This window comes from Comamonas suwonensis, from assembly GCF_012844455.2.
Taxonomy (GTDB): Bacteria; Pseudomonadota; Gammaproteobacteria; order Burkholderiales; family Burkholderiaceae_C; genus Comamonas; species Comamonas suwonensis.
The window spans coordinates 1-57,671 of record NZ_JABBCQ020000020.1 but is presented as its reverse complement, the minus strand read 5'-3'; the positions used below and the strand labels follow the sequence as shown (position 1 = coordinate 57,671).

Sequence of the window (57,671 nt, the reverse complement as noted above, 5' to 3'; positions counted from 1 at the left end):
CAGAGTCTTGATCAGGCCATCGATGCCGTGGGCATTGATTTCCTGCGAAAACTGGTTGCGATAGGTTTCCACCAGCCACACGCCCAGCACGTTCAGGTTGTAGATCTTCCAGCCATCAGCCTGCTTTTCCAGACGGAAATCCAGCTGCACCGGTTCACCACGACCATTGACCTGAGTGCGCACCAGCACATCGGTGTCACCAGCGGCCATGCGCAGAGGCTTGACGGTGATGGTCTGCTCGCCGACTTGCGACAGAGCACCCGAGTAGGTACGAATCAGCAGTGCCTTGAATTCATCCTGCAGCTTCTGGCGCTGATCAGGCGTGGCTTGACGCCAAGCAGGACCCACAGCAGCCGAAGTCATGCGGCGAAAGTCCACATAAGGCATCACCTTTTCGTTGACCAACGCATTGATCTTGCTGGAATCACCATTGCGCAGCGAAGCATCTTTCTTGATGGTCTCCAGCACATCGGCCGAGACGCGCTTGACCAGCAGATCAGGCGTTTCATCAGCAGCCTGAGCTGGCAGACCCAGATTCAGAGCCAGCATGGCACCAGCGGCCATACCCCATACGCGACGAGTAATTTTCATTGATTTCTCTCCTGGGCCTGCAAGTGTCACCGCACTTGCCCAGCCCGTGGACATTCTTTTTTGTAAGCAGCTGCAGAGCAGTTTATTGACCTTCCGGTGGCAGCTTGCCAGCGTTGTCGTCATCATAATTTTCAAGACGACCATCCCCGCCAGACACCGCGCCGCCAATGCGTGAGCGCAGATACACATCGCGTATCAGGCTGTACTTGTCGAGAGCCACAGAGTCCAGCACATCACCGGCCTGAAGCAGTTCGGCACGTCGGTTCACGACACGCAGAGCATATAAGCTGTTGCGCCAGCGCACATCCTCCATGGTATTGGCCGGGTAGCCGAAGGCATCGACCACCATGCCACTGGCATCACGCACAGTGGATGGCCCCCAGAACGGCAGCATCAGGTATGGGCCGGTAGGCACGCCCCAGCGGCCCAGCGTCTGACCAAAGTCCTGCTTCTTGCGCTGAATGCCGGCTTCGCTGGCAATATCGAACAGTCCGCCAATACCGAGCACCGTGTTGACGCTGAAGCGCACCATGGAGTTGTAAGCGCCCTCGCCCTGCCCCTGCAGCACGTTGTTGACGAACGACCAAGCATCGCCCAGATTGTCGAAGAAGTTCGTCACGCCATCTCTGGCAATGCGCGGCGTTACGGTTTGATAGGCCGTGGCCACTGGCTTGAAAACGGCACTGTCCAGACCCTCGTTGAAGGAATAGATGCTTCGGTTCATGGACTCCAGCGGGTCGGCTGGATTGGCGGGGCCTGTGGCCGTGGTGCTCGCGCAACCGGTCAGCAAAGCCGCTACAGAAACGCTAGCTACCAGCGCAGTACGTTTGAGGGCTTGCGCCTTGCTTGACACCAATTTCGTTTGTGGGCTTTTTATCGTCATCATTCTTTCGCTCCCCCGTTGGTTGCAGAGCTACCGGAGTCACCGCCTTGCTCGGCCTTGCCATAAAGGAACTGGCCAATGAGGTTCTCCAGCACCACCGCGGACTGAGTTGCTGTCACGCGATCACCTGCCTTGAGGTTTTCTTCGCTGGCACCCGCCTCAATACCAATGTACTGATCTCCCAGCAGGCCGCTTGTCAGAATTTTCAGCGAGCTGTCTTTAGGGAAGGCATAACGGTTTTCCATGTTCATGGCCACATCGGCCTGAAAGGTCTGATCGTTGAAGGTGATGGATTCCACGCGGCCCACGACCACACCGGCGCTCTTGACTGCGGCTTTGGCCTTGAGGCCACCGATATTGTCAAAACGCGCCGTCACTGGATAGGTTTTCTCAAAATTCAGGCTGAGCAGATTGGCCGACTGCAAGCCCAGGAAGACCAGGGCCAGAGCGCCAATCAACACAAACAGGCCAACCCAGATATCACTTTTCTTTTGCTGCATGATTTTTACCTTTGATCTGGCTGTGCAGCCTCAAATACTGAACATGGTTGCGGTGAGCAGGAAGTCCAGGCCCAGCACGGCAAGCGAAGCGACGACCACTGTTCTTGTGGTCGCTCGCGAAACCCCTTCGGGCGTGGGACTGGCGGCATAGCCCTCCAGCAGCGCCACAAAGGTCACTGCCAGGCCAAAGACAAAGCTCTTGAGCACGCCGTTACCCAGGTCGGTCCACCAGTCAACGCCCTGCTGCATCTGGCCCCAGAAAGCGCCGCTGTCGACACCAATCATCACCACACCCACCAGCCAACCACCCAGTACGCCGACCGCGCTGAAGACCGCCGCCAACAAAGGCATGGTGATCAGGCCAGCCCAGAAGCGAGGGGCCAGAATGCGTTTGACAGGGTCAACCGCCATCATTTCCATAGCAGACAGCTGTTCACCCGCCTTCATCAGACCGATTTCAGCCGTCAAAGCCGTGCCAGCACGGCCCGCGAACAGCAAAGCGGTAACGACAGGGCCAAGTTCGCGCAGCAGACTCAGTGCAACCATCATGCCCAGCGCATCGGCCGAGCCGTAGCGCTGCAGGATGTAGTAGCCCTGCAGACCCAGCACAAAGCCCACGAAGAGGCCTGAAACACCAATGATGGCCAGCGAGTAGTTACCCAGAAAGTGAATCTGATCGCCAATCAGGCGCGGGCGCTTGAGCGCCGGGCCCAGCAAGGTCAGCAGCCGCCAGAACAGACGTGCGCCTATGCCCATATTGATCAGCTGGCCGCGTACCGCCGCACCAACGCGTGCGATAAAGTTCATGCACGCCTCCCGCTGCCAAAGTCTTCATCGGCGCTGACGCCGGGATAGTGAAACGGCACAGGCCCGACAGGCCTGGCGTTAATGAATTGCTGCACCAGCGGATCGGTGCTGGCACGCACCTCATCGGGCGAGCCCTGAGCGGCGACACCGCCAGCGCCCAGGATCACCACATGGTCGGCCACGCGGAAGGTTTCTTCCAGATCGTGAGAGACCAGAATCGAGGTCAGGCCCATGGCGTCGTTGAGCTGACGAATCAGCTGCGCCGAGGTGCCCAGAGAAATCGGGTCCAGCCCGGCAAAAGGCTCGTCATACATGATGAGTTCAGGGTCCAGCGCAATCGCTCTGGCCAGCGCCACACGGCGTGCCATGCCGCCAGAAACCTGTGAAGGCATCAAATCGCGCGCACCGCGCAGGCCCACAGCATGCAGCTTCATCAAAACGATGTCGCGAATCAGCTCTTCGGGCAGGTCGGTATGCTCGCGCAGCGGGAAAGCCACGTTGTCAAACACGCTCATATCGGTGAACAGCGCACCGAACTGAAACAGCATGCCCATGCGGCGCCGGGCCGCGTAGAGCTGAGCGGCATCCATGGTGGTCACATCCTGGCCATCAAACAGCACCTGCCCTTGCTGGGCATGGTTTTGACCGCCAATCAGGCGTAGCACCGTGGTTTTGCCGCCGCCCGAGGCCCCCATCAGCGCCGTGACTTTGCCACGCGGCACTTGCAGGGAGAGATCGCGCAGGATGACGCGGTCACCATAGCCAAAGGTGACATTGCGCAATTCCACAAAGGGTGCGTTAGGTGACATGCGTGAAGAGCGACTGAGAGACGGCAATCGAGTATTGTGCCGGTAAGCACGGCAAAAAGCCCGGGTTAGCCGAAGTAAACATTCATCAACGAATGTTTATCGGGACACCTGTATGCCTGACAGAGCCCTCACTCCTATTTCAGGAGCTACCAGTGCTTGTTATAAAAGCGCTAGCTGCCATTTTTGCTATATGAAACCACATAGGCAGTTGTAACTTTTTTACAACATGTTGTACAAAAATGCCTTGGTCCGCTCTTGCTTGGGGGCGGCGAAAAACGCTTCCGAAGGACCTTGTTCGACGATGTGACCGCCATCCATGAAGATCACCCGGTTGGCCACTTCGCGGGCAAAGCCCATTTCATGGGTCACCACCAGCATGGTCATGTGCTCTTCGGCCAGCTCGCGCATGGTGCGCAGCACTTCGCCAGTCAGCTCGGGGTCGAGGGCCGATGTGGGCTCATCGAACAGCAAAATGTCAGGCTCCATGGCCAGCGCACGGGCAATGGCCACGCGCTGCTTTTGACCGCCGGAGAGGTGATTCGGGTAAGCATCGCGCTTGGCAGCCAGTCCCACCTTGGCCAGCAGGGCTTCGGCCTTGGGGATAATTTGCTCACGCGTCAGGCCCTTGACGATGACGGGTGCCTCAATGATGTTCTCCAGCACCGTGAGGTGGGGGAACAGATTGAAGGACTGAAACACCATGCCCATCTTGCGGCCGATCTTGCGAATCTCGGCATCGCTCACATACTGAGCCTTGGCCTCGCCTCCAGATTGGGCCAGCACTTCACCTTCGATGGTGATGGTGCCGCGGTCAATGGTTTCCAGATGGTTCAGGCAGCGCAAAAACGTGCTCTTTCCCGAGCCTGAGGGACCGATCACCGCCACCACTTCGCCGCGCAGCAAATCCAGTGATACGCCACGCAGCACTTCGTTGCTGCCAAAGGCCTTGTGAATGCCTTGCGCAGAAATCATTACGTCAGAGGTAGACGTCATTACAAACTCTCCATAGCGCCCAGCGCAGAAAACTGGCGCAGCTTCATCCCAGAGACGCCGAGCAAAAGCCGCCTTTCGGCGAGGGCGTCGTCCCCCTTGGGGGAAGCGGCAAAGCCGCTCAGGGGGTCACGCCTCATACTTCGCATACTTCTTCTCAAGATGCTGGAAGCCCCAGGTCAGCACCAGCGTCATGATGAGATAGAAAGCCGCAGCCACGATGAACGGGGTGAAGCTGAAGTCACGCTGCACCACGCCGCGCGCCACGCGCAGCAGGTCGTTCAGCGCCAGCACATAGATCAGCGATGTGTCTTTAACCAGCGTAATGGTTTCGTTGCTGACGGGCGGCAGAATGCGGGCCCACATCTGGGGCAACACGATGCGGCGCATGGTCTGTGCATAGGTCATGCCCAATACCTTGGCACCTTCATACTGCCCACGGTCCACGGACTTGATGCCAGCCCGGAAGATTTCAGCAAAATAGGCTGCGTAGTTCAGCGCAAACGCGACCACGGCAGCGGGAAAGTCGGGCAGGCGCACGCCGATCACGGGCACAAAGGGCAGTGCGAAATAGACGAACAGCAACTGCAGCATCAGCGGAGTGCCGCGCATCAGCCAGATATAGGCACCCACGGCGCTGCTCAGTGGCTTGATGCTGGAGATGCGCATCAGCGCCAGCGCCAGCCCCATGGGGATGGACAGCATCAGCGTGATGAAGAACAGCTTGAGAGTGACAAGGGCGCCAGCCGACATGGGCCCCAAGAGCGAGATTACATATTCCATCAATTGGCCTTCAGTGTGGCACCGCAGCTATCAAAAGCCCGCCACAGGCACAGGGCGTGCGCCGGAGGGAGTGTTTACCACCATCTTCCAGCACCGCATTGTCGTCGCAAAAAAAACCGGCAATGCCAGGCATTGCCGGTGCAGTACGCTAAAAAGGATTAGTGCTTGATAACGTCAGCGCCAAACCACTTCTGAGCGATTTCAGCGGCCTTGCCGTCCTTCTTCATTTCGGTCAGCACGTCGTTGACCTTGTTGCGAGTGGCTTCGTCGTCCTTGCGAAAGCCCACGCCATAGTCTTCGGTACCGAAGTCTTCGCTCAGAACCGTGTAATTGTCAGGCTTCTTGTTGACATAGTAACGACCCACGACTTCGTCCACCACCACCACATCCAGACGGCCTGTTTCCAGATCCATCATGGCGGCAATGTTGTCACCGAACAGCTTGGTTTGCTTGAACTTGTCGGACAGCTCCTTGTCCTTGGTCATGGCGGTCACAGCGCTGGAGCCTTCCTGAGCGCCAACGATCTTGCCAACCATGTCAGCCTTGCCCTTGATGGGCGAGCCAGCCTTCACGATGATGATCTGCTTGTTCACCATGTAGGGGTCGGAGAACAGAATCTTTTCCTTGCGCTCTTCCAGAATGGTCAGGCCATTCCACAGTGCATCAACGCGCTTGCCCAGCAGCTCGGCTTCCTTGGCGTTCCAGTCGATTGGCTTGAATTCCACTTCGATGTTGGCGCGCTTGGCCACTTCACGGGCCATATCGATGTCAAAGCCCACCAGCTCGTTCTTCTCGTCACGGAAACCCATGGGAGGGAAGTTGTCGTCCAGACCCACCACCAGCTTGGTAGCAGCAGCCACAGGAGCCGGTGCAGGAGCTGCAGCAGTGCTGGATGCGGGTTCGTTCTTGCCACAGGCAGCCAAAATGGCAGTCAGGGCCACGGTGGCCAGCAGGGTACGTTTTTTCATGGCGTCGAAAAGAGTGAAGTGAAAAAAACCGAGGAGCATTGACAGCACTCGCCGACTCCAACATCGCTGAAGCCAGACCGGGCTGCCGCCAGCGCCGAATTCGCTATTGTCGCGCAGACCGGCCACGGCGTCACCCGCGTGCAGCAAAACCATGCGCCGGCTTTCAGAAAATCACAGCCATGTCACCCATACAAAGCTCCAACACCAGCCAGCTCCCTGCGGCCCTGCAGCAGGCCTATCGCGCAGCGCTCTACCGGGTGGATGCCGAGGGCACAGTCTCTCCAACGCTACGCGTGGGTGAGCGTAGCGACTGGCTGCATCAGCAGCTGAGCCAGCGATCAACGCCAGCAGCGTGCTACCTGACAGCCTGCAACCCTTGGGGAGTCGTCCTCAGCGATGCGGCCAATGCAGAGCGCATGACGGCCCTGCGCCAGGCCTTGGGTTCAAACGGCTGGCAATACCTGAACGGCTGCGGCCAGGACGCGGCAAACCAGTGGCGCGAAGACAGCGTGCTGATCTGGGGCATGGACGCCGCCACCGCCCTGCTCTGGGGGCAGCAATGGGAACAGAACGCTGTGTTGTGGAGCGCAGCAGATGCCGTTCCCCAGTTGCTATGGCTGCGCTGACTTTATTTTGATAGCTGCTTACGCCTGCTATTGCTCAAAATATTCATCAAACCCTATCGAAATGATTTCAATAAAAGCGGTAGCCGCTATGAAAAAAGGCATTCCGAAGAATGCCTTTTTAGGAGTTTTCCTGATTAACGGGGAAGCTCGCTCGCGCCCATCAGGAACTCATCGACCGAACGCGCCGCCTGACGGCCTTCACGAATGGCCCAGACCACCAGAGACTGACCCCGGCGGATGTCGCCCGCAGCAAACACCTTGCTCACATTGGTGGCGTAGCCACCGATGAAGTCCGTGCTGGCCTTGACATTGCCGCGAGCATCCTTATGGACACCGAAGGCTTCGAGCACGGGCGAGACGGGGTGGACAAAGCCCATGGCCAGCAGCACCAGATCAGCGGGCCAGACCTTTTCAGTGCCGGGCACTTCGGTCAGCTTGCCGTCCTTGAACTCAACCTGCACGGTGGTCAGGCTTTTGACCTTACCCTTGTCGCCAGTGAACTCCTTGGTGGAAATCGCGAACTCACGCACCACGCCTTCGTCGTGACTGGAGCTGGTACGCAGCTTGATAGGCCAATAAGGCCAGACCATGGGCTTGTTCTCCTGCTCAGGCGGCATGGGCATGACTTCAAACTGCGTCACGCTCTTGGCGCCGTGGCGGTTGCTGGTGCCCACGCAATCAGAGCCGGTGTCGCCACCACCGATGACGATGACATGCTTGCCTTCGGCACGGATCTGGCCCTTGAGCTTGTCGCCACCGTTGATCTTGTTTTGCTGAGGCAGGAACTCCATCGCGTAGTGCACGCCATCCAGCTCACGGCCGGGCACGGGCAGGTCACGCGACTGCTCGGAGCCGCCAGTCAGCAGCACGGCATCAAACTCGGCCTTGAGTTGCTCGGGGCTGATGGTTTCCTTGGCCCAGTTGGTGACCTTGGAATCCTTGCCCAGACCATCCTTGCCAGCAATCAGCACGCTGGTGCGAATCTTCAGGCCTTCGGCTTCCATCTGCTCCACACGGCGGTCGATCAAGCCCTTGTCCAGCTTGAAGTCGGGGATGCCGTAGCGCAGCAGGCCGCCCACGCGGTCGTTCTTTTCAAACAGCGTCACATCGTGGCCAGCGCGCACCAGTTGCTGGGCAGCGGCCATACCAGCGGGGCCAGCACCAACCACGGCCACCTTCTTGCCGGTCTTGTGCTTGGGCAGCAGAGGCTTGACCCAGCCTTCGTTCCAGGCACGGTCGATGATGGAGTGCTCGATGGACTTGATGCCAATAGCATCGCCATTGATGTTGGCCACGCAAGCTGCTTCGCAGGGAGCGGGGCAGATGCGGCCGGTGAACTCGGGGAAGTTGTTGGTGCTGTGCAGCGTGGCGATGGCGTTCTTCCAGTCATCGCGATACACCAAGTCGTTGAAGTCCGGAATGATGTTGTTGACCGGACAGCCGTTGTTACAGAAAGGCGTGCCGCAATCCATGCAGCGCGCGGCCTGAACCTTGGCCTGGTCAGTCGTCAAACCGATGACGAATTCCTTGTAGTGCTTGAGGCGTTCCGCAACGGGGGCGTAGCCCTCTTCGATGCGCTCGTATTCCATAAAGCCGGTGGTCTTGCCCATGATCTGTATTCCTTGAAATCTGTGTTCGCTTGCAGTGCGGTGGCAGCTGGCCACCACCGCTTCAGGCCTTGTTACTTGGCTGCTACTGCTTCTTTTTGAGGAGCTGTCAACGCTTTCGCTGCTTGCGATTGCGCCTTTTCAGCCTTCTGTTTGCGTTCAAAGATCTCGCCCAGAGCACGCTGGTACTCGGTCGGGAACACCTTGACGAACTTGGCACGCGCTGCGGCCCAGTTGTCCAGCAGGTCACGGGCACGCTTGGAGCCCGTCCAGCGGCTGTGCGCTTCCACCATGTTGCGCAGCTGCTGATCGTCGCTCTGGCCACGGTGCCAGATGGCGGGGTCAATACGCGAGACAAACTCGTCGTGCGGCAACACTTTTTCCAGCTTCACCGAAGCGGTGTTGCAGCGCTCGGCAAACTTGCCGTCTTCGTCGTAGACATAGGCCACGCCGCCGCTCATACCGGCCGCAAAATTGCGACCTGTCTTACCCAGCACCACGGCCGTGCCGCCGGTCATGTATTCGCAGCCGTGGTCACCCACGCCTTCGACCACTGCCGTCGCACCGGACAGACGCACGGCAAAGCGCTCGCCTGCCACGCCGCTGAAGAAGGCTTCACCGCTGGTGGCGCCAAACATCACGGTGTTGCCCACGATGGTGTTGGTGGTTGTCGAACCACGGAACTCATGGCTGGGATGCACCACCACACGGCCGCCGGACAGGCCCTTGCCCGTGTAGTCGTTGGCTTCGCCCGTCAGGTTCAGCGTGATGCCGTTGCACAGGAAGGCTCCGAAGGACTGACCGCCCGTACCTTCAAAGTGGATGCGGATGGTGTCGTCTGGCAGACCTTCGGCGTGTTGCTTGGTCACCGCACCGGAGAGCATGGCACCCACGGAGCGGTTGACGTTGCGCGCCACTTCCATGATGCGCACCTTCTCGCGGTTTGCGATGGCGGGCTTGCAGCGCTCGATGAGCTTGACGTCCAGTGCCTTGTCCAGCAGGTGGTCTTGGCTTTCGACATGGTAGCGAGCCACATCGGCAGGCACTTCGGGCTGGTAGAACAGGCGGCTGAAGTCCAGACCCTGAGCCTTCCAGTGTGCGATGCCCTTGCGGGTGTCCAGCAGGTCAGAGCGGCCAATCAGGTCGTCAAACTTGGCGATACCCAGTTGAGCCATGATCTGGCGCACTTCTTCAGCGATGAAGAAGAAGTAGTTCACCACATGCTCAGGCTTGCCGGTGAACTTGGCGCGCAGCACGGGGTCTTGCGTCGCCACGCCCACGGGGCAGGTGTTCAGGTGGCACTTGCGCATCATGATGCAGCCCTCGACCACCAGCGGCGCGGTGGCGAAGCCGAACTCATCCGCGCCCAGCAAAGCGCCAATGATCACGTCGCGGCCAGTCTTCATCTGGCCATCGGCCTGCACGCGCACACGGCCACGCAGACGGTTCAGCACCAGTGTTTGCTGGGTTTCAGCCAGACCAATTTCCCAGGGGCCGCCCGCATGCTTGATGGAGGACCAGGGAGAAGCGCCAGTGCCGCCGTCATGGCCGGCGATCACCAAGTGATCGCTCTTGCACTTGGTCACGCCAGCCGCAATTGTGCCCACACCGACTTCAGACACCAACTTGGTGCTGATGCTGGCGTGCGGTGCCACGTTCTTCAGATCGTGAATCAGCTGCGCCAAGTCTTCGATCGAGTAGATGTCGTGGTGAGGAGGGGGCGAAATCAAGCCAACACCGGGCACAGAGTGACGCAGCGCGCCGATGTATTCGGACACCTTGCCGCCCGGCAGCTGACCGCCTTCACCTGGCTTGGCACCTTGAGCCATCTTGATCTGAATCTGATCGGAAGAAGCCAGGTATTCAGCAGTCACGCCAAAACGACCCGAAGCCACTTGCTTGATCTTGGAGCGCAGGCTGTCGCCAGCTTGCAGCTCGATATCCGACTCGACCTTGTCAGCTCCGATGATGGAGCCCAGCGTCTCACCCTTGTTGATGGGGATGCCCTTCAACTCATTGCGATAGCGCTTGGGATCTTCGCCGCCTTCGCCGGTGTTGCTCTTGCCGCCAATGCGGTTCATGGCCACGGCCAGCGTAGCGTGGGCTTCGGTGGAGATGGAGCCCAGGGACATGGCACCGGTGGCAAAGCGCTTGACGATTTCCTTGACCGACTCGACCTGATCCACGGGAATGGCCTTGGCGGGGTCGAACTTGAACTCAAACAGGCCGCGCAGCGTCATGTGGCGCTTGCTCTGGTCGTTGATCAGCTGGGCGTATTCCTTGTAGGTGTTGAAGTTGTTGGAGCGAGTGGAGTGCTGCAGCTTGGCAATCACATCCGGTGTCCACATATGTTCTTCACCACGGGCACGCCAGGCGTATTCGCCACCGGCGTCCAGCATGGATTCCAGCACGGGGTCGTCGCTGAAAGCGGCTTCGTGGTTGCGAATGGTTTCTTCGGCAATCTCAAAGACGCCGATACCTTCCACGCGGCTGGCCGTACCGGTGAAGTACTTGTCCACGGTTTCAGTGTTCAGGCCCACGGCCTCAAACAGCTGGGCGCCGCAGTACGACATATAGGTAGACACGCCCATCTTGGACATGATCTTGGACAGGCCCTTGCCAATGGCCTTCACGTAGTGATAGATGGCCTTTTCAGCCGTGATGGGCGCAGCTTCGCGGCTGAAAATGTCGACCAGCGTTTCCAGCGCCAGATAGGGGTGCACGGCTTCTGCACCGTAACCAGCCAGCACGGCGAAGTGATGCACTTCACGGGCGGTACCGGTTTCCACCACCAGACCAGCAGTAGTGCGCAGACCTTCCTTCACCAGATGCTGGTGAATGGCGGACAGCGCCAGCAACGCAGGTATGGCCACTTGCGTAGCGCTCATGCCGCGGTCGCTGATGATCAGGATGTTGGCACCACCCTTGATCTCGTCCACAGCGTGGGCGCACAGCGATGCCAGCTTGGCTTCCACGCCTTCCTTACCCCAGCTCAGGGGGTAAGTGATGTCGATGGTCGAGCTCTTGAACTTGCCGTTGGTGTGCTTTTCAATATCGCGCAGACGGGCCATGCCTTCGAAGTCGAGGACAGGCTGCTGCAGCTCCAGGCGCATGGGCGGGTTGACCTGGTTGATGTCCAGCAGGTTGGGCTTGGGGCCCACGAACGACACCAGCGACATCACGATCGCTTCGCGAATCGGGTCGATAGGCGGGTTCGTCACCTGGGCGAACATCTGGCGGAAGTAGTTATACAGCGGCTTGTTTTTGTCAGACAGCACGGCCAGCGGGCTGTCGTTGCCCATGGAGCCAATACCTTCCTCGCCCAGCTCGGCCATGGGGGTCAGCAGGAACTTGATGTCTTCCTGTGTGAAGCCAAAGGCTTGCTGACGGTCCAGCAGCGACAGATCGGCCTTGGCCACGGGCGCCTTGAAGTCGGCCGGGATTTCCACCTCGTCGAGCTTGATGCGCAGGTTTTCAATCCACTGCTTGTAGGGCTTGGTGTTGACGACGTTGGCTTTGAGCTCATCGTCTTCAATCATGCGGCCTTGCTCCAGATCGATCAGCAGCATCTTGCCAGGCTGAAGACGCCATTTGCGCACGATCTTGCTGTCTGGCACAGGGAGGACACCGGCTTCCGAAGCCAGGATGACCATGTCGTCATCGGTAATGCAGTAGCGCGAGGGGCGCAGGCCATTGCGGTCCAGCGTGGCACCGATCTGGCGGCCATCGGTGAACACGATGGAGGCGGGGCCGTCCCATGGCTCAATCATGGCGGCGTGGTATTCATAGAAGGCGCGGCGGCGCTCATCCATGGCTTCGTGCTGTTCCCATGGTTCGGGAATCATCATCATCACGGCCTGGCTGATGGGATAGCCAGCCATGGTCAGCAGTTCCAGGCAGTTGTCGAAAGTGGCCGTGTCGGACTGGCCGGCAAAGCTGATGGGATAGAGCTTTTGCAGGTCTTCACCCAATACAGGAGAAGCCATCACGCCTTCGCGCGCCAGCATCCAGTTGTAGTTGCCGCGCACGGTGTTGATTTCACCGTTGTGCGCCACATAGCGGTAGGGGTGAGCCAGAGGCCACTCGGGGAAGGTGTTGGTAGAAAAGCGCTGGTGCACCAGACCAATGGCGGAGACGCAACGCTCATCAGACAAATCCTTGTAGTACACGCCCACTTGGTCAGCCAGCAGCAGGCCCTTGTAGACCACGGTGCGGCTGCTCATGCTGGGAACGTAGTATTCCTTGCTGTGCTTGAGGCCCAGGTTCTGGATGGCGGCAGAGGCGGTCTTGCGAATCACGTACAGCTTGCGTTCCAGCGCATCCTGCACGATCACATCGGTGCCGCGGCCAATAAAAATCTGACGCAGGATGGGTTCTTTTTCCTGCACGGTGGGCGACATGGGCATGTCGCGGTTCACCGGCACATCGCGCCAGCCCAGTAGCACCTGGTTTTCAGCCTTGATGGCGCGCTCCATCTCCTGCTGGCAGGCCAGACGAGAAGCATGCTCCTTGGGCAGAAAAATCATGCCCACGCCGTATTCACCCGCCGGTGGCAATGTCACTCCCTGCTTGGCCATCTCTTCGCGGTAGAGCTGGTCGGGAATCTGGATCAGGATACCTGCGCCATCACCCATCAACGGATCGGCACCCACGGCACCGCGGTGATCAATGTTCTCCAGAATCTTGAGCGCGCCCAACACGATGTCATGACGCTTCTGGCCCTTGATATGTGCCACAAAACCCAGACCACAAGCGTCATGCTCGTTGGACTTGGAATACAGACCGTGGTCTTGGAGATGCTTGATCTCGGCAGCCGTCGTCATGGGGGAATCCTCTTATATCAATCGCGGGGAATGCAAGATTACGACAAGGCATAGAGTTATGCAATAAATTTTAATTAGGGTCAGATCCCAATTAATTCCATACTTTTTTTCTTTGGATTTAATTAGGGACATATTTAAATCAAACCCAGTTATTCAATAAAAACAAAGAGGTAGAAATTTATCCTTGGCTCTCGCGCACCAAAGCTGTGCGTGCAGTTGGCCTACCGGCCTTCTGTCGCATGACCCGGCGTTCGGTTTGGTGTTGCAAATTTTTAATAAATTCAGGATCACCCAGGGCCCATCCGCGCAAGGCAGCGTGGCTGATCTGCTCCTGGGTGTCTCGATCAAGCCCGGCTTCCACCGCTTTGACATACGCAGCATCGCGCGCAAACGGCGTGTTACCCAGAGCCCAGAAAAGCGCGTGCGGGCTGATGAGACCATCGTGCTGAATGCCAGCGCTATGCGCATAGCTGGACCAGGGCCAGTCCAGCGCCCGATGCACCAGCCCCGCGCGCACGGGGTTCAAATCCATGGACACCATCGTGGGCAGCAACCATTGCTCAGCCTGCAGCAAGGTGCCGCGGTAACGCCCTTCCCACAAGGTGCCGGTGCGCCCATGCCGATTATTGAAGTAGCGCACATAGCTGCGCCCCAGCGCCTGCATGAACTGGGGGACGCCCTGCTCTGTTTTAGGCGTCAGCAGCAGGTGAAAGTGATTGGGCATGAGCACATAGGCATGCACATCGACATCAAAACGCCGCGCCATCTCGCGCATCAGGTCCAGCATGGCAAGTCGATCCTGCGCATCCACAAAAATCTCGCCGCTGTTATTGCCGCGCTGAATGATGTGGTGCGGCATGTTTGCCAGCGTTAGACGGGGAAGACGGGCCATGGTGATGAACTGTAGTACCGAGCAATTATCTGGCGCAGCGTGGCAATGCGCTCACAGCAATCATCACAAGCCCCCGAAATCATCAATGTCACAGAGGTGTAGGCAAAGCAGGCATGACTTGCCTAGACTGATGCGGACAAGCTACGTCAGTCAAATCAGAGTATTGGAGACATGGGATGAGTCAGCCACACGCTTTTATCTGCGACGCCATTCGCACCCCTATTGGCCGCTATGGAGGCGCACTGTCATCCATACGTACGGATGACTTGGCCGCCATTCCCATCAAGGCGCTCATGGAGCGCAACCCCGGTGTGGACTGGAAAGCCGTGACCGACGTGATCTATGGCTGTGCCAACCAGGCCGGCGAAGACAACCGCAATGTGGCCCATATGGCATCGCTGCTGGCAGGCCTGCCCGTGGATGTACCCGGCACCACAATTAACCGACTCTGTGGATCAGGACTAGACGCCGTAGGCACGGCGGCACGCGCTATCAAATCAGGAGAAGCACGGTTGATAATTGCCGGCGGTGTGGAAAGCATGAGCCGCGCGCCATTCGTCATGCCCAAGGCAGACTCCGCCTTTGCACGCATCAACGCCATCTATGACACCACGATTGGCTGGCGCTTCATCAACAAGCAGATGAAGGCCTTGTATGGCGTGGACTCCATGCCCGAAACGGCTGAAAACGTGGCGATGGAGTTCCATATCGAGCGCGAAGCCCAGGACCGCATGGCGCACGCCAGCCAGCAAAAAGCAGCTGTAGCCATTGCTGCAGGCTACTTGGCTAAAGAAATCGTGCCTGTGCATATCCTTCAGAAAAAGGGCGATGCCATTGTCGTGAGTCAGGATGAGCACCCGCGCGCAACAACGCTTGAGGCGCTGAGCCAACTCAAAGGCGTGGTTCACCCTAATGGATCAGTCACTGCAGGTAATGCATCAGGCGTCAACGATGGCAGTTGCGCACTTCTTCTGGCCAATGAAGAAGCCGCCTTGCAATACGGCCTGACACCCAAGGCCCGGATCATTGGCATGGCTGTTGCCGGGATCGCCCCGCGTATTATGGGCATGGGCCCTACTCCCGCCACACGCAAGGTGCTGGAGATGACTGGGCTGAAGCTGAAGCAGATGGACATCATCGAACTCAACGAAGCATTCGCAGCCCAAGGGTTGGCGGTACTGCGCGATCTGGGGCTTAAGGATGACGACTGCCGCGTCAATCAGTGGGGGGGTGCGATTGCGCTGGGCCACCCTCTGGGAGCATCAGGTGGCAGACTGGTCACCACTGCCACCAATCAGCTGCACACGCTGGGTGGGCGCTATGCGCTCTGCACCATGTGCATAGGCGTAGGCCAGGGAATCGCGCTGATCATCGAGAAGGTATAGCGAAGGAGGTAGCGCTATTAATTGAAGAGCTATTACCCGGTGTAACGCTTAGCTCTGAGGTTGTTTTTCATCTGCTCCAGCGCTGGCTGCAGCGCTGGACCAATGCGCAAAGCTACGCAGGTGGCCAGCACGTCAATGATGAGCAAGTGCAGCAGGCGCGACACCATGGGGCTATAGCGGTCATAGCCCTCGGGGTGGTCTGCCGCCAGATGGACTTGGCAGGCCGATGCCAGCGGGGAGCCACTGGCAGTAATGGCAATCGTAGTCGCACCGTTTTTACGCGCAATATCAGCGGCATCCATCAAATCTCGCGTACGGCCGGAGTTGGAAATAATCACCACGCAATCACCCGGCCCCAGCAAGGTCGCACTCATCACCTGCATATGGCCGTCGCTTGTCGCAAGACTGGTGACACCCAAGCGAAAAAACTTGTGCTGAGCATCCAGCGCCACAATGCCTGAATTACCCGCGCCATAAAACTCAATGCGTTTACCCGTCTGCCAGGTCGCCGCAATGGCCTGCGCTGCCTGCTCTATCGCTGCGGTACTGGCTGCATTGCGATATTGCAAAAAGGCTGCGACGGCGTTATCCACCACTTTGACCATGACGTCGCTGGTTTTATCGTCGCTATCCACACTGCGGTGAATAAACGGTACACCTTCGCTGACGCTACCGGCCAGTTTGAGTTTGAAATCGGCCAGTCCGTCATATCCCATGCTGCGGCAAAAACGCACCACCGTGGGCTTGCTGACATGCGAGCGCAAAGCCAGCTCACGCACCGGCAGATGCGCAAACGCCCTGGGATCAGCCAATACCAAGCGTGCAACACGCTGCTCTGCAGGTGCCAGAGACGGAAGGGAGGCGGTAATGCGATCAAGCATATTGGCAGCAGATAAGGCAAAAACCGTTAGTAAACACCAGAACGACAAAGCATAAGACCGAAGCGACGCATCACCCAGAAAATGGCGGCGAAACTTGGCTGTTTCCGCAAATAAATGCAGAAAATCATTCTTGTTTCTACAGGGTTTGCCTTGGGTCTGCGAATTCCATATGAACGGCCCACATCATTCTTCACACAGGTTTCACGCTCTACACTTGTTAATTCGTTTACAAAACATCAAAGGATGGTCATGAATCAGTTGGAGGCGCTCAAGCAGTTCACAACCGTGGTCGCGGACACCGGTGATTTTCATCAGCTGGCGCAGTTTCAGCCGCGTGATGCGACCACGAATCCATCCCTGATTCTCAAAGCCGTTCAAAAGCCCGAATATGCGCCATTGATGCGTGCCACGGTTGCTCAATTCAAGGACAGAACACAGGATGAGATCATGGATCGCATCCTGGTCCGCTTCGGCTGCGAGATTCTGAACACGATCCCCGGCCGCGTCTCCACAGAAGTCGATGCTCGCCTGTCCTTCAATACCGTCGCCACCGTCACCCGTGCCGAGCGGCTCATTGAGCTTTATCAGGCCGCCGGCATTCATACTGATCGCGTGCTCATCAAGATTGCTGCCACCTGGGAGGGCATTGAAGCGGCACGCATTCTGGAGCAGCGCGGCATTCATACCAATCTGACGCTGCTGTTCTCATTCTGTCAGGCCGTTGCCTGCGGTCAAGCCAAGGTCCAGCTGATTTCGCCGTTCGTGGGCCGCATCTACGACTGGTACAAAAAACAGGCTGGCGCTCAATGGGATGAAGCAGCAATGGCGGGGGCCAACGACCCCGGCGTCAGCTCCGTGCGCCAGATCTACAACTACTACAAGCACTTCGACATTGCGACCGAAGTCATGGGTGCAAGCTTTCGTAACACCGGGCAAATTCTGGCTTTGGCAGGATGCGACCTGCTTACCATTGCACCTGAACTACTGGCACAACTGTCAGCACAGGACGGCTCCACTTTGACTCGCGCCATGGATGCCGACTCAGCCAAGACTCAAAATCTGGAAAGATTGCTGCTGGACGAGGCTTCTTTCCGTTTCGCTCTGAATGAAGATGCGATGGCCACCGAGAAACTGGCCGAAGGCATTCGCGCCTTTACCGCTGACACTCTGAAGCTGGAAGCATTGATGCAGCAAGCCGCCGCTGCATGATTTACTGGGATTTCTTTTGACACCTCTCTGTCACGAATTGCCTGCCTGGCAGGCTTTGCAAACGCATTACGAAGCACAAATCCAGCAACTGGATTTGTGCCAGGCATTTGCACAGGACCCACAACGTCTTGCATCACTCAGCTTGCAGGCACCCCATGTATTCGCAGATTTGTCCAAAAATCTGCTCAATACAGACACACAAGCTCTGCTGCTGCAGCTGGCGCAAGAAAGCCAGCTTGTGGCCAAGCGCAATGCCATGCTGGCAGGCGATGCCATCAACTCGACGGAACAGCGCAGCGTCATGCACTGGCTGCTGAGAACACCTGCGAACCGGGACGAAATCGCGAATGCGCCAACGGTTCAAGCTTGGTCCACTGAAATACATACCGCTTTGCATGAAGTGCATGGCACTCTTGATCAAATGCTCGCTCTGGCCGATCAGGTTAGAAACGATAAGCAGATTACCGACATCGTCAATATCGGCATCGGCGGCTCTCACTTGGGTCCTGAGGTCGTGGTCAATGCACTAGAAGACTGGATAGACACAGGTAAAAACTTCCACTTTGTCTCCAACGTCGATGGTCATGAGCTTGGACATGTGCTGCGCCGGGTCAAACCGGAAAGTACGCTATTTCTCATCGCCTCCAAATCATTCACGACCGCCGAGACCATGCTCAATGCACGCTCGGCCCGTCAATGGTTTCTGGAACACGGCGGTAGCGTCGATCCGCAAGCCCCCTGCTCGATTAACCAGCACTTTGTCGCGCTGACGACCAACCAGCAAGCTGCCGCAGAATTCGGCATTCAGCGCACTCTGGGCTTCTGGGACTGGGTCGGTGGCCGTTTCTCACTATGGTCAGCCATTGGTTTACCCATTGCCATTGCCATTGGTTCAATGCAATTTCGCACCATGCTCGCCGGTGCGCATGCGATGGATGCTCACTTTTTTACATCACCATTAGAGAAAAATCTTCCAGTCCACCTGGGTCTTCTGGATGTCTGGTACCGTGATTTCTGCCAATTCTCCAGCCGCTGCATCGCCCCTTACAGCCATGGCTTGCGCCGCTTGACCGCATATCTTCAGCAACTGGAGATGGAAAGCAATGGCAAGAGCGTGACCAAGGATGGCGTGCCACTTTCGGTGCCGACCGCCCCCGTTATATGGGGTGAGCCCGGCACCAACGGCCAGCACGCATTCTTTCAAATGCTGCACCAAGGACAGGATGTGATTCCCGTCGAATTCATTGCCCTGCGCGATGGGGGCAAGTATCTCGGCGAGCACCATCAGAGCCTGGTGATCAATGCCATCGCACAAGCTCAAGCATTGATGGTTGGGCGCGCAGGAGATGGGCTGGAAAAGGATTGCCCTGGTAATCGCCCCAGCAGCTTTTTGCTACTGGAGAGACTGGATCCAGCCTCGCTAGGCGCACTGATCGCCCTGTATGAGCACCGGATTTTTGTCTCCGGTGCCATCTGGAATATCAACAGCTTCGACCAGTGGGGCGTAGAACTTGGCAAGCAGCTTGCCAAGCAACTTCAGACCCGCCAAAGCAGCAGTGACTGGAATGGCGTCGATTCTTCAACACAAGCGTTGATGGCACGTTTGATGCAAAGCACTCAATAAAAGCAAAGGCTGCCAGCAGCCTGCTGCTTTTACGCTGCCAATTCTTCCTTCGGAAAATGGGGGTAGCGCACGCCCTCCAAGCTGGCCAAGCCAAACTCGGCCAGCAACTGACGCAAGCGCTGGGCCGAATTCCGCTTTTTCTGCCCTGTGTAACGCGCCACGATCAGCTCGTTCTTCATGCTGTGCTCCCAGCCTACCAGCTCTGTCACCGTCACCTGATAGCCACAGGCTTCGAGGTACAGGCAGCGCAGCACATTGGTGATCTGGCTTCCCATCTCTCGCGTATGAATAGGGTGACGCCATAGTTCTGCCAACGGAGTGCGTGACAGGCTCATTGCCTTGGTCTGGCGCAGGCAGGCGGCGACTTCGGCTTGACAGCAGGGCACCAGCACCATGGCCTTGGCCTTTTTCTCCAGTCCAAAGGCAATGGCGTCATCGGTGGCCGTATCACAGGCATGCAAAGCCGTGACCACATCAAACTGCGAGGGCATAAAGTCCACATGCGTGGATTCTGCCACTGACATATTGAGGAACTCCATGCGATCAAAAGCCAGATCGGCAGCCAGCTTCTGCGAAGCTTCCACCAGCGGCGCACGCGTCTCAATGCCGTAAATCTTGCCTTGGCCCAAGGCCTTGAAATACAGGTCGTAAAGGATAAAACCCAGATAGGACTTGCCTGCACCATGGTCAGCCAGAGTCACGGCATGACCATCCTTGGACAATTCATTCAGCAAGGGTTCGATGAACTGATAGAGGTGATAGACCTGCTTGAGCTTGCGACGCGAATCCTGATTGAGCTTTCCCTCACGGGTCAGAATATGCAGCGCTTTGAGCAGATCAATACTCTGACCGGGTTTGAGCCCTAATTGGGTGGCAATATCTTGCACGCCAGTGCCCGCAGGCTTCTGAGTCGCCTGCTTTTTATCCGCTTTTGCCATTACTTTTCTGCCTTTGCTGAGCCATGGCCTGTAACTGGGCAACGCGCGCCCACATCCAGATCCAGCCAGCCTTCAATACCGATTTTTTCCAGCGTTTCCATATTGCGCTCGTAAATCGATTCGGCTTCGGGAAACACTTCTACGGCTTTGTCGATGCTGTCTTCACGCAACAGGTGCAGGATGGGATAGGGTCCACGATTGGTGCAGTTGGTCACGTCATCCACATCTGTTCCCTCAAACTGGAACTGAGGGTGGAACGAGGCGACCTGAAGAATGCCGCCCAGATCCAGCTCTTCGACCATGGCGTCTGCCACTTCGAGGAAATCGTTGAAATCCAGAAAATCCTGCAGCGCATGGGGCAGGATCAGCAAGGTGGTGTCGCGCTTTTCTGCGTTGGCTTCGGCCAGCGCTTCCAGCTCGCGGTGCAAGTCTTCGGCAACTGCTTCGGCATCCATGGCCTCACTGACCACGTAATGAATCTGGCCCTTGACATGGACGCCCTTGGCAAAGGGGCAGAGATTGAGACCAATCACAGCCTTTTCCAGCCAGCGCACAGTGTCTTCAATGACGAGATCCGGCGGAAAGCCCTGCTCGGCGATGGTTGAGGTTTCGGTCATGACAAGGCCCTCCAAAATGCAAACGGGGGCAATCGCCCCCAAAGATTGCGCACTGGGCGGGAAAAATTCCGGCTCTAGATACACAGCGCCCATATTTTAACGAGCCCTCTTTAACGCTGCATGACATGGCCAGCAAACCCGGCAACCGTCAAGCTCCTGCGGCTTTTATCAAGGCACACCCAGCAAGCTCAGTCCCGTAATCTGCTCATGTTCACGTGCCGCATAGCGATCTGTCATGCCCGCAATAAAGTCCGCCACCACGCGTGCTCGATCATTCAGGGTGCTAGCCTCCCGCACCCGCTGCACAAAACGGGGTTTCATGCGCTCCGGCTCCACCATATAGGCCGTAAATAACTCGCGCACTACTTGCTGTGCACCATCCATGGTCTGCATGACCTGTGGATGGCGGTAGAGCTGCTTGAACAGGAATTGCTTGAGTCTTTGAGACTCAGCCTTCATTTCATCGCTAAACACGATGAGTACCTGCCCATGCAAACGCACATCCTGCACTGAATCCACCTTTGCTGACTCCAGCCGTGCACGCGAGCTGTTGATGACGTCATAGACCTGCTCACTCAGCATGCGGCGAATACTTTCGTACAGCAGCTTGCGCTGGGCATCTGGCACAGCCAATTGGGGCCAGTCCGCCAAAGTCGCCTCGTAATAACGTTCAAACAAAGGCACGGCATCCCGCAGCTGAGCCATGGTGATCAAGCCCGATCGAACCCCATCATCCACATCGTGGGCGTTATAGGCAATGGCGTCAGCCAGATTGCACAACTGCGCCTCCAGCGAAGGCTGGGTGCCGTCAATAAATCGCTGCGCCACTCCACCGGGCTCACGCGCATTCAATAGTTCGGCGTTGCTGCGCGAACAATGCTTGAGAATGCCCTCGCGTGTTTCAAAAGTCAGGTTGAGGCCGTCAAAGGCGGGGTAGCGTTCTTCCAGTCTGTCCACCACACGCAGGCTTTGCAAGTTGTGCTCAAAGCCGCCATGAGGTCTCATGCATTCATTGAGCGCATCCTGGCCCGCATGGCCAAACGGCGTGTGCCCCAAGTCATGTGCCAGACAAATCGCCTCGACCAGGTCTTCATCGAGCTGCAGCGCACGCGCAATGGAGCGTCCCAGCTGAGCAACTTCCAGCGAATGCGTAAGCCGCGTACGAAACAGATCACCCTCATGATTGACAAAGACCTGTGTCTTGTAGACCAGCCGCCTGAAGGCCGAGGAGTGAACAATACGATCCCGATCGCGCTGAAAGTCACTGCGCGTGGGCGCCACCGGTTCAGCAAAACGACGCGCCTTGCTATGCAAGGGATTGCAGGCATAAGAAGCCAGAGTGTTCATGCAAGCTGCCTCAACAACTGAATGAAGTCACTCTAGCAGCTCATTCCCAGCCTGGAACAGCTCCTGATGTGTCTTTGGAGCAGGCGCCTGATCTTCTGCGCTTCAGGCGCAGCAGCTCTCAATGACTTCACGCACCATAGCATCGGGCGCAGAGCGCATCGCCGCCCGACCAGCCCCATCAATCAGCACGAAGCGAATTTCACCTGCTTCCGATTTTTTGTCGACGCGCATCAGCTCAAGATAGCGGCCCGCATTGTCCTGCACATCAATGATCGCGCCGCGCACGGGCAAACCTGCGCGCTCAATCAAAGTGCGCAGACGCAAGACAAAGTGCTCATCAACCATGCCCAGACGCTTGGAAAGCTCTGCCGCCATCACCATGCCCGCGGCAACGCCTTCGCCGTGCAGCCAGTTGCCATAGCCCATGCCCGCCTCAATTGCATGACCAAAGGTATGACCAAAATTGAGGATAGCCCGCAGTCCAGCCTCTTTTTCATCCTGCCCTACAACCCAGGCCTTGATTTCCACGCTGCGCTTGACGGCATGCGCCAACAGCGTGCGATCTCGACTCAGCAAGCCATTGATGTTTTGCTCAAGCCAATCAAAGAACTGCATGTCAGCAATCGGGCCGTACTTGATGATTTCGCCCAAACCCGCACTCAGCTCGCGCTGCGGCAAGGTATCCAGCGTCGCAAGATCGCAGACCACCAGCTGAGGCTGGTAGAACGCACCAATCATGTTCTTGCCCAAAGGATGGTTGATGGCGGTCTTGCCGCCCACAGAGGAATCAACCTGCGAGAGCAATGTAGTCGGCACCTGCACAAAAGGCACTCCGCGCATATAGCTGGCGGCGGCAAAACCTGTCATATCACCCACCACTCCGCCGCCCAGTGCAAACAGCACAGTCCTGCGGTCACAGCCATGGGTAAGCAACGCATCAAATATCAGATTCAGCGTCTGCCAGTCCTTGTGTGCCTCGCCATCGGGTAGCACCACCTCATGGACTTGCCCATACTTGCTGCTCAACGCCTGCTTTAACGTCGACAGGTAAAGCGGTGCAACCACCTCATTTGTCACAATCAAAGCCGCCGCGGCCTTGGGCAAGGCCTGCCAAGTTGATCCCAGGGCCAGCAAGTCCTCCGCTATCACTATGGGATAGCTGCGCTCGTCCAAATCAATGTGCACCGTTTCCACGTCGAAACCCTCTCAAAATACATAGCAGGTACCGTATACAGTACCTAGGCCAGATAGCTATTTGACTCAAAATCAGGAATGCTGCCCCAACTCAACCTGCATTGCCACCCGCTGGGCCACCTGTGCCGCAGACAGTCCTCCGCCTGCCACCACAAAATCAGCCACTTCCTTGTAAAACGGATCTCTGATTGCATGCAGGTCCAGCAGGCGCTGAAAAGGATTGTCTACCTGCAGCAATGGCCGCTGTGTATCGCGCTGCAGTCGCTTTGCGATTTCATGAGGCGATGCACTCAAATAAACCACTTGGGCATATGCCATCAGCTGCTGACGATTTTCAGGTCTGAGAACTGCCCCACCGCCGGTGGCGACAACCATTTTCTGTGGATTTGAAAGCAGTCTTGCCAAGACTTCTTGCTCGACATCACGAAATTTTGGCTCACCTTCTTTGGCAAAGAACTCACGAATCGTGCAGCCAATGTGCTCTTCAATCGCGACATCCACATCCACAAAGGGGACAGACCAGCGCTTGGCCAGGTAACGCCCAATGGTGGACTTTCCACTTCCAGGCAGTCCGACCAGTGCGATATGGGCATCCATCACAAAATTCATTGCAGCATCAAGCCTGCGGCCTGCATCTAACATCAATGCGAGAGATTGTCGCAGCCTTGAGGGGCCGCAAGAAAAAAGGACTGCACCATTCACGATGCAGTCCTTTTCAAATCACACAGATAACTCTTTATTTGCCGGAGTTCCGAACCTGGCTGAGCATTTTTGGCGTAATGAACACCAGCATTTCACGCTTGCTAGAGGCCTTTGTGTTGTTGCGGAAAAGATGCCCCAACACCGGCAAATCGCCAAACAAAGGTACTTTATTGACCTGATTGGTCTCTTCCATCTCGAAAATACCACCAATCACCACTGTTCCACCGTTCTCCACCAGCACCTGGGTCTTGATGTGTTTGGTGTCAATGGCAACGCCCTGTGTCGTCGTCTCTCCGCGGCTATCCTTGTTCACATCCAAATCGAGAATGATGTCGCCTTCGGGTGTTATCTGAGGCGTTACTTCCAGCTTGAGAACCGCCTTCTTGAACGAAATGGTGGTCGCACCATTAGGCGCCGTGACGGAGTATGGATATTCCGTACCTTGCTCAATCAATGCCTTGTTCTGATCGGCCGTCACCAGACGTGGGTTTGAAATGATCTTTCCGTCGCCTTCGGCCTCCAAAGCCGACAGCTCCAAGGACAGGAAACGACTCATCGAGCTATTGAAGACAGAGAAGGCCAGCTGACCCACCGTATTGATACCCGAAATGCTGGCTGGCAAATTTACAAAATTTCCGCTTGGAAACTTTGTGTTCGCACCATCAGGCAAGAACTGAGTTGACGTCATTGAGGCGTTGCTGCCAACAGCCCCTCCACCAAACTTAACCCCAAGTGAGCGTCCAAAGGTATCTCTGGCCTCCACAATCCGGGCTTCAATCATGACTTGTCGCACAGGCACATCCAACGTAGCCAGCAAGTTTTTCATTTCCTCCAGCTTGGTTGGCGTGTCCGTCACAAACAGCTGATTGGTACGCGGTTCTGAAATAGCAGAGCCACGAGAGGACAGAAAGCGTGTGCTATTACCAGTGCCACCCCCGCCGCCACCCGACGAAGTCGTAATCTGCTGAAGAATATCCCCAGCCTTGGCATAGTTCAGCTGAAAGCCCTGTGTCCGCAGCGGCTCCAGCTTCTGGATTTCCATGGCTGCTTCATAGTCGCGCTTGGTACGCGCATCAATCTCATCCTTGGGCGCGATCCAGAGCACAGAGCCCGACTTTCGCATACCAAGCCCCTTGGCATCCATGATGATCTGCAGAGCCTGATCCCACGGAACATCTTTCAAGCGCAGCGTCAAAGCGCCAGTCACCGTATCCGAAGTCACGATATTGAAGTTGGTGAAATCGGCGATGACCTGCAGCAGCGAGCGCACTTCAATATTCTGGAAATTCAGCGACAGCTTTTCACCGCTATAGCCAGGGCCTTGCGTCAGCTTGCTAGTATCGACCTTTTTCTGGCGCACCTCTACCACGAACTGATTGTCGCTCTGGTATGCGCTGTGCTCCCAATCGCCCACAGGCTCAATGCGCATGCGCACATGATCACCTTGCTGGCTGGTAGAGATGGTTTGTACCGGGGTACCAAAGTCGGCCACATCCAGTTTTTTGCGCAAATTTTCCGGCAATGCAGTCCGCAGAAAATCAACGGTCAAGCCCTTACCCTCCTGACGCAAGTCCACTCCCACCTGGCTGTTGCCCAAACTCACAACAATCCGCCCAGAGCCATCGCTACCGCGGCGGAAATCCACGCCTCGGATAGGTGTCATATCAGATGATGCAGACTTGCTCTCAAAAACTGGCGTCACAGCCGGTGCCGAGCCTGAGGCAGATGCGACCGCACCAGCAGGGTCAAGCAAAATCAGCAACGACTTGCCTTGGCGCTGCAAGCGATACGTTGTGGCTGCCTTGAGATTCAGTACCAGACGTGAACGACCAGAAGCCTCTACGAGGTTGGCAGAGCGCAAGTTACCCTGATTAAATTCAAGGAGTGATTTTCCTGAACCATTCGTCACACCCGGAAAATCAAGCGCAATTCGTGCAGGCGTCTGCACCACAAACCCTGTCGGATCTGCGGCCAAGGGCTCAGACAGTTCGACTCGGATGACCTCGGAGCCCGACTGTAATGTTCCAGTCACAGACTCAATACGCGCCTGAGCCCAGGCTGCGGAAGAAAGCAAAAGACTGCCCAGTGTCAGTCCCCAACGGGCCTTCGCCAAAGTCCTGCGATTACTACCCATCATTTGCTAACCTCCTGCAACTCTAAAGTGCTTGTTCTCTCAATCCAGTCACCACCACCATCCTGAACAATTTCGCGCAACTGGATGGAGTTTTCAGTGATCTTGGTAATTTTTCCGTAGTTCTGCCCCAGGTAATTGCCAACGCGCACCTGATAGAGCAACGCACCCACCTTCACCAAGGCCGTCGGAACACTCTTTTTATCCAAGCTACCCACCATGCTCATGGCATCCAGCGGCTCAGCTTCCAGAGGTTCCTTGCGTCGATTCAGTTCCGGTGTCAGCAAAGCCGTGCTGATATTGGACTGAGCAGACTCCTTGCGCAGCACCTGAATCAGCTTGAGCGGATTGAATGGATCCATCCCCTCTGCTCCGGTGTACATCTGAGGCTTAAAGGGCTTGGGCTCATCTAGGGGCTTCACATTTGGCTTGGCATTGGCACGCTCTTGAGCCATCCACTCTCGCAACTGATCTTCTTCAGATGAAGTGCAGCCCACTAATAGAGCACTACCTACCAAAGCCAGCCAGAGAGGGTTCAACAGAAACTTGCTCATTTCTTCCCCTTAGCCGCATCACGCTGAGCCTTCACCTCGTCCGCATCCAGATAGCGGAAGGTACGTGCTGTGGCATCCATAGTCAGTACCTCACCATCCTTGCCTGCAGGTGCAATAGACAAGTTATTCAAGGTCACGATGCGAGAAAGAAAAGCGACATCCGAAGCAAAAGATCCAATATCGTGATAACTACCGGTCACCTTCAGAGTAATAGGTAGCTCGGCGTAGTACTCCTTGGCCACCATGGCTCCTGGACGGAATACCTCGAACTGAAGACTTCGCCCCAAGCCAGCCTGATTGATATCCGAAAGCAAAGCCGCCATTTCTGCTTTACTGGGCAATTGTTTTTCCAGCTGCGTCACGTACTGCTGCACCTGCTCACGCTGCTTCTTCAAGCCTTCAAGGCTCACGGCCTTGAGCATCTTCTTGGTGTAGTCATCGCGCAAAGTCACCTCGGTTGCGCGCTCGGTTTCCAGCTCTGTTTCGTAGTCCTTGAGCATGACAAACCACACAACAGCAGCAACGGCGATGGCAACCACGGTGTATAGCAATGCCTTGGGCAACGCTGGCCAAACCGATGGATCGTTGGGGTCCAGATTACGAAACTGTCGCTGAATTTTTTCCTGCAGCGCAGCGAAATCAATATCTGAAGATTTCTTCTTTTTTGCCATTACTGCGCCTTCACAGAAGAAGTGGCAGCGGTCAGACTTTTCTCTGCATCGCTGGCTCTTGTCAGATTGAAGCGCAATGTGAATGCAGCTGCGCGGCGCTTGTCCTTCGCAGTCACATCGACGGTCTTGGCCACAATTTCCATCAGCTCAGGCTTGGAGAACCACGCCGTGCCTTCGGTAAGATTGCGCAGCATTTCGGAAATGCGCTCATTCGATTGCGCAGTTCCCTGCATGGTCACCAGCAAACCGTCTTGCTTGATGCTGCTGAGGTAGACGCCATCCGGCAATTGCTTCACCAGCTCATTGAGCATATGCACCGGCAGATTGCGATCAGACTGCAGGTCTTCCACAGCCTTCTGACGAGCACGCAACGCAGCAATTTCGGCCTCCAGCCCGTCAATTTCTTTGATCTGGGTTTCCAGAACCTTGATCTCGGAGCGCAGCAGATTGTTCTTGTTCTGCTGCCCTTCAATCATGATCTGGAAATACCAGTAAATCAGCCCCGCAATCAGCAGTCCGGCAATCGCTGCCATCACCATATTGACCTGAAACGCCTCTTTTCGACGTTTCTTGGCGGCTTCGCGGTGCGGTAAAAGGTTGATCAATATCACTCTTGAAACCTCCGCATGGCCAGACCGCAAGAGGTCAAATAAGACGGTGCCTCACGTGCCATCTTCTTCAGGCGCACAGCACTGCCAATTTCCATACCATCAAATGGGTTGGCAAGGCTGCAGGCGCATCCGGTCTGTTGACTGACGGCCTCCACCAAGCCGGGCAAGGACGCAGACCCCCCTGCCAGCAAGACATGGTCAACACGGTTGTATGGCGTGCTGGTAAAGAAAAACTGCAGCGCGCGAGCGACTTCCTGCGTCAGGCTCTGTACAAAAGGCTTGAGCACGCCCGTTGCGTAGTCGTCAGGCAATTCACCACTGCGTTTTTTGGCCTCGGCCTCTTCAGGTGAAAAACCGTATTGCCGCGCAATCAGCTGCGTCAGCTGCGCGCCACCAAACGCCTGATCACGTTCATACAGCACTTCGTCATTGCGCAGCACCTGCATGCTGGTGGTCATCGCGCCCACCTCAAACAGCGCGACCACGGCATCCTGCCCAGCGTTGCTTAGTCTGGAAACTAGGCGTGTCGCAGCCATTCGGGCCGCATAGGGCTCAATATCCACCACGATGGGCTTCAAGCCAGCAGCTTCTGCCAAGCCCTGACGGTCTTGAACTTTTTCCTTGCGCGAGGCGGCAATCAGCACGTCCACGTCACCCGAAGAAACCGAGGATGGACCGATGACACAGAAGTCAAGACTCACCTCATCGAGGGAAAACGGGATGTACTGATTGGCTTCGGATTCGACCTGCACTTCCATTTCCAGCTCAGACAAGCCGGCGGGCAACGTGATTTTTTTGGTAATCACTGCAGCAGCAGGCAGTGCCATGGCTACCTGCTTGGTGCGTGTACCGCTTTTTTTGACCAAACGACGAACCGCCTCTGCGACTTCGTCAAATTTTTCGATGTTGCCGTCGGTGATCCAGCCTTTTTCAAGAGGCTCAATCGCACAACGCTCCAGTTGCCACTCACCTGACTTGCTTTTGGTCAGCTCAACCAACTTCACGCTGGAGGAGCTGACATCAATGCCAAGCAATGGTGCAGGCTGACGGCTGAATAAAGAACTCAGAGCAATCAACGTGCCCCCCTAGATTGTAAGAATGGAAACAAAAGCCAGCAATACATGGGAATCCTAGCAGCAAGCTATAGCAACCCACGCTTTGCTGTAGCCATTTCCCACGCATTTCGTGGTCAAAAAAAGACAACCTTGTGTAACATCAAACAGGGGTGCAGCAGCATCCACTCATGCAACAGTGCTTACCCTGTGCTTTAGGATTCAGCCAACGTGTGACATCCACATCGTCACAAAGATGCTTTTCTGAAGGGGATTTCTATAATGCCCCACCTCTTGCTCATACTGCGAAATGCCGCCATCAGAACATTCTGCCCATCAGGCTCCAGCGCCTGGATCCAAAGCTCCTAAAAAACGCATGCACTGGTTGCTGCGCTCCATCTTCTGGCTCATGGGCCTGGCAGTTGCGGGCGCGCTGGCAATCTTGCTGGCTGTCGCTGTGGCGCTGGCCATGGCCTACCCCAACCTTCCTGACGTCTCCGAGCTGGCGGATTACCGTCCCAAGCTGCCGCTGCGGGTGTACTCCAGCGAAGGCGCTCTGCTAGGCGAGTTTGGTGAAGAGCGCCGCACACTGACGCCGATTCAAGAAATTCCCAAGGTCATGACCAATGCGGTACTGGCCATTGAAGACACGCGCTTCTTTGAGCATGGTGGCGTGGACTACAAGGGCATGTTGCGTGCTGCGCTCGCCAATCTGGGCAAGGTCAAAAGCCAAGGCGCATCCACCATCACCATGCAGGTGGCGCGCAATGTGTACCTGACCTCCGAGAAGACATACACCCGCAAGATCTACGAAATTCTGCTGACCTTCAAGTTAGAGCACCTGCTCACCAAGGAGCAGATTCTTGAGATCTACATGAATCAGATCTTTCTGGGCAACCGCGCCTATGGTTTTGCTGCTGCCAGCGAAGCGTACTTCGGCCACCCCCTGAAAGACATCACCGTTGCTGAAGCCGCCATGCTGGCGGGTCTCCCCAAGGCCCCGTCTGCCTATAACCCGATCAGCAACCCCAAGCGTGCCCGCATTCGCCAGCTCTACATCATTGAGCGCATGGAAGAAAACGGCTTCATCACCGCCGAGCAAGCCAAGCAGGCCAAGGAAGAGCCACTCAAGCTGCGAACCGCCTCCAATTCCACCCGTGTTCATGCTGAATACGTGGCGGAAATGGCGCGTCAGCTAATCTTTGCCCAATACGGCAACGATGCGTACACACGCGGCCTGAACGTCTACACCACCCTGAATGCAGGCGAACAAGAAGCCGCTTACAAGGCTCTGCGCGAAGGCATCATGAACTACGAGCGCCGCCAAAAGTACCGCGGCCCTGAAAAATTTATCACCTTGCCCGGCAACCCGCAGGAGCTGGAAGAAGCGATTGACGATGTGCTGGCCAATCACCCCGACAACGGCGATGTGATTGCCGCCGTGGTGCTCGAAGCCTCACCTCGCAAGATCGTGGCTGCACGCGCTGATGGCACACACTTTGACATCACCGGTGACAACCTCAAACCGGCCGAGTCCGGCCTTAGCCCCAAGGCACCTCCCAATATCAAGATCCGCCCTGGTGCGGTGATCCGCGCTGTCAAAAATGCCAAGGGCGCATGGGAAATCACCCAGCTGCCTGAAGTGGAAGGCGCATTTGTCGCCGTGTCCACTCAAACCGGCGCAATTCGCGCACTGGTGGGCGGCTTTGACTTTGAAAAGAACAAGTTCAATCACGTGACTCAGGCTTGGCGCCAGCCCGGATCCAGCTTCAAGCCCTTCATCTACTCGGCAGCGCTGGAGCATGGTTTCTCGCCTACAACCATGATCAATGACGCGCCAATCTTCTTCAGCGCAGCAACCACCGGCGGCCAGCCTTGGGAGCCCAAGAACTACGACGGCACCTATGCCGGCCCCATGACCATGCGCACGGGCTTGAACAAGTCCAAGAACATGATCTCCATTCGCCTGCTGCAGGCAATCGGCCCCAAGACCGGCCAGGAATGGGCGACACGCTTTGGCTTTGAAGCCTCCAAGCAGCCCGCGTACCTGACCATGGCTCTGGGCGCAGGTTCCGTCACGCCGCTGCAAATGGCAGGTGCTTACTCGGTCTTCGCCAATGGCGGCCACCGCCTCAACCCCTGGCTGATTGCTCGCGTCACAGACCACAAGGGCAGAATCCTGTCCGAGTTCACGCCTCCCCCCATCAGCAGCCTGCCCCAGGCCATTCCTGAGCGCAATGCCTTTATCACTGGCACCTTGCTCAACGATGTGGCACGCGTGGGTACCGCAGCCAAGGCACAGGCCACACTCAAGCGCCCCGATCTGTACGGCAAGACCGGTACGACGAACGATTCTGTGGATGCCTGGTTTGCCGGCTATCAGCCCAGCATCTCGGCCGTCTCATGGATTGGTTACGACACGCCCCGCAATCTGGGCTCCCGTGAAACCGGTGGCGGCCTGAGCCTGCCTATCTGGATCAGCTTCATGCAGCACGCACTCAAGGGGGTTCCCGTGACGGAGGTACAAGCCCCCCCCGGCGTGGTCAATATGGGAGGCGACTGGTACTACGAGGAAAATGCCCGCAGTGGCGGCATCTCCAGCCTGGGTATGGAAGCATCTGTGCCTTCCAGCGGCGATAACGCCGGACCGGGTGCCACACCCGCACCCGCTTCTGAAGAACGCAGCCGAATCCTGGATCTGTTCAGGAATTAAGCCCGCAAAAATAAAAGCCTGCCTCTCATCGAGGCAGGCTTTTTTCATTCAGTGCCTGAGATTTATCAGCCTAGCGCTTTGAATTCCAGCGACATCGCCGACTGCTCGCTTGCATATTGCGTCAGGTTGGCAAAGAACTCGCCTGCGCCCTTGGTGTCCATCCAGGCCTTCTTCTCTTCGTCAAAGCGGTAGTGAAAGCCGCCCGCCTTGGCTGCCAGCCAGATTTCGTGCAAGGGCTTTTGCTGGTTGATCACAATCTGGCTACGGTTCTCAAAAACCAGTGTCACCAGGCCACCCACGCGCTGTGCATCAAGGTCCGCATCGGTTTCGTCGTTGATGCGGTCACAGCATTGCTCCACGGCCATCAGTAGTTGATCAGCGCGGTCCAGATATTCAAGGTCAGTCATTACAATTTGCCCATGTTGAAAGCCACCCAAATTTTAGTCAGGAGCATTGCCCTTGCAGCTTGTGCGGCGTCCATCGCTTCACTTTCCGCCTGTGGACAAAAAGGCCCGCTCTATCTGCCGACCGATCCAGCCGCTCAAGGCCGCGCTACCTTGCCGGAAGCCCTGGGCATTTCGTCTCCTAAAGCGCCAGGCACAGCAGCGCCTGTGGTGACGCCTTCACCGCTGAGCGATGCAGAGAACTCCGTAGCGGCAGATACCAAGCCCTGAGGCTTGATAAACATCAACACTCTGTTCAGGGTTCAACTCTAGAGTGGGGCATCTTGTCCTTTGACAATCTGCCATGCCCATAGAGCTTTACCGCGACAAAACCCATGCCTGCCTGATGTTCACCGACCTCATCGAAGAGGACGGTCAAGCCATTCAGGCCAATCAGTTCCTGATCGTTGACAACGGCACAGGTGCCATCATCGATCCCGGTGGTAACCTGGCCTTCAACGAGTTGTTCATGGGCATGTCCCGCCACTTTACGCCGCAAAAACTGGCCTATGTGGTCGCGTCGCATGCGGACCCGGACATCATCGCCTCGCTTGACCGCTGGATGACCAGCACCCGCGCCCAGCTAGTCATCTCGCGCATCTGGGAGCGTTTTGCACCTCACTTCACCAAAGTAGGCAAGACAGAGAACCGCGTGATCGGTGTGCCAGATGCAGGCGGCCGCCTGCCGCTGGGCAATACCGAGCTGGTACTGCTGCCTGCACACTTTTTGCATGCAGAAGGCAACTTCCACTTCTACGACCCCATCAGCAAGATTCTGTTTACGGGCGACTTAGGGGTGTCTCTGACTACCGGCGCTGAGGCACAAAAGCCTGTAACCGACCTAGTACCCCATATTGCACGCATGGAAGGCTTCCACCGTCGCTACATGGTCTCCAATAAGATTTTGCGGCTGTGGGTTCAGATGGCGCGTCAACTGCCCATCGAAATGATCGTGCCCCAGCATGGCGCGCCCATCATGGGCAAGCAGGCGATTGGCGATCTTTTCAACTGGCTTGAAGGCTTGCAGTGCGGTATTGACTTATTCGATCAACGCGCCTACCAGCTGCCCAGTGCAGAGATTGACCCGGTCACGCGCCAGGTACGCCCACCACTGCGTGCCGTGGCAGGTTAATCATTTTTTGATAGCACGCACTGCACGCCAGGTAAGCAAAATACTGAGAATGGCGGCATAAACAGCCACCTCGGCAAAGTTGTTCTTGCCAGCGCGCATCCAGAAGAAATGCAGCAGTGCCAGCGGCACCGTGGCGTAAACCGCGCGGTGCAGCCACTGCCAGCGCTTGCCGCCGAGCGCCTTGAGCACGAACTTGGGCGAAGTGGCAGCCAGCACCAGCAGCACCAGCCAGGTGGTGAAGCCCACCAGAATAAACGGGCGCTTGGGAATATCGGCCACGATATCGCCCCAGTCCAGCCCCATGTCGAACCACGCATAGCAAAGCAGGTGCAGGCAGGCGTAGAAGAACACGTACAGGCCCAACATGCGCCGGTAACGCACCAGCAGATTCCAGCCTGAGAGCTGACGCAGCGGCGTCACCGCCAGCACGATGCAGAGAAAACGCAAAGTCCAGTCGCCGGTCTGGCGCAGCAAAGCCTCTGCTGGGTTGGCTCCCAGCCCATCGGTAGAGGCCGCATAGAAAAGCCATGCGAAGGGCAGCAGGCACAGCGTAAAGACCAGCGGCTTGGCCCAGGGCTTGAGCAACCAGGCCTGCATCAGTAGAACTTCTTCAAATCCATGCCGGCGTACAACTGCGCGACCTGATCACCGTAGCCGTTGAACATCAGGGTTTTGCGCTTTTTGGCGAACAAACCGCCTTCACCAATACGGCGCTCGGTGGCCTGGCTCCAGCGAGGGTGATCAACCTCGGGGTTCACGTTGGAGTAAAAACCGTACTCATTGCGCGCAGCCTTGTTCCAGGCGGTTCCGGGCTCTTTGTCCGTCAGGCGAATCGCCACCAGCGACTTGGCGCTTTTAAAGCCGTATTTCCATGGCACAACCAGCCGCACCGGCGCGCCATTCTGGTTGGGTAGTACTTCGCCATACATGCCAAAGGCCAGCAGCGTCAGCGGGTGCATGGCTTCATCCAGCCGCAATCCTTCGGTGTAGGGCCAGTCCAGCACACCACTTCTAAGGCCCGGCATCTGCGCCTTGTCAGCCAGGGTGACAAATTCCACATACTTGGCGCTGGAAAGTGGCTGCACCTTTTTGAGCAATTCAGACAGCGAGTAGCCCACCCACGGGATGACCATGGACCAACCCTCTACGCAGCGCAGGCGGTAAATGCGCTCTTCCTGTGCGCTGAGCTTGAGCAAGCTGTCGATATCCAGCGTCTGCGGCTTTTGCACCAAACCTTCGATGCGTACCGTCCACGGCCGTGTCTTCAGCGTGCCGGCATTGCGTACCGGCTCGCCTTTATCCAGACCGAACTCGTAGTAGTTGTTGTAGCTCGTGGCGTCTTTGTAGGCCGTGGCGGCTTCCACCGTCATTGCACCTGAGACCTTGCTGGGCTGGCCTTTCAGAGCCGGAAGGTGAGCGCGCTCAGCCTCCGCCGCCAATGCATCGCGCCCGGCCCAACTGGCCAGTGCAGCGCCTGCGGCCCCCGTGGCCAATGTCTGCATAAAGGCTCGTCGCTGCAGATATTGCGTCTGCGAGGTGATTTCGCTGTTCAGCGAATGGACAAAGCCTTGGTTGTTATTGCGTATCAGCATGTTGTGCTCCAGGTACTCACAACAGAGTACCTATGACTTCAGAGCAGCGCCAGTCAGCAAAGTTCCACGCCTGCAGTTCTATAAAAAAAGGAGCTGCTTACGCCTTTTATCTATAGGTTTCAATACCAGAAGATATTGAAACCTATCAGATTCAAGCGCAAGCAGCTCCTTTTTTTGGAGTGCCTGGTTCGATACTTACAGCTCGCCGTAGCTATGCAGACCGGACAGGAACATGTTCACACCCAGGAAGGCGAAGGTGGTGACAGCCAGTCCAGCCAGCGCCCACCAGGAAGAGATGGTGCCACGCAGGCCCTTCATCAGGCGCATGTGCAGCCAGGCGGCGTAGTTGAGCCAGACGATCAGCGCCCAGGTTTCCTTGGGGTCCCAGCTCCAGTAGCCGCCCCATGCTTCAGCCGCCCACAGCGCACCCAGCACCGTGGCGATGGTGAAGAAGGCAAAGCCAACCGCAATGGCCTTGTACATCACGTCGTCCAGAATTTCGAACGAAGGCAGACGTGCGGCAATACGCTTGCGGGCCAGCAAGATGCCAGCCACGATCAGCGCGGAGATGCCAAAGTACACCATCCAGTAGCTGCCGCCGTTTTCAGTCGCTCCCTTGCGAAAGACGATGGGTTCAAAGCACAGCACCACGCCCAACAACCACAGCGGGGCCAGCTTGTACCATTTGGTCTCTGTCGCCTGCTGCTTGATGAGGTAGGCAAACGCCACCATGGCCGACAGCGCAAACGTGCCATAACCAATGAAGTTGGCAGGTACATGCAGCTTCATCCACCAGCTTTTAAGGGCAGGCACCAGAGGCTGAATTTCATGCGCTTGACGCACCAGCGTGTACCAGAGCAAGAAGCCAACAGCAGCGCTGACGACCAGCATCACAAAGCCGCCCAGAGCGCGGGTATCGTAATGCTGCTCGTAATACAGATAGAACAGAGCCGTCATCCAGCAGAACATCACGAACACTTCGTAGAGGTTGCTGACGGGAATGTGACCAATGTCCGCACCCAGCAGATAGCTCTCGTACCAGCGCACCATGGTGCCGACCAGCGCCAGAACCACTGCCAGCCACGCCAGGCGCGAGCCCAGCAGCGACATGACGGATTGCTCGCTCTTGGCAAACACGCCCACCCAGTAAAAGATGGTGCTGATGAAGAACACCATGCTCATCCACAGAATGGCGGACTGGCTGGAAAGAAAGTATTTCAGGCCAAAGACCGTTTCAGATCGCGCCAGCTCGCCGCCTTCGGCCCCCTGATACAGGCCGACAGCCATGAGCGAGAAGCCCGCCACGGTCAGCATCAGCACGGCCAGCGGTCGCCAGAACCAGCCCAGCCAGATCATGGCCGGTATGGCGGCAAGCAAGATGCCCTTCTCATACACGTCCATATAGGCGGCATAACGCTGCAGCGCATAGCCCAGCCCCACGACCACCACGACCGCAAACAACCAGTCAAACCAGTTGCGGCGGGCGAGGTAGCCTTCGTTCAGTGTCAGTGTCGTGGTTGCGGTGTTCATACAGAACCTCCGGGAGTCTTCTTTTGTACGGGTGTGGCCCCGATTAGCTTATCGGCCAGCATGGTGAATTCGCGGTCGCCATCCATGGTCTTGCGATTGGTGGACAAGGCCATATTGGCATGACTTGCGCCATTCGATGGGGTCAGCCAGATCCAGATACGGCGGTCACGCACATACAGCATGGCAAATACGCCAATGATCAGGAAGAGGCAGCCCAGGTAAACAATATTCTTGCCAGGGGCGCGTGCCACCTGGAATACGCTGGCCTGCACCTGCGTGAAGTCCTTCATCATGAAGATCACGGGCGCAGGGTAGAACTGGGCATCGCTAAGCGAGAAGACAGACTGGGTCATGAAGGCCTGCGTCTTTTCATCATTCTCAAAGGGCTTGTGCCCGGCCTGCTGGCGCACCTGCTGGGCCAGCTCGAAGAGCACGCCGTTCAGAATGCGCACCAACACCTCGCCGGCGCGCTCGCGCTCAGCTTCAGGGACATTGCTGTCCATGAAATTGGAAATGGCTTGCAGACCGCCCAGAGGCTTACCCTCTGGGCCCTTGATCTTGCTGTCCTGACCGGCAAACAGCTCCAGTGCCTTGAGAGCGGACTGGGTCAGCGGCTCGGCCAGTTCAGGTCGGGACACATCCACGGCCTTTTGCACATAGGCGCGTGCGGCCTTTTCAGCCAGCGCCTTGTTCTGCATGGCCTGGCGCAGGTTCAGGAAGGTGTCCATCGTGCCTTCGGGGTCAGCAGGCACACGCAGATAGCGCAGCTCTTCGGCGGGGTTCTCGCGCACGCCCAGCAGGAAGACAGGCTGACCTTCGCCTGTATCCACCGGCAGCATGTAGTTCTGGAACTCACGCGCCTGGCCCGAGGCATCGCGCAGCTTGTAGCCCACACTGGGGCCAATATTGCGCAAGTCCTTCTTGTCCGTTGTCTTGTGGGCCGCGCCCAGACGCTCATCAATCGCCTGCTTCAGGTCAACCTTGCGCACATCAGTGCCCGCCGCGCCGCCCTTGTTCTGTCCGCCAAAGTTTTCGACGTTGATGGTGCGCAGCGCTGTGTATTCCAGCGTGACCTTGTCTTGCGAGCCATCGGCCAGCTTGCGCACGAATTCGGTGGAGTTGCCGATCACGCCTTCCACATCAAAGGGCTGCGAAATGCCGTCCATAGGCACAGCGTGCAGCTTGACGGTGGAGCCGCCGTCATCAAAGCTGCTTTGGTAGATTTCAATGCCTTTGTAGCTGGCCGGATGATTCACTTCGATACGCTTTTCCAGCTTTTCGCCGGTTTCGCGGTCATGAATCACAACTTCGCTGGCAAACAGCTTGGGCATGCCGGTGGAGTAGTACTCCACGATGAATTTTTTGAGCTCAACCGAAAATGGCAGCTCTTGCAGCAAGATACCGTCTGATTGATTCAAGATAGCAGTACCCGACTGCGTTCCTTCAGACACCATGAGGTTGCCGCGGAACGTCGGGTTCTTGATGGACAGGCGGTGCTGAGGCGCTACATCCGAAATCATGCCGCCGCCTGTGTATGGCGTCTTGCCACCCAGCAGCATCTGGGCGCGCACCACCAGGTCACCATCAAACAGGCCGCCAATACAGATCAGCACAATGGCAGAGTGCGCAGCGATATAACCCAACTTGTTGGCAGAACCCGCTTTGGCAGCCAGCATCCAGCCCGTGCCGGGGCCTGCTGCCGTATCACGCTGCTGCATCTTGACCTTCCAGCCACCCTTTACCAGTTGCTGGCCAATGCGCTTGGCCGCTTCTTCGGTGCTGCCGGGCACATCAGCTTCGGCACGGTGACCAAAGGCTTTCAGGCTTTGCTCGCGAATGTTTTCCTTGTAATTGCGGATATCAGCCAAATATTTGGGAGCATGGCGACTCACGCACAGCGAGGTGCTGATCACCAGAAACGCCAGAATCAGCAAGAACCACCAGGCGCTGTAAACCGCATTGAGCTTGAGCACCAGAAACAGTTGGGCCCAGAAGGGGCCAAACTGGTTGACGTAGTTGACCAGTGGCTCATGCTGCTTGAGCACCGTACCAATGACCGATGCAATGCAGATCACCGTCAGCAGTGAAATCGCAAAACGCATGGAGCCCAGCAACTCCGTGGCCGCGCGCACGGCCGGTGAGCGGGAGGAGTCACGATCGGAAAGTGGAAGGTCTGACATGAACGATTTGAAGTATCCGGACGCAAAAAGGCGGGGCCATCTGCTGAACTAGCCGATGGGCCCGCCTGACTTGGGGGATGAAAAATGCCTGAAAGTTCCCGGAGTCACCCCAGCATCTGGTGAAAAGGATTTTTAACGCAAGCCAGCTATATAGTCTGCCACGGCCTTGATTTCGCGATCATTAAGCTTTGCAGCAACCTGAACCATGGGAATGCTATTGGTGCGCTGACCATCGCGGAAAGCGATCAGTGTTTTAACGGTGTAATCAGCATGCTGACCCGACAGACGAGGGTACTGGGCCGGAATACCTGCACCGTTGGGGCTGTGGCAGCCAGCGCAGGCCGCAACCTGGCGCTCCTGAATACCACCACGGTAAATGCGCTCACCCAAGGCAATCGAATCCTTGTCCTTGGAGAACCCATTCTTGGGGGCCTGAGTGTGCAGCCAGGCGGAGATATTCTTCATATCACCATCGCTCAGCGACGAGGCAAAGCCCTTCATTACTGGATCATTGCGCTTGCCGTCTTTAAACTCGCGCAGTTGTTTGACCAGATACTCTGGGTGTTGCCCTGCCAGCTTGGGCTGCAGGGGAATGGTTGAATTGCCATCAGCAGCATGGCAGGAGGCGCAAACCGCCCCATAACTGGCTTGCCCTTTGGCAGCATCTGCTTTAACAGGTGTTTCTCCCGCAGAAAATGCAGGAAAGGCAGGTGCTGCGAAAATAACAGCAGTCAGCAAAGAGGCAAGCAACTTCATATCAAGGGGCTGGGTCTATTGTTGAGAGTGCGAATCCTCCAAATTCTACAATGGGCCTCCCTGAAATAGTTACCGTCATGACCCATGCTTCCCCGGATACCACAGCCGGAAATACACATTCTTTGATCGACAGCAAGCTTGCGATGGGCTGGATGCACACTGCGCGCTTCTTTACCACCGCAGCCCAGCTCAATCAGCTGCCTCCGATCAATGTGCCCGAGATCGCCTTTGTGGGCCGATCCAACGCCGGCAAGTCCACAGCCATCAACACGCTGACTCAACAAAAGCAGCTGGCCTTTGCCTCCAAGAAGCCCGGCCGCACTCAGCACATCAACCTGTTTGCCCTCGGTAAGCAAGGCGTGACAGACGCGATACTGGCTGACTTGCCCGGCTACGGCTACGCCGCTGTGTCCCGCGAAGACAAGCAACGCTGGCAGCGCGTGATGCTCAACTACTTGATGGAGCGCGAAAGCCTCACGGCCGTGGTGCTTCTGTGCGATCCACGCTTGGGCCTGACCGAGCTGGACGAAGCCCTGCTCGAAGCCATTCGTCCCCGCGTCGAAGCAGGCCTGAAGTTCCTGATCGTGCTGACCAAGGCCGACAAGCTGACCCGCGCCGAGCAGGCCAAGATTCTCTCCATTACCAAGCTCAATGCGGGCGGTGGCGAGGTGCGTTTGTTCTCTGCCCTCAAAAAGCAGGGCGTGGACGATGTGGCCCAGCTGCTGTGGCACTGGTGCCACCCCGAGGGATTGCCCCAGGCAACCCCCGTCGCCGAAGCGACGCCTGCAAACAACGCCCCTGCGCAAAATCAGCCCTAGGCGCTTATTTGGCAAGCGCCAGAAGCTACAAACAGGAGAGCTTCATGGTCACGACTTGCATGCACCCACTGGCGACAGGCATCACGCTTGAGTGCCGCACCAGCGGCCAGCCCGGCCAGCCCCTTCTGCTGTTTCTGCACGGCTTCCCCGAAGGGGCTTTTATCTGGGATGAGCTGCTGAAGCACTTTGGCGCCAGCTACCGCTGCGTAGCACCCAACCTGCGCGGCTATGGCCGCTCCAGCCAGCCCAGCGCCATCAGCGACTACCGCGCCAAGCATCTGGTTGATGACCTGGCCGCCTTGATCGCGCTTGAAAGCACTGAGAACCGCGCCGCCTGCGTGATTGCGCATGACTGGGGCGGAGCCGTGGCCTGGGGCCTGGCTAACCGCTACCCCAAGCAGCTGCAACGGCTGTTAATTCTCAACTCCCCGCATCCCGGCAGCTTTTTACGCGAACTGCAGACAAATCCTGTGCAACAGGCCGCCAGCCAGTACATGCACTTTCTGCGCAGACCAGATGCTCCCGCCCTGCTGGCAGAAAACCGCTGGCAGCGCATGCTGGGCTTTTTTCAGAACCCCGATGGCAGCCAGCCCGCTTGGCTGACCCCCGAGCTAAAGCAGCAATACCGAGAGCATTGGGACTTGGGCGTGCATGGCGCCTGCATGTTTTACGCAGCCAGCCCGCTGGTGCCGCCCCAGCCCGACAGCAGCACCGAGGATTTACAGGACATTCGCGGCCTGAGCCTGCCCGATGAAATGCTGCATATCCCCGTGCCGGTGCGCATTCTCTGGGGCGATAGCGATATCGCCCTGCAACCAGCCCTGCTCAATGGACTGGAGCAATGGGTGCCGCAGTTGACGGTGGAGCATTTAAAGGGTTGCAGCCACTGGGTAACGCATGAGCAGCCCGAGGCCGTGCGGCGCGCATTAACGGAATTCTTAAAGCAAAACAGCTCCTGAAACAGAAGCTGCTTGCGCATACTCATCAAAAGCTAGAAGCCATTTTGAGCATTATTCTTTGGTGTACAGCGATGCTTCGCCATCCGGGCGTGTCTTGAAACGTTTGTGCACCCAGTAGTACTGCGGAACCATGGTCATGATGGCAGCCTCCAGCTCACGGTTCATTCGGGCCGTATCGGCTACATGATCATCCGTAGGGAAGTTTTCCCAGGCGGGTGTCAGCTCAGCCACATAGCCTTCAGGCGTCATACGGTTGTACAGCGCTACTACCTTGGCCTTGCCCAGTCGTGCAAAGCGCGAGAGCGAGGGAATCGTGGCCGTGTTCTCCACTGCGAAGAACGGCACAAAAACCGAGTCGTTCTTGCCATAGTCCATATCGGGCAACAGATACAGCAACCCACCCTTGCGCACGCAGGAGATGATGGGTTTCACCCCATCTGCACGGTTCAGCATCTTCACGTTGCCAAAGCGCTGACGACCGGTCATGAACCAGGCATCCAGATCAGGATCCGGGTTGGTTGCGAAGATGGATGTGAACTCGCGCTCGGTATTGAGCGGCAGCGCCAGCCCACCGGCATCCATGCTGTAGAAGTGCGGCGCAAAGACGATGGTGGGCGCATCGCCTTCCAGCTCATGCGTAGCGCCCACCAGCTTTACGCGGCTGCGCACCAGCTCTTCAGAGCCGAACCACAGCCAGCTTCTGTCGAGAAACGTCTGGCAAAAGACTTCAAAAGACTCTTTCGCCCATGCTTTGCGCTGTGCTTCGGGCACATCGGGGAAGCACAGCTCAAGATTACGCAGAGCAATACGGCGGCGCTGGCCTGCCACCACAAACAGCACGCGGCCAATGAATTTGCCCAACCCGCGCAGCATGGGCAGCGGCAGCTTGGCCAGCACATGCATGAAGCCAATGGCGATCTTGCTGCCGCTCATGCGTTTTCTCCAGGTTTCACAAAAGCTGCGGCTTCGCTGCGCTCCACGCGCGGCTGCTTGTAGCGGCCGTAGCCCCACAAATATTGCTCAGGGCACTGGCGAATGGTTTTTTCCATGGCCAGATTGATTTGCAGCACGCAAGCCTCCAGCGTGGTGGCATCCGTCATGGGCCACTCTTCAAAATACAGGGTGTAGCCCCGTCCCCAGCTCAAACGTTCGCAACGGGCAAGCACTACAGCCGCACCAGTTTGCAGCACCAGCCTGGCCGCCAGCGTCATCGTGTAAGCATCTCGGCCGAAAAATGGGGCCCATGTGCCCTGTCCATCCGGCGGTACCTGGTCGGGCAGCAAGCCCACAGCCTCACCCTTGCGCAAGGCCTTGATCATTTGCCGCACACCAGACAGCGTGGTGGGCACAGCCTGCACACCCGGGCGATTGCGTGCGGTTTCCAGAATTTCAGCCAGCCAGCTCTGGCGCGCCGGGCGATAGAGCACGGTAATGTTGCCGTGCTCAGCCGACCAGCGCTGCGCAGCGGCCTGTACCGACATCTCAAAGCAGCCCAGATGCGGCGTTAAAAAAACGAGGCCCTTACCTTGTGCATAGGCCTTTTCGACACATTCCCCGTTGACGATGTTGCAAGGCGGCAACTCCTTCCCCAGCCAGATGCGCGGCATCTCAAACACCATGCGCCCGGCATGGCCGACCGCAGAGCGCACCTGCCCAAAGCGGTAGCCCGCCTGCGCCGCATTGGCCGAAAAACGGCGTCTGTAGGTCGGCGAAAGAAGCAAAATCAACCAGCCCATGGCTGCACCTAGCATGTGCAATAGCCACAAAGGCAGCGCTGCAAAGAGTCGAAACAGGGAAGGCATTAGAATAGTGGGGTCGCTGAGTTAAAGAGCAACTTGCAGGGCGACGTTAAAACAAAACTGCTAAAGCGTTCGCCAGACTTCGAAGCTCAGGCAACGCAATTGCCCAAGCTACAAGGAGTTATATCAATGGCGAACAGCGATTTTCTGTTTACCTCGGAATCGGTTTCTGAAGGTCACCCCGACAAGGTCGCGGACCAGATCTCTGATGCGATTCTGGACGCTATTTTCACCCAAGACCCGCACAGCCGCGTGGCAGCCGAGACACTGACCAACACCGGTCTGGTGGTATTGGCAGGTGAAATCACCACTGGCGCGAATGTGGACTACATCCAGGTCGCACGCGACACCATCAAGCGCATCGGCTATGACAATACCGAATACGGTATTGACTACAAGGGATGCTCGGTTCTCGTCGCTTACGACAAGCAAAGCCAAGACATCGCCCAAGGCGTGGACAAGGCCAGCGATGACGAGCTGAACACCGGCGCTGGTGATCAGGGCCTGATGTTTGGCTACGCCTGCGACGAAACGCCCGAGCTGATGCCCGCGCCCATCTATTACGCACACCGTCTGATGGAACGCCAGGCCCAGCTGCGCAAGGATGGCCGTCTGCCCTTCCTGCGCCCTGACGCCAAGAGCCAGGTGACCCTGCGCTATGTGGATGGCAAGCCCCACAGCATCGATACCGTGGTGCTGTCCACCCAGCACAGCCCCGACCAGTCGGAAACATCGACCAAGATGAAGGCCTCGTTCACCGAAGCCATCATTGAAGAGATCATCAAGCCCGTGCTGCCATCTGAATGGCTGCTGGACACCAAGTACCTGATCAACCCCACCGGCCGTTTCGTCGTGGGCGGCCCTCAGGGCGATTGCGGCCTGACCGGTCGCAAGATCATTGTGGATACCTACGGCGGTGCTTGCCCCCACGGCGGCGGCGCATTCTCCGGTAAGGACCCAACCAAGGTAGACCGCTCGGCTGCTTACGCAGCGCGCTATGTGGCCAAGAACGTGGTCGCCGCCGGTCTGGCGCGCCAATGCCAGGTTCAAGTGGCCTACGCCATTGGTGTGGCTCGCCCCATGAACATCACCGTGTACACCGAAGGCACAGGCGTGATTCCCGATGCGGAAATCGCCAAGCTGGTAGCGGCGCACTTCGACCTGCGCCCCAAGGGCATCATCCAGATGCTGGACCTGCTGCGCCCCATCTACAGCAAGACCGCTGCCTACGGCCACTTCGGCCGCGAAGAGCCCGAGTTCACCTGGGAACGTACAGACAAAGCTTCTGAACTGCGCGCAGCCGCCGGTCTGAAGTAAACCACTGATGAGGCCCCGCGAAAGCGGGAGCATCGCTGCGAGGACGAAGTTCCATCGCGCTGATGTGAACGCTGACCATAAGGCGTAGAAGCCTTCGAACCCTCACACCAAGTCACCGAAAGAGATTTCGGTGACTTTTTTATTGTCAGATTCGACCTACGGGAATTTTCCCCAAATGAACACTAAAGGCTTGCGCTCACGCACTTAGGCTTGAACCATCGCTTCCGACAAAGGAGTCTTCGATGCTCAAGTGGGCCATTATTTTTGCCGTCATCTCCCTGGTGGCCGGTGTTTTCGGCTTTACCGGCGTAGCCGCAGGTGCCGCCGGCATTGCCAAGGTTTTGTTCTTTATCTTTATTGCGATTGCCGTGATCTTTGTGGTGCTGGCCCTGCTGGGCATAGGCGCAGTGAGCTAGAACGACTGATAGATTCCTTCCAAATAAAAATGCCTGCTCAGCAGGCATTTTTTACGCTCACCTCATAAGCCTCGGGGGCTCAGCGCCAGCTCCTGCCGGAAGGCCGGCTTGACCCGGTAGAGTTGAGCCGGCCTGTGCGCTCCCCCCTGCAAGGCACCCGGCACAGCCTCCAGCCAATCCATCTCATCCATCTTGCGCCTGAAACTGACCTTGTTCAAAGGCTCACCCAGCACGTTTTCATAGACCAGTTGCAGCTGCGGCAGCGTGAACGTCTCGCCACACAAATGCACGGGCAGCGAGGAATAAAGGCTTTTGCTGCGCACTCGCGCCAGCGCCGCATCCAGAATGGCGCGATGGTCAAAGGGCAACTGCGGCAGGGCCGACACGGGCACCACACACAAATCATCTCGCTGAGGCGGCAGGCTCTGCGCGGGCAGCAAGGCGCAATACGCTACGGCCACCGACCAGCCACGCGGGTCACGCGCCGGGCCGCTGAAAGTGGCGAGTTGCTCCAGATACGCGCCTTCAATACCCACCTTGGTCTGGAGGACCCGGGCCGCGCTGGCCTTGGTATCGGCATCTTCTGCGGTGTGGATAAAGCCGCCGGGCAAGGCCCACACGCCCGCAAATGGCGCAGCGGCGCGGCGCAGCAGCACAGCATGCAGTTGCTGCTCGACCAGCGTGAGCAGCACCACATCGACGCTGACCTGCACGGCTTCTCTGCGCTCAGTGGTTTGATTCATTTTTTTACCAACTCCATTTTCTTCGGTGTAATTATTTCACAGTCATCCAAAATTACTTAGTTGCAATTATGTTTTAAGTAATTTAAACTGCAGGCATTGCACATCGCCCAGAAGGTGAAGACCATGCGCCACACAGAGACCCAGTTACTCATCATCGACCCGCAGAATGACTTCTGCGACCTGCCTGAGAACTGGCAGCCTCGCTCGCCTGTGACTGAGCAAGTGATAGCACCCAGCCTGCCCGTGGCAGGTGCCCATGCGGATATGCAGCGCCTCGCCAGCTGGATTGCAAGCCAAGGTGAAAAGCTGGGCCAGATCACCCTCACCCTCGATTCGCACCAGAGCTATGACATTGCCCACCCCGCCTTCTGGCAACAGCGGGACGGCAGCGCAGTCACACCCTTCACCCAGATTACGGCTGCGCAGGTTCGGGCTGGCGACTTTGCCCCGCGCAATGCAGCAGAGCAGGCGCGCACGCTGCAATACCTGGATCAGCTGGAGGCACAGGGCAGCTACACCCTCATGGTCTGGCCGCTGCACTGCGAGATTGGCAGCTGGGGCCATGGCGTGCATGCCAGTGTGCTAACCGCCTGCCGCCAGTGGCAAGACCTGCAGCACCGCGCCGTGCGCCATGTCTTCAAGGGCATGAACCCGTGGACCGAGCACTACAGTGCCATCCGCGCCGAGGTCCCCGATGCGCAAGACCCAGAAACCGGCCTGAACACGGCCCTGCTGGCTCAGCTTCGCGCCAGCCACCAGTTCGTGATTGCCGGTGAGGCCAGCAGCCACTGCGTGCGCGCCACAACGGAGCACATTGTGGACAACTGGGGCAGCGAAGATTTCTCGCGCATCGTGCTGCTGACAGACTGCATGAGCCCGGTGGGCGGCTTCGAGGCGGCGCACACCGCCTTCCTGCAGCGCATGCATGCAATCGGTGTACGCTGCGAAACCAGCGCCAGCTTTAATTTATGAGACAAACAAGCCTCTAGCGCATACAAGACAAGCGCTAGCAGCTCACATTTTTGAAAAGAAAACGGTATGAGCCCGATCATCACCAACTTGCTGGACACAGACCTCTACAAATTCACCATGTGGCAGGCCATGCTGCACCGCCACCCCCAGACCGAGGCCGTGTACGAATTTGTCTGCCGCACGCCCACTGCCTTCCCGCTGGCCACTTTGCTGCCTGAGGTGAATCGTGAGCTGGACGCGCTGTGCAGCCTGCGCTTTGGCAAGAACGATCTGGACTATCTGGACAGCCTGCGCTTTATCAAGAGCGACTTCATCGACTTTTTGCGCATCTTCCAGTTTCAGCGCGCCTTCATCAAGGCATGGGCTGAAGGTGACACTCTGCACATCGAGGCGCGCGGCCCGCAAGTCCACGTCATGGGCTTTGAGATTTACGTGCTGGCCATCGTCAACGAGCTGTACTTCCGCCGTTTTGATGCCGAAGCCGCCATCGTCGAAGGCCGCAAGCGCCTGAGCCAGAAGCTAGAGCGGCTCAAGCACTTGGCCGTGGAAGCAAAGCTGCACAACCCCTTTGAGCTGTTTGACTTCGGCGTGCGCCGCCGCTACTCCGGCACCTGGCAGCGCGAGGTGGTGCAGGCCTTTGCCGGCGAGACTTCGCAGTGGTTCAAAGGCACATCCAACGTGCTGCTGGCGCGTGACCTGAACCTTGTGCCCATCGGCACCATGGCCCACGAATATCTGCAGACTTATCAGGCATTGGGCGTGCGGCTGCGTGACTTTCAGGTTGCTGCACTGGAAGACTGGGTTCAAGAGTACCGGGGCGATCTGGGTATCGCCCTGACCGACACCGTGGGCATGGATGCGTTTCTGGCCGACTTCGACATGTACTTTGCCAAGCTGTTCGACGGCCTGCGCCACGACTCCGGCGACCCGTTTGAGTGGGGCGAAAAAGCCATTGCCCACTATGAAAAGCTGCGCATTCCACCGCAAAGCAAGCGCCTCGTCTTCTCGGACGGTCTGGATCTGGACACCGCGCTGGCCCTGTACCACCGCTTTGCCGATCGCATTCAGTGCGGCTTCGGTGTTGGCACCCGACTGACCAACGATATGGGCCTGACCACCATCAACATCGTGATGAAGCTGACCCATGCCAACGGCCAGCCCGTCGCCAAGATTTCAGACTCGCCCGGCAAGACGCTGTGCAACGACGAAACTTATCTGGCCTATCTGCGCCAGGTTTTCAGCATTGCGGAACCCGCGGCCAAAAGGCCTGAAACCGTCTGACCTAGAGGAGAGAGCCATGTTGAAAGTCACCCTCGCCCAGCTCAACTACATGGTGGGCGACATTCAGGGCAATATCCGCCGCATGAGCGAAGCAGCAGCCAGGGCAAGCGCCGACAAGGCTGATCTGGTGGTGTTTTCCGAGCTGTCGCTGTCCGGCTACTACCCCGGCGACATGCTCGATGAACCCAGCTTTTTGCAGCGGCTTGACGCTGGCCTGCAAGACCTGCTGTCCGCCACACGCCAGTTCCCCGACCTGCACTGGGTGGTGGGCGCGCCCACCCGCCACAACGGCCCCGGCAAGCCGCTACACAACAGCCTGCTGGTTTTGCAAGACGGACAGATTCGCCTGCAGTACGACAAGCAGCTGCTGCCCACCTACAACATCTTTGACGAGCGCCGCCACTTCGAGCCCGGCGCAGACACGGCCAAGGTGTTGCGCGTGGGCAATTGCCAGGTCGGTTTTCTGGTCTGTGAGGATGGCTGGAACGACCAAGGCGCCGACTACGCCACCAACCCCTTTGTGCGCATGGGCGACGCTGCGCCGGACATGGTCATCAGCATCAACGCCAGCCCCAGCCACCTGGGCAAACGCGAGCAGCGCCACGAAGTCTTCACGCAGGCAGCGGCGCGCCACAAGCTGTCCATCCTCTATGTGAACCAGATCGGCGGCCAGGACCAGATCGTGTTTGACGGCGCATCGTTTGCCGTCGAGCCCGAAGCTGGTGTGGTGTTTGAAGCCAAGCGCTTTGAAGAAGATATCTACACGCTGGAGCTGGGTGACAACGGGCACTTTCAGACCGCCACCGGCCAAAAGCTCGGCCCAGTGCCCGCGCAAGGCCTATCCACCATGGAGTTCTACCGCCAGCAAATCGTGCTGGGCCTGCGCGACTATGCGCGCCGTTGCGGCTTCAAGCAGGTGGTGGTGGGTAGCTCCGGCGGTATTGATTCGGCGCTGACAATGGCTCTGGCCGTTGATGCGCTGGGGGCGGACAACGTGGTCGGCATCACCATGCCGTCCAGCTACTCCTCCGCGGGCTCGGTCGATGATTCGGTAGATCTGTGCCGTAATCTGGGCATCAAGCTGTACGAGCACCCCATCAAGGAACTGGTCACCACCTACGCGCGCCAGTTCGAGGCAAGCTTTGGCGAAGCTCTTCAAGGTTTGGCACTGGAGAACCTGCAGGCCCGCGCTCGCGGCACCACGCTGATGGAATTCAGCAACGCCTTTGGCAACCTGCTGCTGACCACAGGCAACAAGTCCGAAGTCTCGGTGGGCTACTGCACGCTATATGGCGACACCAATGGCGGGCTGGGCTTGCTGGGCGATTTGTACAAGACCGAGGTCTTCGAGCTGTCGCGCCACATCAATACCCACGCGGGCCGTGAGCTGATTCCGCAAATCATCATCGACAAGCCGCCATCGGCCGAGCTGGCCCCCGGCCAGAAGGACGAGGACAGCCTGCCGCCCTATGCCGTGCTGGATGAAATCCTTAAATGGCATATTGAGGGCCAGCACCTGTCCAGCAAAGAGTACGCCCATGCCGCCGCGTTTGTGGAAAAGCTGCGCACCCAGAGCGGCGGGCCCGAGATCATTGCCCGTGTGCAAAAGCTGGTGTTCCGCAGTGAGTACAAGCGCAGACAGGCCCCGCCCATGCTGAGAGTGCGCCCTCGCGCCTTTGGCACCGGCCGGCAAATGCCAATTGCGGCACACTATGAGTAAGCCTTAATCAAAAAGTGAGCAGCTTGCGCTTGATGAACATGCGCAAGCGCCTCTTTGAGCCAATATGCCCAACTTCGGGCGCTGATTTCTGTACGGGTTTTGCTTTCATGCCTCAAGCCAGTTCCCACACCGCCAGCAAACGTGTCATCTCTGCTGCGCCAGAGACTCTGCCCACCTCGATGCCCCTGCATACCGCCGTGCTGATCGGGCGCTTTCAGCCACTGCACAACGGGCATATGGCACTGCTGCACGCAGCGCTAGAGCGCGCCCGCCAAGTGGTGGTGGTGCTGGGCAGTGCCTGGCAGGCCCCCAACCCTAAGAACCCCTTTAGCTGGCAGGAGCGCGCGCAGATGCTGCGCGATGCGCTATCAAAAGAGGATGCAGAGCGCGTTCAGTGCGTGCCCGTACGCGACTATTACAACGAGCCGCTGTGGGTCAATGCCGTGCGTGACGCCGTGCAAGCCCATGTTCCCGAAGGTGCCAGCGTAGCACTGGTCGGCCACTTCAAAGACTCCAGCAGCAGCTATCTGGCACGCTTTCCGGGCTGGGAGCTGATCAGCCTGCCCCGTCTGGGCCAGTTTGATGCCACGCCGCTGCGTGACATCTTCCTGGGCGAAGGCAGCGCATCGCCTGAAGCCATGGATGCAGCACTGGGCAAGCTCTCCACCCATATGCCCGAAAGCACGCTGGCCTTTTTGCGTCACTGGGCCCACACGCCTTTGTATGTGCGCCTGCAAAAAGAGTGGCACATGCTGCAAGCCTATAAAGAGGCCTGGGCCAAGGCCCCTTACGCCCCCCTGTTTGTAACGGTGGATGCCTTGCTGCGCTGCCACGCCAAGGGCCAGGGCCATGTGCTACTGATTCAGCGCGGCCATGCGCCTGGCGTGGGCCTGTGGGCCTTGCCCGGCGGCTTCCTGGAGCAGCGCGACAGCCTGTGGCAATCCTGCGTGCGTGAGTTGCGCGAGGAAACCTGCTCCTCCATCAGCGAGGCCGATTTGCTGGCCGCCGTGCAAGCCGTGCAGGTGTTCGACCACCCGGACCGCAGCCTGCGCGGCCGCACCATCACCCATGTCCACTACCTGGATCTTGGCATGCAGCCCGCCCTGCCGCCCGTTCAAGGCGCAGACGACGCCGCGCTGGCACGCTGGGTGCCGATTGTCGATCTGGCGCAAATGGAAGGGGAATTTTTTGAAGACCACTTCCAGATCCTGTGCCAGTTCCTGCCCATCACGCTGATCCACGGCGAGCAGCCTGCCAGACAGGTCGCTTAAGGCGCAAAAATCATAGCTGCCAGCGCTTATTCAATAAGCGCTTCAGCCCTTTTTTCTCTAAAAACAATCATGAGCACGTTGAACATCCGCCCCGCCACCGAGCAAGACATCGACCTCATCCTGCACTTTGTGCGCGAGCTGGCGATCTACGAAAAAGCCGAAGACGAAGCCAAGGCCACGCCTGAGCATGTGCGCCGCACGCTGTTTTGCGAGCACCCCACCGTTTTTGGCCTGATTTGCGAGGTCGATGGCAAGGCCGTGGGCTTTGCGGTGTACTTCTTCAACTACTCCACCTGGCAAGGCCAGCATGGCCTGTATCTGGAAGACCTCTACATCACTCCCGATGCACGCGGCCACGGCGCGGGCAAGGCGCTGCTGCAGCGACTGGCCCAGATCGCCATCGACAAGAACTGCGGCCGCTTTGAATGGAGCTGCCTTGACTGGAACACACCATCCCTGAAGTTCTACGACAGCCTGGGTGCCCTGCCGCAAACCGAGTGGATTCGCTACCGCATGACAGGTGACGCCCTGCAAGCACTGGCCAGCGGCCAGAAAACCGTCAGCTAATCCCTATCAAAAGCATTCAGAGTGATGCGCGCTGCCCAGCAAACTAGCGTGCACTCCCTTATCAAATGACGAGTACGCAACTTCAACACTATGTGGAGCAACAGCTTGCGTCAAAATGGGTGGTTTTGCATAAAAATAACAAGGCGGCTATCAGGCTGGCCTTCACACTCATTGGAATCCCTTGATGCCTAGCTACAAAGAACTTATTGCTCGCAAAGACGAACTGGACAAGCGCATTGAAGAAATGCGCCACACCGAGGCCAAAGAAGCCCTGGCCACCATCAAGCAATTGATCGACACTTTCGGCTTTACCTCGCAGCAAGTTTTCCCCTGGAAGCCTGAAGAGAAGAAAAAGGTCGAAGCCAAGTACTACGACCCCGAAAGCGGTGCCAGCTGGACAGGCCGCGGCAAGCCGCCAAAGTGGATTGAGGGCAAGGATCGCAGCCAGTACGAGATCAAGACCACCCCGGTGATCGACTACAGCGCACCCCTCGACGAAAAGAATCCCTTCCCGGTTCAGTAAGTCGCAGCGCCCATTGCCACTTGGACTGGTGCAGGCGCTTTGAGCATTTGCACCAGCGCCGCCACATTCAGGCACTGAATCAGCAAATCGCCGCCATTAGCCTGGATCAAGCGGTCCACCAGCGCATCCGCCGAATGGGCCAGCGCAGGCGCAGCACGCAGCTGCCGCGCATCCAGTCTGGCAACCCCCTCCAGATCGCTGACCAGCAAACCCAGCTTCAGCCCCTGGTGCGCCAGCACAATCACCTGACTTTGTTGGCTTCTGATCAGCGGCTTGCCGTAGAGCAAAGCACCCAGATCAAACACCCAGACATAGCCCGCCACAGCACCTTGGCTGCGCCGCGCCAATGTGCCCACGCAGTGAGGCAAGCGCCCTGCTGAGATGGGAGCAATTTCAGCGGCGCTTTGCGCCTCCAGCACGCAGGCTGCATCCAGAGCCAGCACGCTTTGCCCCACAAAGAACGTCGCCATCTCCATGCTTGCACCAGTTGTGGATGTGGCCGACGGCAGGCTCTGCACATGAGTATTGCGACGCCAGACTGCGGCTTGCGCATCCCCCTGCACCGGCCCGAAGGCCTGCACGGACAGGGCCAAAACATCTTCCTCATAGCCATCGCTGCGCTTGAACTCGCGGTAGCCGCTGCCTGCCGTCACCGCCACCACGCAGTACTGGCCTTGGTACGCCATGGCCCGCGAAATGCTCTGGCCTGCAGGCAAAGCCAGCATGTCTGCCGGTAAATCCAGCACCATGCCCGGCAGCATTTGCGCCGAGGATGAAGACATGACAACACCTGAGCGATTGAGATACGCGACCTGCCTGCTGCCAGCACCCTCCGCTCGATGCTCTGCCTGCGAGCCCAGCACACCTTGCAGCATGGCCTGAAACTCGCGTTGCGCATGGAAGATCAGGCCAATTCCACCCAGCAGCTCGCCGCTTGGAGAACGAATGGCAGCGTGATAAACATAAGTCGGCCCCGCCCCCTCATACAGCGCAGAAGGGCACCAAGCAGAGACGTGATAAGCCTGCGTGCCTTTCAAGGCCAGCACTTTGAGCAGGCTTTCCTGATCGACAAAGCGACCTGTCAACACATCCTCGGCCCCGCCTTGCAGGCTCGTCGCCACAATCTTGCCGCTGACGTCGTACACCATGATTTGCTGGTACACGGTGTAAAGCGCATGGATGGCCGTGAGCAACTCACACACTTCAGCGCTCGCATTTTCAGCCGCATTGCCTTCTTTCAGCGTTTGCAGCAAGGCTGGCAATTGCAGCGTCAACGCCCACCAGCGGCAGTCGTTGGCACGCTCGTAGAGATTGCGGTCCAGCAAATCCACCAGCAAACGCGTCAGCAAGCGGTTATCGTCCAGCGCCGTCGCCAGCACCGTGCTGTAGAGCGAGCGAATGGACTGGGTGAATACCTCGTTGGTGCGCGCGCCCGTCTCACCAATCTGCTCCAGCACGGCCTGCAATCTTGTGTTGTCCGCCTGCTTGCCTGCCGTCATGACCTGCCCGTTCCAGACCACACGCCTGATGGTGTCTGCCGCACTGCGAATCGCGTGTAAAGGTGGGCAAAAGCGATGCGCATGACTCAGCAAGCCCTGGGCCACCACCGCATCCACCTCTTGCAGGTCGCTATGCCCATGTGTGCCGAAAGCCAGCTCAAGCGGCACCATGATTTGCGCACGCCAACCTTTGGGGCCCCCATAGCCCTGATAGCCGGCCGAGCGTGCCGATTGCACCAAATAAGTGCGTCCGCCATGAATCCAGAGCTGGTTTGCACCATTCTTGCGAGACCTCACCTGCACACCCGCTGCAATCCAGTGCACATCGCTGCTGGCAAGCACCCGGTCTTGCTCATCCAGCAGCAGGGCTATGCTGGTTTCTGACTCATGAGCCGCGTCTGAACGTCGCCCGCTCCAGAGGCCCTGCATCTCGCCCTCAAAATCAAAGCACAGACACAGCACGCCCACAGGCATTTGCGTGACGGGGCTCAGCATACGGTGGGCATAAATCAGCCCACGAGATTGATCTGGCAGCAAGTCTGTGGCACCAAATGCCTGCACAAAGCTTTGGCTTTGCAGTGCCTGCGCAATCAGCGGGTCGCGGCATGGCCCACTTTGTAGGGCCCCGCCCTCCTGCGTGCTCGCCCGCACATAGCCTTCGCAATCGAGTAGCAGCACCTTTTGATAAACCGTGTACTTGCTGCGGTAGGCTAGCAGACGCTCAGTCATCTGCGCTTTATCGTCGTCCGTATGCATATCCAGCTCCGCCATAAAGCGGCAGAGCAACACATCGGTGGCCAGAAAGCCCACATCGGCCGTTCGCTCATAAAGATTGCGCACCAGCGTATCCATCAGATGCTGAGCCTGGCTGTGCAATCCACGCCTCACGCCCTCAATAGCCTGAGCCACCATGGAATGCACCAAATCCTGCTCCAGCTGCTCAAAGCCCTCCCGCGTCGCGGCCATCATGGGCAGCAGCGCTAGCGCCTCCTGCGGGCAATTCATCTTGGCAGATGACTCAATGAGCCGCCACATCAGGCTCAGCTCCTGCAGCGAACTCTCACATCGCGCCACCTGACGCATGTGAGGGATGAAGGCGTCTGTCTGCAGCAGGTCTTGCGCTTGCTGCACCGGGGCGGTGAGTTGTTTCTGAGGCATGCACTGGTGGAGCAAAACTCAGGCCTATTTGTAAAAACACGTTACATATAGAGCAGGACAAACCCTGAACTGCGAACAATTTGCCCTCTCAGCCCCCAAGGCTGGGTCTTGAAACCTCGGGAAATTGCCTTATTATTAGCACTCAAGGGGGTTGAGTGCTAACAGCTTGACCCTACATATTCCGAATGTCGGCCATGAAGGCTGGCAAGTCTTGTTTCAACTTTGTTGATGTATTTAGGAGTTGGTATGAACCTGCGTCCCCTGCACGATCGCGTGATCGTCAAGCGCCTCGAAAACGAAACCAAGACGGCTTCGGGCATTTATATCCCCGACAACGCCGCAGAGAAGCCTGATCAAGGCGAAGTGCTGGCAGTGGGTCCCGGCAAGCGCAACGACAAGGGCGAACAAATCGCTCTGAACGTGAAGGTCGGCGACCGCGTTCTGTTCGGCAAGTACTCTGGCCAGACCGTCAAGGTTGATGGTGACGAGCTGCTGGTGATGAAGGAAGACGACCTGTTCGCAGTCGTCGAGAAGTAATCCTTCCCGCATTACTCACATATTCATAGCTTCTGGCGCTTGATAGACAGCCGCTGGAAGCCTATTTGATACAGATTTGTAGGAGCCAAAAATGGCAGCAAAAGACGTAGTTTTCGGTGGTGAAGCCCGCGCACGCATGGTTGAAGGCGTGAACATCCTGGCTAACGCAGTCAAGGTCACCCTGGGCCCTAAGGGTCGCAATGTGGTGCTGGAGCGCTCGTTCGGCGCTCCTACCGTGACCAAGGACGGTGTGTCCGTGGCCAAGGAAATCGAACTGAAGGACAAGCTGCAGAACATGGGCGCTCAGCTCGTGAAGGAAGTGGCCTCCAAGACCAACGACATCGCTGGTGACGGTACGACTACTGCTACCGTGCTGGCTCAAGCCATCGTCCGTGAAGGCTCCAAGTACGTTGCTGCTGGCCTGAACCCCATGGACCTGAAGCGCGGTATCGACAAGGCTGTCGCCGCCCTGGTGGAAGAGCTGAAGAAGCAATCCAAGGCCACCACCACTTCCAAGGAAATCGCTCAAGTTGGCTCCATCTCCGCCAACTCCGACGAATCCATCGGCAAGATCATCGCTGACGCGATGGACAAGGTCGGCAAGGAAGGCGTGATCACCGTTGAAGAAGGCAAGTCCCTGGACAACGAACTCGACGTCGTTGAAGGCATGCAGTTCGACCGCGGTTACCTGTCGCCCTACTTCATCAACAACCCAGAAAAGCAAGCTGCTGTTCTGGACAACCCCTTCGTGCTGCTGTTCGACAAGAAGATCAGCAACATCCGCGACCTGCTGCCTACCCTGGAGCAAGTTGCCAAGGCTGGCCGTCCCCTGCTGATCATTGCTGAAGATGTCGAAGGCGAAGCCCTGGCAACTCTGGTGGTGAACACCATCCGCGGCATCCTGAAGGTTGTGGCTGTGAAGGCTCCTGGCTTCGGCGACCGTCGCAAGGCCATGCTGGAAGACATCGCCATCCTGACCGGCGGCAAGGTCATCGCTGAAGAAGTCGGCCTGGCCCTGGACAAGGTGACCCTGGAAGACCTGGGCCAAGCTCAGCGCGTCGAAATCGGCAAGGAAAACACCACCATCATCGACGGTGCTGGCCAAGCTGCTGAAATCGAAGCCCGCGTGAAGCAAATCCGCGCTCAGATCGAAGAAGCCACTTCCGACTACGACCGTGAAAAGCTGCAAGAGCGCGTGGCCAAGCTGGCCGGCGGTGTTGCCGTGATCAAGGTTGGCGCTGCCACCGAAGTCGAAATGAAGGAAAAGAAGGCCCGCGTTGAAGACGCCCTGCACGCTACCCGCGCTGCTGTGGAAGAAGGCATCGTGGCTGGCGGCGGCGTGGCTCTGCTGCGTGCCAAGCAAGCTGTGGGCGCACTGTCCACCGGCAACGCCGAGCAAGACGCTGGTATCAAGCTGGTTCTGAAGGCTGTGGAAGCTCCTCTGCGCGAAATCGTGGCCAATGCCGGTGGCGAACCATCGGTGGTGGTGGACTCTGTGTTGAAGGGTCAAGGCAACTTCGGCTTCAACGCTGCCAACGACACCTACGGCGACATGCTGGAAATGGGTATTCTGGACCCCACCAAGGTGACACGTACTGCTCTGCAGAACGCTGCTTCCGTGGCTTCCCTGCTGCTGACCACCGAGTGCATGATCGCTGAAGCCCCTAAGGCTGAAGGCGCTGGCGCTCCTGACATGGGCGGTATGGGCGGTATGGGTGGCATGGGCGGCATGGGCATGTAATTGCCAAGCTGCTGACTGGGTGCTTCAACCACCCGGTTCTGCTCAAAACAAAAAGGTCGCTTCTGCGGCCTTTTTGTTTTATCTAGTTTGCATTCACTACTCAGCCAAGAAAAAAAGCTAGCCAAGTTGATTGGCTAGCTTTTTGATCTTAATACGCTGAATATTAGAAGCGGTGACGCAGACCGATGGTAATCCCGGTACGTTTGGTGGCTCCATTCGTACCATCCAGAACTACACCCGCACCACCTTTGGTTTTTGTGTGATCAACCGCGAAATAAGCATCCGTACGCTTGGAGAAGGCATAGTCTGCAACAGCAACGATGAAGTCGGCTTTGCCATTGAATGCACCGCTAGACGATCCCGATTGCTTGGCATGGTAATAATGCAGACCTGCATTCAACTGTGGCGTAACTTGGTAGCCGAAACCGACTTTGAACATTTCACGCTTGTTGGCAAAGTTTGCAGGAGATGTCCCCGCAATAAAACCTCCGTTGGAAGAGCCTGACCAATATGCATTCAACAACCCGGCATCCAACATACCACCGCCAGTGATACCTGGAAGAGCATCCTTCACCTTATTCTGTCCATAACCAGCCATCAGGTACAGAGCGCCAGTACGATACGACCCACCCAGGGTCCAGGCATCTACTTTTGTTCCGGCAGGTAAAGTTGAGCTCTGATACGCTGCGCCGGCTGAAATACCATTGGCAGAATAGCGCAGATATCCACCTGCGGTCTTCAAAGCCAAACCACCTGGTGTCATATCAACGCCAGCACCTTTCTTGGCGAAAGTATTTCCTTCATCAAAG

Annotated in this window: 52 protein-coding genes and 1 pseudogene (1 of these 53 running past the window's edge); 19 read left to right on the top strand and 34 right to left on the bottom strand. The window is 57.5% G+C overall.

Annotation, left to right across the window (positions count from 1 at the left end; genetic code table 11):
• The 8 genes from HF327_RS19080 to HF327_RS19045 all read right to left on the bottom strand — a co-directional run.
• Positions 1–591, bottom strand: the 5' portion of a protein-coding gene (locus tag HF327_RS19080) for an MlaC/ttg2D family ABC transporter substrate-binding protein (protein WP_198461944.1). It extends 39 nt beyond the left edge of the window; only the first 591 of its 630 coding nucleotides appear in the window; it begins with the start codon at positions 589–591; the stop codon falls past the left edge of the window.
• Between the two features lie 82 nt (positions 592–673).
• A complete protein-coding gene (locus HF327_RS19075) occupies positions 674–1,477 on the bottom strand; it encodes an MlaA family lipoprotein (protein WP_198461942.1) in 804 nt (267 codons plus the stop codon).
• On the bottom strand, positions 1,474–1,974 hold the full coding sequence (gene mlaD / locus HF327_RS19070; protein WP_198461940.1) for an outer membrane lipid asymmetry maintenance protein MlaD: 501 nt from the start codon (positions 1,972–1,974) through the stop codon (positions 1,474–1,476). The genes HF327_RS19075 and mlaD overlap by 4 nt, the downstream gene beginning before the upstream one ends.
• Positions 1,975–2,004: 30 nt before the next feature.
• Positions 2,005–2,781, bottom strand: a complete 777-nt coding sequence (mlaE, locus tag HF327_RS19065; protein ID WP_198461938.1) for a lipid asymmetry maintenance ABC transporter permease subunit MlaE — start codon at positions 2,779–2,781, stop codon at positions 2,005–2,007.
• A complete protein-coding gene (locus HF327_RS19060) occupies positions 2,778–3,590 on the bottom strand; it encodes an ABC transporter ATP-binding protein (RefSeq protein WP_198461936.1) in 813 nt (270 codons plus the stop codon). The genes mlaE and HF327_RS19060 overlap by 4 nt, the downstream gene beginning before the upstream one ends.
• A gap of 219 nt (positions 3,591–3,809) precedes the next feature.
• Positions 3,810–4,562 carry an amino acid ABC transporter ATP-binding protein gene (locus HF327_RS19055; protein WP_198461978.1) on the bottom strand — a complete coding sequence of 251 codons (753 nt, stop codon included), beginning with the start codon at positions 4,560–4,562 and terminating at the stop codon, positions 3,810–3,812.
• Between the two features lie 147 nt (positions 4,563–4,709).
• Positions 4,710–5,363, bottom strand: a complete 654-nt coding sequence (locus tag HF327_RS19050; protein WP_198461935.1) for an amino acid ABC transporter permease — start codon at positions 5,361–5,363, stop codon at positions 4,710–4,712.
• Between the two features lie 158 nt (positions 5,364–5,521).
• Entirely contained in the window at positions 5,522–6,331 is an 810-nt protein-coding gene (locus HF327_RS19045; protein ID WP_198461976.1) for an amino acid ABC transporter substrate-binding protein, read from the bottom strand.
• Between the two features lie 179 nt (positions 6,332–6,510).
• Between HF327_RS19045 and HF327_RS19040 the strand changes: the two genes are divergently transcribed.
• Positions 6,511–6,957: a DUF3293 domain-containing protein gene (locus HF327_RS19040; RefSeq protein ID WP_198461925.1), complete on the top strand. Its 447-nt coding sequence runs from the start codon at positions 6,511–6,513 to the stop codon at positions 6,955–6,957.
• Positions 6,958–7,091: 134 nt separating this feature from the next.
• Here the strand turns inward: HF327_RS19040 and HF327_RS19035 are convergent, their stop codons facing one another.
• From HF327_RS19035 to HF327_RS19025, 3 genes are all read right to left on the bottom strand, one after another.
• Positions 7,092–8,567, bottom strand: coding sequence for a glutamate synthase subunit beta (locus tag HF327_RS19035; protein ID WP_099738721.1), 1,476 nt, complete (start codon positions 8,565–8,567; stop codon positions 7,092–7,094).
• A 71-nt stretch (positions 8,568–8,638) separates the two neighbouring features.
• Complete coding sequence (locus tag HF327_RS19030) at positions 8,639–13,387, bottom strand: glutamate synthase-related protein (RefSeq protein WP_198461923.1); 4,749 nt, start codon at positions 13,385–13,387, stop codon at positions 8,639–8,641.
• Positions 13,388–13,565: 178 nt separating this feature from the next.
• Positions 13,566–14,279, bottom strand: a complete 714-nt coding sequence (locus HF327_RS19025; protein WP_198461921.1) for a transposase — start codon at positions 14,277–14,279, stop codon at positions 13,566–13,568.
• A 176-nt stretch (positions 14,280–14,455) separates the two neighbouring features.
• Between HF327_RS19025 and pcaF the strand changes: the two genes are divergently transcribed.
• On the top strand, positions 14,456–15,664 hold the full coding sequence (pcaF, locus tag HF327_RS19020) for a 3-oxoadipyl-CoA thiolase (protein ID WP_198461920.1): 1,209 nt from the start codon (positions 14,456–14,458) through the stop codon (positions 15,662–15,664).
• Positions 15,665–15,696: 32 nt separating this feature from the next.
• On the opposite strand, the gene HF327_RS19015 is transcribed toward pcaF, so the two are convergent.
• Positions 15,697–16,545 carry a MurR/RpiR family transcriptional regulator gene (locus HF327_RS19015; protein WP_198461918.1) on the bottom strand — a complete coding sequence of 283 codons (849 nt, stop codon included), beginning with the start codon at positions 16,543–16,545 and terminating at the stop codon, positions 15,697–15,699.
• A 249-nt stretch (positions 16,546–16,794) separates the two neighbouring features.
• Here HF327_RS19015 and tal point away from each other — a divergent pair, with 249 nt between their 5' ends.
• Positions 16,795–17,754, top strand: a complete 960-nt coding sequence (gene tal, locus HF327_RS19010; RefSeq protein WP_198461917.1) for a transaldolase — start codon at positions 16,795–16,797, stop codon at positions 17,752–17,754.
• A gap of 16 nt (positions 17,755–17,770) precedes the next feature.
• Entirely contained in the window at positions 17,771–19,378 is a 1,608-nt protein-coding gene (gene pgi, locus HF327_RS19005) for a glucose-6-phosphate isomerase (RefSeq protein WP_198461915.1), read from the top strand.
• A gap of 29 nt (positions 19,379–19,407) precedes the next feature.
• On the opposite strand, the gene HF327_RS19000 is transcribed toward pgi, so the two are convergent.
• The 10 genes from HF327_RS19000 to HF327_RS18955 form a co-directional block, all read right to left on the bottom strand.
• On the bottom strand, positions 19,408–20,316 hold the full coding sequence (locus tag HF327_RS19000) for a class I SAM-dependent methyltransferase (RefSeq protein WP_198461913.1): 909 nt from the start codon (positions 20,314–20,316) through the stop codon (positions 19,408–19,410).
• Positions 20,316–20,933 (bottom strand): DUF1415 domain-containing protein, encoded by a 618-nt coding sequence (locus HF327_RS18995; RefSeq protein ID WP_198461911.1) that lies wholly within the window; start codon positions 20,931–20,933, stop codon positions 20,316–20,318. Before HF327_RS18995 ends, HF327_RS19000 begins: the two co-directional genes overlap by 1 nt.
• Before the next feature lie 168 nt (positions 20,934–21,101).
• A complete protein-coding gene (locus HF327_RS18990; protein WP_198461909.1) occupies positions 21,102–22,280 on the bottom strand; it encodes a deoxyguanosinetriphosphate triphosphohydrolase in 1,179 nt (392 codons plus the stop codon).
• A gap of 102 nt (positions 22,281–22,382) precedes the next feature.
• Positions 22,383–23,474: a 3-dehydroquinate synthase gene (gene aroB / locus HF327_RS18985; RefSeq protein ID WP_198461907.1), complete on the bottom strand. Its 1,092-nt coding sequence runs from the start codon at positions 23,472–23,474 to the stop codon at positions 22,383–22,385.
• 72 nt (positions 23,475–23,546) lie between these two features.
• Positions 23,547–24,071, bottom strand: coding sequence for a shikimate kinase (locus tag HF327_RS18980; RefSeq protein ID WP_407927056.1), 525 nt, complete (start codon positions 24,069–24,071; stop codon positions 23,547–23,549).
• Positions 24,072–24,210: 139 nt separating this feature from the next.
• Positions 24,211–26,313 (bottom strand): type IV pilus secretin PilQ, encoded by a 2,103-nt coding sequence (gene pilQ, locus HF327_RS18975; RefSeq protein WP_198461905.1) that lies wholly within the window; start codon positions 26,311–26,313, stop codon positions 24,211–24,213.
• On the bottom strand, positions 26,310–26,861 hold the full coding sequence (locus HF327_RS18970; RefSeq protein ID WP_198461904.1) for a pilus assembly protein PilP: 552 nt from the start codon (positions 26,859–26,861) through the stop codon (positions 26,310–26,312). The genes pilQ and HF327_RS18970 overlap by 4 nt, the downstream gene beginning before the upstream one ends.
• Complete coding sequence (locus HF327_RS18965; protein ID WP_198461902.1) at positions 26,858–27,532, bottom strand: type IV pilus inner membrane component PilO; 675 nt, start codon at positions 27,530–27,532, stop codon at positions 26,858–26,860. The genes HF327_RS18970 and HF327_RS18965 overlap by 4 nt, the downstream gene beginning before the upstream one ends.
• Entirely contained in the window at positions 27,532–28,143 is a 612-nt protein-coding gene (locus HF327_RS18960; protein WP_099738746.1) for a PilN domain-containing protein, read from the bottom strand. The genes HF327_RS18965 and HF327_RS18960 overlap by 1 nt, the downstream gene beginning before the upstream one ends.
• Entirely contained in the window at positions 28,140–29,219 is a 1,080-nt protein-coding gene (locus tag HF327_RS18955; RefSeq protein ID WP_198461900.1) for a pilus assembly protein PilM, read from the bottom strand. The genes HF327_RS18960 and HF327_RS18955 overlap by 4 nt, the downstream gene beginning before the upstream one ends.
• 352 nt (positions 29,220–29,571) lie before the next feature.
• Here HF327_RS18955 and HF327_RS18950 point away from each other — a divergent pair, with 352 nt between their 5' ends.
• Positions 29,572–31,908: a penicillin-binding protein 1A gene (locus tag HF327_RS18950; protein WP_198461898.1), complete on the top strand. Its 2,337-nt coding sequence runs from the start codon at positions 29,572–29,574 to the stop codon at positions 31,906–31,908.
• Between the two features lie 65 nt (positions 31,909–31,973).
• Here the strand turns inward: HF327_RS18950 and cyaY are convergent, their stop codons facing one another.
• Positions 31,974–32,315, bottom strand: a complete 342-nt coding sequence (gene cyaY, locus HF327_RS18945; RefSeq protein ID WP_198461896.1) for an iron donor protein CyaY — start codon at positions 32,313–32,315, stop codon at positions 31,974–31,976.
• A 12-nt stretch (positions 32,316–32,327) separates the two neighbouring features.
• Between cyaY and lptM the strand changes: the two are divergent.
• A pseudogene (gene lptM / locus HF327_RS22440) lies at positions 32,328–32,429 on the top strand (LPS translocon maturation chaperone LptM); the annotation flags it as partial.
• A gap of 20 nt (positions 32,430–32,449) precedes the next feature.
• Here lptM and HF327_RS22435 read toward each other — a convergent pair.
• On the bottom strand, positions 32,450–32,596 hold the full coding sequence (locus HF327_RS22435; protein ID WP_198461984.1) for a hypothetical protein: 147 nt from the start codon (positions 32,594–32,596) through the stop codon (positions 32,450–32,452).
• Positions 32,597–32,655: 59 nt separating this feature from the next.
• On the opposite strand from HF327_RS22435, the gene HF327_RS18930 reads away from it, so the two are divergent.
• Complete coding sequence (locus HF327_RS18930) at positions 32,656–33,483, top strand: oxygen-binding di-iron domain-containing protein (protein ID WP_198461895.1); 828 nt, start codon at positions 32,656–32,658, stop codon at positions 33,481–33,483.
• On the opposite strand, the gene HF327_RS18925 is transcribed toward HF327_RS18930, so the two are convergent.
• The 5 genes from HF327_RS18925 to HF327_RS18905 all read right to left on the bottom strand — a co-directional run bounded on the left by HF327_RS18925 (position 33,484) and on the right by HF327_RS18905 (position 39,541).
• A complete protein-coding gene (locus HF327_RS18925) occupies positions 33,484–34,080 on the bottom strand; it encodes a protein-methionine-sulfoxide reductase heme-binding subunit MsrQ (protein WP_198461893.1) in 597 nt (198 codons plus the stop codon).
• Positions 34,080–35,075, bottom strand: coding sequence for a protein-methionine-sulfoxide reductase catalytic subunit MsrP (gene msrP / locus HF327_RS18920; RefSeq protein ID WP_198461891.1), 996 nt, complete (start codon positions 35,073–35,075; stop codon positions 34,080–34,082). The genes HF327_RS18925 and msrP overlap by 1 nt, the downstream gene beginning before the upstream one ends.
• Before the next feature lie 195 nt (positions 35,076–35,270).
• Positions 35,271–36,605, bottom strand: a complete 1,335-nt coding sequence (gene ccsB / locus HF327_RS18915) for a c-type cytochrome biogenesis protein CcsB (RefSeq protein ID WP_198461889.1) — start codon at positions 36,603–36,605, stop codon at positions 35,271–35,273.
• A complete protein-coding gene (locus HF327_RS18910) occupies positions 36,602–38,785 on the bottom strand; it encodes a cytochrome c biogenesis protein ResB (RefSeq protein WP_198461887.1) in 2,184 nt (727 codons plus the stop codon). Before HF327_RS18910 ends, ccsB begins: the two co-directional genes overlap by 4 nt.
• A gap of 132 nt (positions 38,786–38,917) precedes the next feature.
• Positions 38,918–39,541, bottom strand: a complete 624-nt coding sequence (locus HF327_RS18905; protein ID WP_198461886.1) for a c-type cytochrome — start codon at positions 39,539–39,541, stop codon at positions 38,918–38,920.
• Between the two features lie 77 nt (positions 39,542–39,618).
• Between HF327_RS18905 and yihA the strand changes: the two genes are divergently transcribed.
• The gene (yihA, locus tag HF327_RS18900; protein WP_236024286.1) at positions 39,619–40,359 is read left to right on the top strand and encodes a ribosome biogenesis GTP-binding protein YihA/YsxC; all 741 of its coding nucleotides are present in this window, start codon (positions 39,619–39,621) and stop codon (positions 40,357–40,359) included.
• 44 nt (positions 40,360–40,403) lie between these two features.
• A complete protein-coding gene (locus HF327_RS18895) occupies positions 40,404–41,318 on the top strand; it encodes an alpha/beta fold hydrolase (protein ID WP_198461884.1) in 915 nt (304 codons plus the stop codon).
• A gap of 51 nt (positions 41,319–41,369) precedes the next feature.
• On the opposite strand, the gene HF327_RS18890 is transcribed toward HF327_RS18895, so the two are convergent.
• Together HF327_RS18890 and HF327_RS18885 are read right to left on the bottom strand one after the other, a co-directional pair.
• Positions 41,370–42,251: a lysophospholipid acyltransferase family protein gene (locus HF327_RS18890; RefSeq protein WP_198461882.1), complete on the bottom strand. Its 882-nt coding sequence runs from the start codon at positions 42,249–42,251 to the stop codon at positions 41,370–41,372.
• Complete coding sequence (locus HF327_RS18885; RefSeq protein WP_198461880.1) at positions 42,248–43,120, bottom strand: lysophospholipid acyltransferase family protein; 873 nt, start codon at positions 43,118–43,120, stop codon at positions 42,248–42,250. The genes HF327_RS18890 and HF327_RS18885 overlap by 4 nt, the downstream gene beginning before the upstream one ends.
• A gap of 126 nt (positions 43,121–43,246) precedes the next feature.
• On the opposite strand from HF327_RS18885, the gene metK reads away from it, so the two are divergent.
• Together metK and HF327_RS18875 are read left to right on the top strand one after the other, a co-directional pair.
• Complete coding sequence (gene metK, locus HF327_RS18880) at positions 43,247–44,434, top strand: methionine adenosyltransferase (protein ID WP_099738770.1); 1,188 nt, start codon at positions 43,247–43,249, stop codon at positions 44,432–44,434.
• A gap of 242 nt (positions 44,435–44,676) precedes the next feature.
• Positions 44,677–44,850 carry a DUF1328 domain-containing protein gene (locus tag HF327_RS18875; protein WP_099738772.1) on the top strand — a complete coding sequence of 58 codons (174 nt, stop codon included), beginning with the start codon at positions 44,677–44,679 and terminating at the stop codon, positions 44,848–44,850.
• Positions 44,851–44,912: 62 nt separating this feature from the next.
• Here HF327_RS18875 and HF327_RS18870 read toward each other — a convergent pair whose 3' ends face one another.
• Entirely contained in the window at positions 44,913–45,593 is a 681-nt protein-coding gene (locus tag HF327_RS18870) for an NUDIX hydrolase (RefSeq protein ID WP_198461878.1), read from the bottom strand.
• A 123-nt stretch (positions 45,594–45,716) separates the two neighbouring features.
• Between HF327_RS18870 and HF327_RS18865 the strand changes: the two genes are divergently transcribed.
• The 6 genes from HF327_RS18865 (at position 45,717) to HF327_RS18840 (ending at position 51,927) form a co-directional block, all read left to right on the top strand.
• Positions 45,717–46,565, top strand: coding sequence for a cysteine hydrolase family protein (locus HF327_RS18865; RefSeq protein ID WP_198461876.1), 849 nt, complete (start codon positions 45,717–45,719; stop codon positions 46,563–46,565).
• 66 nt (positions 46,566–46,631) lie between these two features.
• Positions 46,632–47,846, top strand: a complete 1,215-nt coding sequence (gene pncB, locus HF327_RS18860; RefSeq protein WP_198461874.1) for a nicotinate phosphoribosyltransferase — start codon at positions 46,632–46,634, stop codon at positions 47,844–47,846.
• A gap of 16 nt (positions 47,847–47,862) precedes the next feature.
• Positions 47,863–49,566 (top strand): NAD+ synthase, encoded by a 1,704-nt coding sequence (locus HF327_RS18855; RefSeq protein ID WP_198461872.1) that lies wholly within the window; start codon positions 47,863–47,865, stop codon positions 49,564–49,566.
• Positions 49,567–49,673: 107 nt separating this feature from the next.
• Positions 49,674–50,837, top strand: coding sequence for a bifunctional nicotinamide-nucleotide adenylyltransferase/Nudix hydroxylase (locus HF327_RS18850; protein WP_198461870.1), 1,164 nt, complete (start codon positions 49,674–49,676; stop codon positions 50,835–50,837).
• Positions 50,838–50,906: 69 nt separating this feature from the next.
• Positions 50,907–51,404 carry a GNAT family N-acetyltransferase gene (locus tag HF327_RS18845; protein ID WP_198461869.1) on the top strand — a complete coding sequence of 166 codons (498 nt, stop codon included), beginning with the start codon at positions 50,907–50,909 and terminating at the stop codon, positions 51,402–51,404.
• 184 nt (positions 51,405–51,588) lie between these two features.
• Positions 51,589–51,927, top strand: a complete 339-nt coding sequence (locus HF327_RS18840) for an H-NS histone family protein (RefSeq protein ID WP_099738781.1) — start codon at positions 51,589–51,591, stop codon at positions 51,925–51,927.
• On the opposite strand, the gene HF327_RS18835 is transcribed toward HF327_RS18840, so the two are convergent.
• On the bottom strand, positions 51,921–54,584 hold the full coding sequence (locus tag HF327_RS18835; RefSeq protein ID WP_198461867.1) for a chemotaxis protein CheW: 2,664 nt from the start codon (positions 54,582–54,584) through the stop codon (positions 51,921–51,923). The genes HF327_RS18840 and HF327_RS18835 overlap by 7 nt on opposite strands.
• A 246-nt stretch (positions 54,585–54,830) precedes the next feature.
• On the opposite strand from HF327_RS18835, the gene groES reads away from it, so the two are divergent.
• The gene (gene groES / locus HF327_RS18830; RefSeq protein ID WP_099738785.1) at positions 54,831–55,121 is read left to right on the top strand and encodes a co-chaperone GroES; all 291 of its coding nucleotides are present in this window, start codon (positions 54,831–54,833) and stop codon (positions 55,119–55,121) included.
• A gap of 91 nt (positions 55,122–55,212) precedes the next feature.
• Complete coding sequence (gene groL / locus HF327_RS18825; protein WP_099738787.1) at positions 55,213–56,862, top strand: chaperonin GroEL; 1,650 nt, start codon at positions 55,213–55,215, stop codon at positions 56,860–56,862.
• A gap of 163 nt (positions 56,863–57,025) precedes the next feature.
• On the opposite strand, the gene HF327_RS18820 is transcribed toward groL, so the two are convergent.
• Positions 57,026–57,671: porin (locus tag HF327_RS18820; protein WP_198461865.1), on the bottom strand; the 646-nt coding region annotated here is incomplete at its 5' end.

Coding starts and splice junctions, on each gene's coding strand:
- pncB (WP_198461874.1), top strand. CDS start 46,632: ATGAGCCCGATCATCACCAACTTGCTGGACACAGACCTCTACAAATTC.
- HF327_RS19000 (WP_198461913.1), bottom strand. CDS start 20,316: ATGGCAAAAGCGGATAAAAAGCAGGCGACTCAGAAGCCTGCGGGCACT.
- HF327_RS18850 (WP_198461870.1), top strand. CDS start 49,674: ATGCCTCAAGCCAGTTCCCACACCGCCAGCAAACGTGTCATCTCTGCT.
- HF327_RS18855 (WP_198461872.1), top strand. CDS start 47,863: ATGTTGAAAGTCACCCTCGCCCAGCTCAACTACATGGTGGGCGACATT.
- HF327_RS18925 (WP_198461893.1), bottom strand. CDS start 34,080: ATGCAGGCCTGGTTGCTCAAGCCCTGGGCCAAGCCGCTGGTCTTTACG.
- HF327_RS18905 (WP_198461886.1), bottom strand. CDS start 39,541: ATGAAGTTGCTTGCCTCTTTGCTGACTGCTGTTATTTTCGCAGCACCT.
- HF327_RS18970 (WP_198461904.1), bottom strand. CDS start 26,861: ATGAGCAAGTTTCTGTTGAACCCTCTCTGGCTGGCTTTGGTAGGTAGT.
- HF327_RS18890 (WP_198461882.1), bottom strand. CDS start 42,251: ATGAGCGGCAGCAAGATCGCCATTGGCTTCATGCATGTGCTGGCCAAG.
- HF327_RS18950 (WP_198461898.1), top strand. CDS start 29,572: ATGCACTGGTTGCTGCGCTCCATCTTCTGGCTCATGGGCCTGGCAGTT.
- HF327_RS18910 (WP_198461887.1), bottom strand. CDS start 38,785: ATGTCAGACCTTCCACTTTCCGATCGTGACTCCTCCCGCTCACCGGCC.
- HF327_RS19035 (WP_099738721.1), bottom strand. CDS start 8,567: ATGGGCAAGACCACCGGCTTTATGGAATACGAGCGCATCGAAGAGGGC.
- HF327_RS18965 (WP_198461902.1), bottom strand. CDS start 27,532: ATGGCAAAAAAGAAGAAATCTTCAGATATTGATTTCGCTGCGCTGCAG.
- HF327_RS18895 (WP_198461884.1), top strand. CDS start 40,404: ATGGTCACGACTTGCATGCACCCACTGGCGACAGGCATCACGCTTGAG.
- HF327_RS18995 (WP_198461911.1), bottom strand. CDS start 20,933: ATGACCGAAACCTCAACCATCGCCGAGCAGGGCTTTCCGCCGGATCTC.
- yihA (WP_236024286.1), top strand. CDS start 39,619: ATGACCCATGCTTCCCCGGATACCACAGCCGGAAATACACATTCTTTG.
- cyaY (WP_198461896.1), bottom strand. CDS start 32,315: ATGACTGACCTTGAATATCTGGACCGCGCTGATCAACTACTGATGGCC.
- HF327_RS18990 (WP_198461909.1), bottom strand. CDS start 22,280: ATGAACACTCTGGCTTCTTATGCCTGCAATCCCTTGCATAGCAAGGCG.
- HF327_RS18930 (WP_198461895.1), top strand. CDS start 32,656: ATGCCCATAGAGCTTTACCGCGACAAAACCCATGCCTGCCTGATGTTC.
- HF327_RS22435 (WP_198461984.1), bottom strand. CDS start 32,596: ATGTTTATCAAGCCTCAGGGCTTGGTATCTGCCGCTACGGAGTTCTCT.
- HF327_RS19060 (WP_198461936.1), bottom strand. CDS start 3,590: ATGTCACCTAACGCACCCTTTGTGGAATTGCGCAATGTCACCTTTGGC.
- mlaD (WP_198461940.1), bottom strand. CDS start 1,974: ATGCAGCAAAAGAAAAGTGATATCTGGGTTGGCCTGTTTGTGTTGATT.
- ccsB (WP_198461889.1), bottom strand. CDS start 36,605: ATGAACACCGCAACCACGACACTGACACTGAACGAAGGCTACCTCGCC.
- tal (WP_198461917.1), top strand. CDS start 16,795: ATGAATCAGTTGGAGGCGCTCAAGCAGTTCACAACCGTGGTCGCGGAC.
- pcaF (WP_198461920.1), top strand. CDS start 14,456: ATGAGTCAGCCACACGCTTTTATCTGCGACGCCATTCGCACCCCTATT.
- HF327_RS18875 (WP_099738772.1), top strand. CDS start 44,677: ATGCTCAAGTGGGCCATTATTTTTGCCGTCATCTCCCTGGTGGCCGGT.
- HF327_RS18980 (WP_407927056.1), bottom strand. CDS start 24,071: ATGGATGCCCATATCGCACTGGTCGGACTGCCTGGAAGTGGAAAGTCC.
- HF327_RS18835 (WP_198461867.1), bottom strand. CDS start 54,584: ATGCCTCAGAAACAACTCACCGCCCCGGTGCAGCAAGCGCAAGACCTG.
- HF327_RS19015 (WP_198461918.1), bottom strand. CDS start 16,545: ATGCTTGATCGCATTACCGCCTCCCTTCCGTCTCTGGCACCTGCAGAG.
- HF327_RS18885 (WP_198461880.1), bottom strand. CDS start 43,120: ATGCCTTCCCTGTTTCGACTCTTTGCAGCGCTGCCTTTGTGGCTATTG.
- HF327_RS18865 (WP_198461876.1), top strand. CDS start 45,717: ATGCGCCACACAGAGACCCAGTTACTCATCATCGACCCGCAGAATGAC.
- metK (WP_099738770.1), top strand. CDS start 43,247: ATGGCGAACAGCGATTTTCTGTTTACCTCGGAATCGGTTTCTGAAGGT.
- HF327_RS19075 (WP_198461942.1), bottom strand. CDS start 1,477: ATGATGACGATAAAAAGCCCACAAACGAAATTGGTGTCAAGCAAGGCG.
- HF327_RS19025 (WP_198461921.1), bottom strand. CDS start 14,279: ATGGCCCGTCTTCCCCGTCTAACGCTGGCAAACATGCCGCACCACATC.
- mlaE (WP_198461938.1), bottom strand. CDS start 2,781: ATGAACTTTATCGCACGCGTTGGTGCGGCGGTACGCGGCCAGCTGATC.
- groES (WP_099738785.1), top strand. CDS start 54,831: ATGAACCTGCGTCCCCTGCACGATCGCGTGATCGTCAAGCGCCTCGAA.
- HF327_RS19050 (WP_198461935.1), bottom strand. CDS start 5,363: ATGGAATATGTAATCTCGCTCTTGGGGCCCATGTCGGCTGGCGCCCTT.
- HF327_RS18840 (WP_099738781.1), top strand. CDS start 51,589: ATGCCTAGCTACAAAGAACTTATTGCTCGCAAAGACGAACTGGACAAG.
- pilQ (WP_198461905.1), bottom strand. CDS start 26,313: ATGATGGGTAGTAATCGCAGGACTTTGGCGAAGGCCCGTTGGGGACTG.
- HF327_RS19030 (WP_198461923.1), bottom strand. CDS start 13,387: ATGACGACGGCTGCCGAGATCAAGCATCTCCAAGACCACGGTCTGTAT.
- HF327_RS19055 (WP_198461978.1), bottom strand. CDS start 4,562: ATGATTTCTGCGCAAGGCATTCACAAGGCCTTTGGCAGCAACGAAGTG.
- HF327_RS19045 (WP_198461976.1), bottom strand. CDS start 6,331: ATGAAAAAACGTACCCTGCTGGCCACCGTGGCCCTGACTGCCATTTTG.
- groL (WP_099738787.1), top strand. CDS start 55,213: ATGGCAGCAAAAGACGTAGTTTTCGGTGGTGAAGCCCGCGCACGCATG.
- HF327_RS19040 (WP_198461925.1), top strand. CDS start 6,511: ATGTCACCCATACAAAGCTCCAACACCAGCCAGCTCCCTGCGGCCCTG.
- HF327_RS18870 (WP_198461878.1), bottom strand. CDS start 45,593: ATGAATCAAACCACTGAGCGCAGAGAAGCCGTGCAGGTCAGCGTCGAT.
- msrP (WP_198461891.1), bottom strand. CDS start 35,075: ATGCTGATACGCAATAACAACCAAGGCTTTGTCCATTCGCTGAACAGC.
- HF327_RS18845 (WP_198461869.1), top strand. CDS start 50,907: ATGAGCACGTTGAACATCCGCCCCGCCACCGAGCAAGACATCGACCTC.